This window comes from Streptomyces sp. NBC_00690 (assembly GCF_036226685.1).
Lineage (GTDB): Bacteria > Actinomycetota > Actinomycetes > Streptomycetales > Streptomycetaceae > Streptomyces.
This window is the reverse complement of record NZ_CP109009.1, coordinates 4,658,235-4,715,905: the sequence shown is the minus strand read 5'-3', so window position 1 is coordinate 4,715,905 and position 57,671 is coordinate 4,658,235. Positions and strand designations below refer to the sequence as shown.

The 57,671-nt window shown below is 68.1% G+C and carries 48 protein-coding genes and 4 pseudogenes (2 of these 52 cut by a window edge); 27 read left to right on the top strand and 25 right to left on the bottom strand.

Annotated features, from left to right (window positions below; translation table 11 throughout):
• The 3 genes in view from OID54_RS20605 to OID54_RS20595 are tightly spaced (at most 21 nt apart) and all read left to right on the top strand, a layout consistent with a single transcriptional unit that may run on beyond the window.
• On the top strand, positions 1 to 520 hold the end of the coding sequence (locus OID54_RS20605; protein ID WP_329021545.1) for a lantibiotic dehydratase. The gene continues 2,474 nt to the left of window position 1, outside the view; only the last 520 of its 2,994 coding nucleotides appear in the window; its start codon lies off the left edge, out of view; the stop codon is at positions 518 to 520.
• Positions 517 to 1,677, top strand: a complete 1,161-nt coding sequence (locus OID54_RS20600; protein ID WP_329021543.1) for a lanthionine synthetase C family protein — start codon at positions 517 to 519, stop codon at positions 1,675 to 1,677. The genes OID54_RS20605 and OID54_RS20600 overlap by 4 nt, the downstream gene beginning before the upstream one ends.
• Positions 1,678 to 1,698: 21 nt before the next feature.
• Positions 1,699 to 2,679 carry a thiopeptide-type bacteriocin biosynthesis protein gene (locus OID54_RS20595; protein ID WP_329021542.1) on the top strand — a complete coding sequence of 327 codons (981 nt, stop codon included), beginning with the start codon at positions 1,699 to 1,701 and terminating at the stop codon, positions 2,677 to 2,679.
• On the opposite strand, the pseudogene OID54_RS39235 reads toward OID54_RS20595, so the two are convergent.
• Positions 2,617 to 3,260 (bottom strand): annotated as a pseudogene (locus tag OID54_RS39235) (hypothetical protein); the annotation flags it as partial. The gene OID54_RS20595 and the pseudogene OID54_RS39235 sit on opposite strands and share 63 nt — an antisense overlap.
• Before the next feature lie 285 nt (positions 3,261 to 3,545).
• On the opposite strand from OID54_RS39235, the gene OID54_RS20585 reads away from it, so the two are divergent.
• Both OID54_RS20585 and OID54_RS20580 read left to right on the top strand, forming a co-directional pair.
• Entirely contained in the window at positions 3,546 to 4,091 is a 546-nt protein-coding gene (locus tag OID54_RS20585) for an ATP-binding protein (RefSeq protein WP_329021540.1), read from the top strand.
• Positions 4,092 to 4,124: 33 nt separating this feature from the next.
• Complete coding sequence (locus OID54_RS20580) at positions 4,125 to 5,657, top strand: ISL3 family transposase (RefSeq protein ID WP_329027667.1); 1,533 nt, start codon at positions 4,125 to 4,127, stop codon at positions 5,655 to 5,657.
• A 190-nt stretch (positions 5,658 to 5,847) separates the two neighbouring features.
• Here OID54_RS20580 and OID54_RS20575 read toward each other — a convergent pair whose 3' ends face one another.
• The 6 genes and pseudogenes from OID54_RS20575 to OID54_RS20550 form a co-directional block, all read right to left on the bottom strand.
• Complete coding sequence (locus OID54_RS20575) at positions 5,848 to 8,247, bottom strand: ATP-binding protein (protein WP_329021539.1); 2,400 nt, start codon at positions 8,245 to 8,247, stop codon at positions 5,848 to 5,850.
• Between the two features lie 38 nt (positions 8,248 to 8,285).
• A complete protein-coding gene (locus OID54_RS20570; protein ID WP_329021538.1) occupies positions 8,286 to 11,456 on the bottom strand; it encodes a hypothetical protein in 3,171 nt (1,056 codons plus the stop codon).
• Positions 11,453 to 15,094, bottom strand: coding sequence for an AAA domain-containing protein (locus tag OID54_RS20565; RefSeq protein ID WP_329021536.1), 3,642 nt, complete (start codon positions 15,092 to 15,094; stop codon positions 11,453 to 11,455). The genes OID54_RS20570 and OID54_RS20565 overlap by 4 nt, the downstream gene beginning before the upstream one ends.
• Before the next feature lie 16 nt (positions 15,095 to 15,110).
• The gene (locus OID54_RS20560) at positions 15,111 to 18,962 is read right to left on the bottom strand and encodes a hypothetical protein (RefSeq protein ID WP_329021535.1); all 3,852 of its coding nucleotides are present in this window, start codon (positions 18,960 to 18,962) and stop codon (positions 15,111 to 15,113) included.
• 4 nt (positions 18,963 to 18,966) lie between these two features.
• Positions 18,967 to 20,343, bottom strand: coding sequence for a lipase/acyltransferase domain-containing protein (locus OID54_RS20555; RefSeq protein ID WP_329021534.1), 1,377 nt, complete (start codon positions 20,341 to 20,343; stop codon positions 18,967 to 18,969).
• Between the two features lie 849 nt (positions 20,344 to 21,192).
• A pseudogene (locus OID54_RS20550) lies at positions 21,193 to 21,555 on the bottom strand (tyrosine-type recombinase/integrase); the annotation flags it as partial.
• A 224-nt stretch (positions 21,556 to 21,779) separates the two neighbouring features.
• On the opposite strand from OID54_RS20550, the gene lepB reads away from it, so the two are divergent.
• Together lepB and OID54_RS20540 are read left to right on the top strand one after the other, a co-directional pair.
• Positions 21,780 to 22,436, top strand: coding sequence for a signal peptidase I (gene lepB / locus OID54_RS20545; protein WP_329021533.1), 657 nt, complete (start codon positions 21,780 to 21,782; stop codon positions 22,434 to 22,436).
• Positions 22,437 to 22,734: 298 nt separating this feature from the next.
• Entirely contained in the window at positions 22,735 to 23,046 is a 312-nt protein-coding gene (locus OID54_RS20540) for an NIPSNAP family protein (protein WP_329021532.1), read from the top strand.
• Between the two features lie 84 nt (positions 23,047 to 23,130).
• Here the strand turns inward: OID54_RS20540 and OID54_RS20535 are convergent, their stop codons facing one another.
• A complete protein-coding gene (locus tag OID54_RS20535) occupies positions 23,131 to 23,391 on the bottom strand; it encodes a hypothetical protein (RefSeq protein ID WP_329021531.1) in 261 nt (86 codons plus the stop codon).
• A gap of 420 nt (positions 23,392 to 23,811) precedes the next feature.
• Between OID54_RS20535 and OID54_RS20530 the strand changes: the two genes are divergently transcribed.
• Both OID54_RS20530 and OID54_RS20525 read left to right on the top strand, forming a co-directional pair.
• Positions 23,812 to 24,303: an NUDIX hydrolase gene (locus tag OID54_RS20530; RefSeq protein ID WP_329027664.1), complete on the top strand. Its 492-nt coding sequence runs from the start codon at positions 23,812 to 23,814 to the stop codon at positions 24,301 to 24,303.
• Between the two features lie 274 nt (positions 24,304 to 24,577).
• Positions 24,578 to 24,748 (top strand): annotated as a pseudogene (locus OID54_RS20525) (VapC toxin family PIN domain ribonuclease); the annotation flags it as partial.
• 13 nt (positions 24,749 to 24,761) lie between these two features.
• On the opposite strand, the gene OID54_RS20520 reads toward OID54_RS20525, so the two are convergent.
• The 3 genes from OID54_RS20520 to OID54_RS20510 form a co-directional block, all read right to left on the bottom strand.
• Positions 24,762 to 24,980: a DUF6243 family protein gene (locus tag OID54_RS20520; protein WP_329021530.1), complete on the bottom strand. Its 219-nt coding sequence runs from the start codon at positions 24,978 to 24,980 to the stop codon at positions 24,762 to 24,764.
• A gap of 371 nt (positions 24,981 to 25,351) precedes the next feature.
• Positions 25,352 to 25,801, bottom strand: coding sequence for a hypothetical protein (locus OID54_RS20515; RefSeq protein ID WP_329021529.1), 450 nt, complete (start codon positions 25,799 to 25,801; stop codon positions 25,352 to 25,354).
• A 167-nt stretch (positions 25,802 to 25,968) separates the two neighbouring features.
• A complete protein-coding gene (locus OID54_RS20510; protein ID WP_329021528.1) occupies positions 25,969 to 26,886 on the bottom strand; it encodes a trypsin-like serine peptidase in 918 nt (305 codons plus the stop codon).
• A 222-nt stretch (positions 26,887 to 27,108) separates the two neighbouring features.
• Here OID54_RS20510 and OID54_RS20505 point away from each other — a divergent pair, with 222 nt between their 5' ends.
• The 6 genes and pseudogenes from OID54_RS20505 (at position 27,109) to OID54_RS20480 (ending at position 30,406) form a co-directional block, all read left to right on the top strand.
• Positions 27,109 to 27,285, top strand: coding sequence for a hypothetical protein (locus tag OID54_RS20505; RefSeq protein ID WP_329021527.1), 177 nt, complete (start codon positions 27,109 to 27,111; stop codon positions 27,283 to 27,285).
• Positions 27,286 to 27,356: 71 nt separating this feature from the next.
• Positions 27,357 to 27,671, top strand: a pseudogene (locus OID54_RS20500) (RNase A-like domain-containing protein).
• A gap of 73 nt (positions 27,672 to 27,744) precedes the next feature.
• Positions 27,745 to 28,137, top strand: coding sequence for an SseB family protein (locus OID54_RS20495; RefSeq protein ID WP_329021526.1), 393 nt, complete (start codon positions 27,745 to 27,747; stop codon positions 28,135 to 28,137).
• The gene (locus OID54_RS20490) at positions 28,137 to 28,775 is read left to right on the top strand and encodes a hypothetical protein (protein ID WP_383532380.1); all 639 of its coding nucleotides are present in this window, start codon (positions 28,137 to 28,139) and stop codon (positions 28,773 to 28,775) included. Before OID54_RS20495 ends, OID54_RS20490 begins: the two co-directional genes overlap by 1 nt.
• Before the next feature lie 276 nt (positions 28,776 to 29,051).
• The gene (locus OID54_RS20485) at positions 29,052 to 29,417 is read left to right on the top strand and encodes a DUF6086 family protein (RefSeq protein ID WP_329021525.1); all 366 of its coding nucleotides are present in this window, start codon (positions 29,052 to 29,054) and stop codon (positions 29,415 to 29,417) included.
• A 176-nt stretch (positions 29,418 to 29,593) separates the two neighbouring features.
• On the top strand, positions 29,594 to 30,406 hold the full coding sequence (locus OID54_RS20480) for a colicin immunity domain-containing protein (RefSeq protein WP_329021524.1): 813 nt from the start codon (positions 29,594 to 29,596) through the stop codon (positions 30,404 to 30,406).
• Positions 30,407 to 31,037: 631 nt separating this feature from the next.
• Here the strand turns inward: OID54_RS20480 and OID54_RS20475 are convergent.
• The 4 genes from OID54_RS20475 to OID54_RS20460 are packed head-to-tail and all read right to left on the bottom strand — an operon-like array spanning position 31,038 to position 34,754.
• The gene (locus OID54_RS20475; protein ID WP_329021523.1) at positions 31,038 to 32,231 is read right to left on the bottom strand and encodes an ABC transporter permease; all 1,194 of its coding nucleotides are present in this window, start codon (positions 32,229 to 32,231) and stop codon (positions 31,038 to 31,040) included.
• On the bottom strand, positions 32,228 to 33,031 hold the full coding sequence (locus OID54_RS20470) for an ABC transporter ATP-binding protein (RefSeq protein ID WP_329021522.1): 804 nt from the start codon (positions 33,029 to 33,031) through the stop codon (positions 32,228 to 32,230). The genes OID54_RS20475 and OID54_RS20470 overlap by 4 nt, the downstream gene beginning before the upstream one ends.
• On the bottom strand, positions 33,028 to 34,107 hold the full coding sequence (locus OID54_RS20465; protein ID WP_329021521.1) for a peptidoglycan-binding domain-containing protein: 1,080 nt from the start codon (positions 34,105 to 34,107) through the stop codon (positions 33,028 to 33,030). The genes OID54_RS20470 and OID54_RS20465 overlap by 4 nt, the downstream gene beginning before the upstream one ends.
• Positions 34,104 to 34,754 carry a hypothetical protein gene (locus OID54_RS20460; RefSeq protein ID WP_329021520.1) on the bottom strand — a complete coding sequence of 217 codons (651 nt, stop codon included), beginning with the start codon at positions 34,752 to 34,754 and terminating at the stop codon, positions 34,104 to 34,106. Before OID54_RS20460 ends, OID54_RS20465 begins: the two co-directional genes overlap by 4 nt.
• Before the next feature lie 134 nt (positions 34,755 to 34,888).
• Between OID54_RS20460 and OID54_RS20455 the strand changes: the two genes are divergently transcribed.
• The 10 genes from OID54_RS20455 (at position 34,889) to OID54_RS20410 (ending at position 46,278) form a co-directional block, all read left to right on the top strand.
• Complete coding sequence (locus OID54_RS20455) at positions 34,889 to 35,584, top strand: response regulator transcription factor (RefSeq protein ID WP_329021519.1); 696 nt, start codon at positions 34,889 to 34,891, stop codon at positions 35,582 to 35,584.
• The gene (locus OID54_RS20450) at positions 35,581 to 37,110 is read left to right on the top strand and encodes a HAMP domain-containing sensor histidine kinase (protein WP_329021518.1); all 1,530 of its coding nucleotides are present in this window, start codon (positions 35,581 to 35,583) and stop codon (positions 37,108 to 37,110) included. Before OID54_RS20455 ends, OID54_RS20450 begins: the two co-directional genes overlap by 4 nt.
• Complete coding sequence (locus OID54_RS20445; protein ID WP_329021517.1) at positions 37,107 to 37,601, top strand: hypothetical protein; 495 nt, start codon at positions 37,107 to 37,109, stop codon at positions 37,599 to 37,601. The genes OID54_RS20450 and OID54_RS20445 overlap by 4 nt, the downstream gene beginning before the upstream one ends.
• A 275-nt stretch (positions 37,602 to 37,876) precedes the next feature.
• Positions 37,877 to 39,934, top strand: coding sequence for a UvrD-helicase domain-containing protein (locus OID54_RS20440; RefSeq protein WP_329021516.1), 2,058 nt, complete (start codon positions 37,877 to 37,879; stop codon positions 39,932 to 39,934).
• 329 nt (positions 39,935 to 40,263) lie between these two features.
• Positions 40,264 to 40,524, top strand: a complete 261-nt coding sequence (locus OID54_RS20435; protein ID WP_329021515.1) for a hypothetical protein — start codon at positions 40,264 to 40,266, stop codon at positions 40,522 to 40,524.
• A gap of 255 nt (positions 40,525 to 40,779) precedes the next feature.
• Positions 40,780 to 42,051, top strand: a complete 1,272-nt coding sequence (locus tag OID54_RS20430; protein WP_329021514.1) for a cation:proton antiporter — start codon at positions 40,780 to 40,782, stop codon at positions 42,049 to 42,051.
• Between the two features lie 584 nt (positions 42,052 to 42,635).
• A complete protein-coding gene (locus OID54_RS20425) occupies positions 42,636 to 42,839 on the top strand; it encodes a cold-shock protein (RefSeq protein WP_008743748.1) in 204 nt (67 codons plus the stop codon).
• Between the two features lie 360 nt (positions 42,840 to 43,199).
• Positions 43,200 to 44,693: a DEAD/DEAH box helicase gene (locus OID54_RS20420; RefSeq protein ID WP_329021513.1), complete on the top strand. Its 1,494-nt coding sequence runs from the start codon at positions 43,200 to 43,202 to the stop codon at positions 44,691 to 44,693.
• 180 nt (positions 44,694 to 44,873) lie between these two features.
• The gene (locus OID54_RS20415; RefSeq protein WP_329021512.1) at positions 44,874 to 45,188 is read left to right on the top strand and encodes an SCO5918 family protein; all 315 of its coding nucleotides are present in this window, start codon (positions 44,874 to 44,876) and stop codon (positions 45,186 to 45,188) included.
• A gap of 751 nt (positions 45,189 to 45,939) precedes the next feature.
• Positions 45,940 to 46,278, top strand: coding sequence for a MerR family transcriptional regulator (locus tag OID54_RS20410; protein ID WP_329021511.1), 339 nt, complete (start codon positions 45,940 to 45,942; stop codon positions 46,276 to 46,278).
• A 90-nt stretch (positions 46,279 to 46,368) separates the two neighbouring features.
• Here the strand turns inward: OID54_RS20410 and OID54_RS20405 are convergent, their stop codons facing one another.
• Positions 46,369 to 47,862, bottom strand: a complete 1,494-nt coding sequence (locus tag OID54_RS20405) for a toll/interleukin-1 receptor domain-containing protein (RefSeq protein ID WP_329021510.1) — start codon at positions 47,860 to 47,862, stop codon at positions 46,369 to 46,371.
• 161 nt (positions 47,863 to 48,023) lie between these two features.
• Here OID54_RS20405 and OID54_RS20400 point away from each other — a divergent pair, with 161 nt between their 5' ends.
• Entirely contained in the window at positions 48,024 to 48,470 is a 447-nt protein-coding gene (locus OID54_RS20400) for an HIT family protein (RefSeq protein ID WP_329021509.1), read from the top strand.
• A gap of 15 nt (positions 48,471 to 48,485) precedes the next feature.
• Here OID54_RS20400 and OID54_RS20395 read toward each other — a convergent pair whose 3' ends face one another.
• The 3 genes from OID54_RS20395 to OID54_RS20385 form a co-directional block, all read right to left on the bottom strand.
• Positions 48,486 to 48,941 (bottom strand): hypothetical protein, encoded by a 456-nt coding sequence (locus OID54_RS20395; protein ID WP_329021507.1) that lies wholly within the window; start codon positions 48,939 to 48,941, stop codon positions 48,486 to 48,488.
• A 79-nt stretch (positions 48,942 to 49,020) separates the two neighbouring features.
• Complete coding sequence (locus tag OID54_RS20390) at positions 49,021 to 50,046, bottom strand: GlxA family transcriptional regulator (RefSeq protein WP_329021506.1); 1,026 nt, start codon at positions 50,044 to 50,046, stop codon at positions 49,021 to 49,023.
• Between the two features lie 63 nt (positions 50,047 to 50,109).
• Entirely contained in the window at positions 50,110 to 50,970 is an 861-nt protein-coding gene (locus OID54_RS20385; RefSeq protein ID WP_329021505.1) for a S1 family peptidase, read from the bottom strand.
• A 156-nt stretch (positions 50,971 to 51,126) separates the two neighbouring features.
• On the opposite strand from OID54_RS20385, the gene OID54_RS20380 reads away from it, so the two are divergent.
• Positions 51,127 to 52,164, top strand: coding sequence for a GlxA family transcriptional regulator (locus OID54_RS20380; protein ID WP_329021504.1), 1,038 nt, complete (start codon positions 51,127 to 51,129; stop codon positions 52,162 to 52,164).
• Positions 52,165 to 52,217: 53 nt separating this feature from the next.
• On the opposite strand, the gene OID54_RS20375 is transcribed toward OID54_RS20380, so the two are convergent.
• The 6 genes from OID54_RS20375 to OID54_RS20350 form a co-directional block, all read right to left on the bottom strand.
• A complete protein-coding gene (locus OID54_RS20375; protein ID WP_329021503.1) occupies positions 52,218 to 52,415 on the bottom strand; it encodes a ferredoxin in 198 nt (65 codons plus the stop codon).
• 5 nt (positions 52,416 to 52,420) lie between these two features.
• On the bottom strand, positions 52,421 to 53,629 hold the full coding sequence (locus OID54_RS20370) for a cytochrome P450 (RefSeq protein ID WP_329021502.1): 1,209 nt from the start codon (positions 53,627 to 53,629) through the stop codon (positions 52,421 to 52,423).
• Positions 53,622 to 54,368 carry a class I SAM-dependent DNA methyltransferase gene (locus OID54_RS20365; protein ID WP_329021501.1) on the bottom strand — a complete coding sequence of 249 codons (747 nt, stop codon included), beginning with the start codon at positions 54,366 to 54,368 and terminating at the stop codon, positions 53,622 to 53,624. The genes OID54_RS20370 and OID54_RS20365 overlap by 8 nt, the downstream gene beginning before the upstream one ends.
• Before the next feature lie 6 nt (positions 54,369 to 54,374).
• On the bottom strand, positions 54,375 to 55,613 hold the full coding sequence (locus OID54_RS20360; RefSeq protein ID WP_329021500.1) for a YcaO-like family protein: 1,239 nt from the start codon (positions 55,611 to 55,613) through the stop codon (positions 54,375 to 54,377).
• Complete coding sequence (locus tag OID54_RS20355) at positions 55,583 to 56,521, bottom strand: aKG-HExxH-type peptide beta-hydroxylase (protein ID WP_329021499.1); 939 nt, start codon at positions 56,519 to 56,521, stop codon at positions 55,583 to 55,585. Before OID54_RS20355 ends, OID54_RS20360 begins: the two co-directional genes overlap by 31 nt.
• Positions 56,522 to 57,309: 788 nt before the next feature.
• Positions 57,310 to 57,671: the end of an ABC transporter ATP-binding protein gene (locus tag OID54_RS20350; protein WP_329021498.1), read on the bottom strand. Its footprint extends 415 nt past the window's final position; 362 of the gene's 777 nt are visible here — the last part of the coding sequence; its start codon lies off the right edge, out of view — the gene reads right to left on this strand; it ends in the stop codon at positions 57,310 to 57,312.

The following is a 57,671-nucleotide window of genomic DNA, read 5'->3' as shown; positions in this document are numbered from 1 at the left end:
CACCTACTTCCACGAGACCGGCCGCTACGGTGCTGGCCCGACCATGTCCGCAGCCGAAGCAGTCTTCGCAGCCGACTCCGCCGCCGTGATCGCGCAGCTCACCCCCGAACACGGTCTCCATCCACAGGCGGCAACCGCCGCGAGCCTCGTCGACCTGGCTAGCGCCTTCACCGGCAGCACCGAGGCCGGGATGCGCTGGCTGACCGACCACACCGACCGAGTGCCTGGGCCGGCTCTTCCCCGCGCCGTCCTCGGAGAGGTCCTGCACCTCGCCGCCCCTGGCAATACCCCGGCCGCGGTGACCTCAGCGTGGACCCACCGTGGGGCCGTCCTGATCTCCTACCGATCCCAGCTCGACGCATCCACCGACCACGACCCGGACTCCGTGCTTGCGTCCCTGCTCCACATGCACCACATCCGGGCTATCGGCATTGACGAGGAGTGCGAGAGCGAGTGCCGTCGCCTCGCGCGCGCCGTTGCTCTCTCCTGGCTCGCTCAACGGAAGGGAGGCACGCCGTGAACACCGCCAGGTCGACGGAAGGAGCGGCCCGCTCCCAATCACTGTCCCGAGGCGCGGCCGGAGAAGCTCTGCTCCTCATCGAACGAGCCCACAGCGGCATTGGCACCTGGGACGACGTCCACAGCATTCTCCGTACCGTCACCGCCCACGGTCTCCTCGCTGGGGACGACGCCTCCCTCTTCTTCGGAGCACCCGCCGTCGCCTTCGTCCTCCACACGGCCGCCGCCGGCACCGACCGGTACGCGGGCGCTCTCCACACCCTGGACGCCAGCGTCGCCGCAGTCACGGACCGCCGCTTGACCATGGCGAACGCTCGGATCGATCGGGGTGAGCGACCCCAAGCCACCGAGTTCGACGTGCTGTACGGGCTGACCGGCCTGGGCGCCTACTGGCTCCGCCGCGACCCCCTCGGCCCGCAGCTTCAAGGCGTGCTCTCCTACCTCGTCCGACTGGTCCAGCCCCTCGCCGGCGACCCAGCCCAGCTCCCCGGCTGGTGGGTGAACCACGGCCCCACCACAACCCCCTCGGACCTGTTCTGCGACGGCCACGCGAACGTCGGCATGGCCCACGGCATCGCCGGCCCCTTGGCGCTCCTCGCCCTTTCCAAACGCCATGGCATCACCGTCGAAGGCCACGTCGAGGCCATGACCAGAATCTGCGCCTGGCTGGACGGCCTCCGTCGAGAAGACACCACGGGTCTGTGGTGGCCACGCTGGATCACACTCCCCGAGCAGCACACCGGCACCCTCCTCCAGCCCGAGCCGGCCCCACCGTCCTGGTGCTACGCCACTCCCGGCCTCGCCCGTGCCCAACAACTCGCCGCTCTCGCCCTCCAGGAAACCGAACGCCAGCGCATGGCCGAGGACGCCCTCCTCCGCTGCCTGACCGACCCCGTCCAGATGGCCCGGGTCCAGGAGTCCGGCCTCTGCCACGGGACAGCCGGCCTCCTCCAAATCACCCACCGCGCCGCCCAGGACGCCCCATCCGGCATCTTCACTACGGCCCTCGCCCAGCTCCGAAATCAGCTACTCGCCCAAGACCCGACCCGCGAAAACGGCTTCCTGGGCGGCCCAACCGGAGCGGCACTCGCCCTCGAAGCGTCCGCAAACGGCGGCATCCCGGCCTCCGTGTGGGACGCCAGCCTCCTGATCACCTGACGCTCCCACGAGGAGGCCCACATGCACAGTTCAGCCGGGAAGATCGAACGAGCCATACACGCCGTTCTCGGTGGAACCCCTGTCTCCAAGGCCGCAGCCGACGCCTCCCTGGATGTGCGTCGCCTCGAAGAGGCGATCGACGTCTACCAATCCGCCGGCCGGGCCGCCCTCGACGCCAGCACCCAGCCCGACTGGCTCCAGGTGTACGTCCAGTTCCGGGATTGGCACACAGCGGAGCAGTCCGTCATCACCCATCTCTGGCCGGTGTTCCAGCAGGCAGAGGCCGAAGGCACCATCGCTGCGTGGTGGTTCGTGCGCAAGTTTCCCTGCTGGCGTTTTCGCATCCGGCCCGGCCCCTCGGCCTCTGTCAGCGCAGTACAGAACCTCATGACGGAGGAGTTCGACGCCATGGCCGCCCAAGGCGCCGCCGACCGCTGGCAGGAGTCGATCTACGAACCCGAAACCTACGTGCTCGGCGGACCTGCAGGTATCGACATCGCCCACCACCTCTTCCACGCAGACAGCCGCGAGATACTGACATACATCAGTCGCCATTCCGGCCAAGCGACGCTTCCCCTTGGCCGGAAAGAACTCTCCCTTTTACTCCTCAGCACCCTCATGCGCGGGGCGGGCCAGGAGTGGTCCGAGCAAGGCGACATCTGGCACAACGTGGAGCGCCGCCGACCGCTCGCACCCAACACACCGCTGAATCGGCTCCGCGCGATGAAGCCCGATCTGCTGAAGCTGTTGGCCCTCGACGTAGGGCGCGACAGCAGTCTCCTCAAAGCCGGTGGGCCGCTCGCAGACCTGTCGTCATGGTTCGAAGCCTTCCACAGCGCTGGGAAGCAGCTAGGCGAGGCCGCCCGCACCAACTACCTCGAACGAGGCATACGAGACATCACAGAACGGCATGTCCTGTTCCACTGGAACCGAACGGGGCTACCTGGGCCTCAACAGAGCGCCATGGCACGAGCAGCAAGGACCACAATCCTTGGCGAGTAGTTCGGCCGTCGGTGTCCCGGCGTTGCCGAGATCTGGTGGGGCTCGCGCTGGACTGCAAGGGTGCCGCCGCTCCAATCGCGCGAGGAGCGTGCCCGCCAGGAAATCGCCGAGTGGGGCGGTCTGCTCACCAGGGCCCAGCAAGATCAGAACGCCGCGATCCAGATTGCCCTCGGCCCGAACCATCGTGTCCTTGAGCGTCGCGCCCGACCGCGTCGACAGGGTGTGCCCCGTGTGCCGAAGATCGTAGAAGCGGAAGCCATCCGGCAGCCCGCTCCGGTCCCAGGTCATTCGCGCAGGGAGCCGGGCAGGACCACCACACGCGTACCGGCTTCGGACTTCGTCGGCCCCTCCGCCTGCTTCCCGCTCATCAGCTCCGGAGCCGCCATCCGTAGCCGGATCGTCAGCTCGTCCAGGTCGACGCCCCGGCGCCGGAGCTCCGACAGTTCCTCCGGGCGCATCGGCCCGTACGCGCCGGGAAGAACCATCAGCCGCCATCGCGGTACGAGTAGATCGGTCCTTGCGTCCACCTGTTCCACCGTGGCGATTCTCGTACACGCGACGACGTGCTCTCGTCCAGATCCAGCCCACCAAGGCCAAGTAAGGCATCAATACGCAACAGCCGTTGGCACAACTCCTCAGTGAGCGCGCGGTGCAAGGCGCATCAAAACGGGCAACCTCCGACGGCACCACGGCCAGGCAGATACATGGCCAACCACGAAATCTCACTGCCGCATCACGATTGATCTTGCAGGTCCGGCAAGGGATGCAGAGCTGGAGTCAGCGATGGTGCGCGCACCCCAACTCGACACACTTGGACCGGAGTACAGGCAGTACGCTGCTCGCTCCGAGCGGGAAGGAGCGGCAGCGTGAACCTGTCCAAGATCGAGAGAATGGTGCGCGAGGGCGACCTCAGCCTTGACGCGCTGAAGTACCTCATCGACTGTCGCGGCGAGTGCGAGTGGCTGGACTTCAAGCAGGCACTGCACCTAGACAACGACTACGGGATCGCAACCTTCACCAGGGACGCGCTGGCCATGAAAAACACAAGCGGCGGCTACCTGGTGATCGGGGTACAGGACAAAACCTGGGTACCAGTCGGCCTCACTGAGGAACTCTCCTACGACGCGAAGCTTCTCCGTGACAAGATCCGCCGCGGCAGCGGCCTGGACCTCCAAGTAGACATCGTGCAACACCAGCTCCGGTACACCGGCGAGCCCCGCTGGTTCGCGCTGGTGCTGGTCCGAGCAGCCCTGAAACGGCGCAAGCGCCGCACACCATCCCTCGTCCGGCAAGACTTCCACCCTAAGGAGTCATACGGGCTGAGTCGTGGAGAGATCTACTTCCGCAAGGGCGACTCCACTGTCAAGATCGGGTCTGTCAATCGAACGGCTCTGTCTCACATTCGGTGGTGACGGAGGGTGGCTAAGGTCGTTGATGTCGGTGTGATGAACGTCAACGAGCTTGTGCAGATGGTGTTTTCGGGCATATCTCCGCTGGTCATTGAGGATGTGGTCGATGAGGGCGGGCGGGTCGTAGTGAGGGCGCGGACCCCGAAAGAGCCCGCGCCCTGCCCGGCGTGCGGGGTGCCGTCAGGGCAGGTGCACGGCTATCACTGGCGGAAGGTGGCCGATGTGCCAGTCGACGGCCGGCAGATCGTGCTCCGCGTGCGGGTGCGACGTCTGGTGTGTCCCACGCGCGGGTGCTGTCAGACCTTCCGCGAGCAAGTGCCCGGGGTGCTGCAGCGCTATCAGCGGCGTACTACCCGTCTGACCAGGCAGGTCAAGGCGGTGGTGAAGGAGTTAGCGGGCCGGGCTGGAGCGCGTTTACTGGCGGCAATGGCCATGGGTCTGTCCCGACACACAGCCCTCCGTGCCCTGCTGAGCATCCCTCTGCCGGCCAGCCGGATTCCTCGAGTGATCGGCGTCGACGATTTCGCTCTGCGCCGACGGCACCACTATGCCACCGTGGTGATCGACGCGGAGACCCATGAACGGATCGATGTCCTGCCCGACCGCACCGCCGGCACTCTGGAAACGTGGCTGCGTGCCCACCCAGGCGTCGAGGTCGTGTGTCGTGACGGATCGACCACCTACGCGGAAGCCATCCGCCGGGCCCTGCCCGACGCCGTGCAGGTCGGTGACCGCTGGCATGTGTGGCACAACTTGTGCGAAGTCGCCCTGAGCGAGGTGAAGGCACACAGCAACTGCTGGGCCACCGTACTCGACGCACCTTTGTATGACGGACCGCGCGCACAGACCACACTGGAACGCTGGCATCAGGTCCACGACCTGCTCAACCAGGGCGTGGGCCTCCTCGAATGCGGCCGCCGCCTGCAACTGGCCCTGAACACCGTCAAACGCTATGCCCGAGCCGACCGGCCCGAGCGGATGCTCCGCGTCCCAAAATACCGGTCCAGCCTCGTCGATCCCCACCGCGAGCACCTGCGCAAACGCCGGGCTGAAGACCCCGCCGTCCCCGTCCAGAACCTCTTCGAAGAGATCAAGGCCCTCGGCTTCACAGGCTGCCTCAACCTCCTGCACAAGTACATCAACCAAGGCCGCGCGGACGCCGACCGCAGTCACATCTCCCCACGCAGGCTGGCCCGGATGCTGCTGACCAGGCCCGAGAACCTCAAGGCCGGACATCGCGATCTCCTGGCCCGCCTCACCGCTGCCTGCCCCGAGATGACCCACCTGGCCACCGCCGTCCGGACCTTCGCCCCGCTCCTGAAACCTCAGCCAGAGAACGCCGACGCGCTCGATCGCTGGATCACCCAGGTCCTTACTGCCGACCTGCCGTACCTGCACGCTTTCACCCGCGGCCTCGAGCGAGACCGCAACGCTGTGATCGCCGCGGTCACACTCACCTACAGCAACGGCCCCACCGAGGGCATCAACACCAAGACCAAACGGATCGCCCGCCAGATGCACGGACGAGCAGGCTTCAACCTCCTCCGCCACCGCATCCTCCTCGGATAACGCCACCCTCCGTCACCACCGAATGTGAGACAGAGCCACGTTTTACAGTCCCGTCCAAGTGTGCACGCACCGTGATCGATGGGGCCGGCACCAGCAACGGACAAGGAGATCGGACGCGCGTGCCACATCCTTGCCAGAACGCGCGATGTTCGGTCCAAGGGGCCGCTTCTCGCCATAACAACAACCGCGATCATCCATAGTCGGCAGCCGGGAGCACAAGGCGGAAGTGAGCCCCCCTCAGGGTAGGGTGCGTCGGTTCTCCCGGCACAGCGGTGATGTCGGCCTCCCCACCGGGCAGCTGACGCAGGATGTGCCTGACTCGGAACAGGCCCGCACCACGCCCGGGGCCCCGCGTTGACCAGTCACGGCGGAATACCTGGTGTTCACGGCCATGGACCTCCGGCGGCAGCCCCGGGCCACTGTCCCGGATGTCGACGATGACATCCGGGTATTCCTGAGTTACGAACGCCTGCACCGTGCCACCGCCCTGCGGCCCCACTGCCTCGGCTGCGTTCTCGAGGAGCTCGTACAGGATGACCCGGAGGCTGTCATCCCCGAGATCAATACGGGTACGGTCGGGGGCACGCGCCTCAACGCGTACCTCGGGGCGGTGGCCGCGCAACTCAGCCGCCATGGAGGCCAGCAGGATGTCGAGAACGGCCGTGCCGGCGGAACCGACGGGGGCCGCTGCCTGCGTGTCGGCGCGTACGGCGCGCGTGCTCTCCAGCAGTTCGGCCTGAGTCGCGTTGCCCGACCGGACCAGGAGCTGGTGATCCCGGAAGGACGGAGTGAGCAAGTAGCGGTTCGAATGCCAGCCCTCCAACATGTCGAGTTCCGCACGGGCGGACTGCCCGGAAGCACCAGTGGGAAGCCGTTGCGCCGCCCGGGTCAGCCGCTCCTCTGCGATGGACGCCAGCGCCCGGGTCACCCCGCACGGCCTCAGCAACAGATCACCGCTCGCGTCCCTGACGAAGGTCCCGTTCCCTTCCAGGGCGGCCGCCCCGTTCACCACGGCGGCCCCCGCGTCACGCCCTTCCACCGAGCTCTCCGCCATGGCCACCATGTCGTCGAGGTCAGCGCGGCCGTCCGCCGTTCCCACTGTCAGCGCGGCCCAGAAGGCGACCTGGGCGGCGATGTCCGGACATCGTGAGAGGAGTTCGTCCTCAAGTGACCGCATCAGAGCGATGTCCTCCTGCCAGGACACATGCAGGTCCGGATTCGGCGTACCCCACCATCCCCGGCCCTCCGAGCGACCAGCCCGATCGAGCATGACGAGCAACAGCCCGGCGTCCATCTCCGTGCAGGACGACATGACGTCCGCGGTGACAGCGTCCCCCGTCGCCGTCAGGTCGAGGATCCAGCGAAGAGTCTGCCAGCGGGTACCACTGTCGCCGCCGAGGACCCGGTGGAACTCCTTGGCCGTTTCGCCGGTAAGCGCAGTCACCGGCCACTGCTGGGCCGCGACCCTGACAAGGGAGGCGGCCCTGTGCTCGGAGACGACGACCAGCCGCAGCATGTCGCGCAGCGTCACCACGGCGCTCCTCTGGCGATCCAGGTAGCCGGAGCGCTCCAAGGCGGGGCCGACTGCCAGGTGTGGCGGCAAGGTGACCAGGCCGGCGGGAGGAGTGTCCGTGTCCGGGCTTGCCACGAAAAGGTCGATGCGCCCGGTGGGGTGGAGCCGGGACAGCGGCGCGCCCGTGAACAGACCACCCACGGATGTCAGGTACCCGCCTTCGAACCGATCGACTGCGGGCTCCGGTCCGTCGTCACCGAGGAAACGCCCCAGCGCGGCCGCGAAGCGGGCGACGGAGGCCACGCTGTCCTGGTGGAGCTCACCGTAGGCCTCCAGGAGCGGCCCGGCGCCATCAGCCGCCTCCCAGCGCGAGAACCCCGCGGGGCGGTGTCTGGAGGGGTCCAGGTGACAGCGAAGCAGGTCCTCCGGGCTGTCCTCGCGCCAGGTCCAGGCGCGCAGCGGGGGCACCGACTCGGGAAGCGGGACGCCCGTCGGCTCAAGGTCCAGCAGCGACCGGACGGTGCTGAGGTGACCGGCCTTGATGAGCGTCTCCAGGGCCGGTCCGGGGGTCGGCGTGGTCCCCTCGTGACCGGCGATCCGCTTCCGGAGTTCACGTTCGCGCTCCTCGATCAGTCCGGCGAGTTCGGCGGCACGCCGGCCCAGCAGCGCCAGGGCCCGCGGCCAGCTGCTCGTCGCCGTCCGGCCAATGTCCTCGATGTCGTCCAGTGCGAAGTCCACTCCGGCGGCCGCCGCCCGGCGAGAGTGCGTCCGGCCTTCCAGACGCGTGACCTCCAGGCTCCGGGTTCGCGCCGTCACGAGCAGCTGGCGGAGGTCACGTGTGCGCGGACCCAGATCGGGGCAGTCCTTGAGCATCACCTCCGCGACTGTGAACTCACCCTCCAGGATGAGCTGTTCACATGTCCCAGCGGGATCCCGCCGACCGAATCCGTCGAGGACGGCCAGCCCCAGTTCACTGGGGACGGGTTCCTCCGCTCCGCCGTGCAGAGCCAGCAGGACACCCCGGTGCCGGAACCGTCCGGGCCAGGACGCCAGCAGATCACGCAGGGGTGTGTTCACGGTCTGCTCCTTCTGAGCTGTGAGCCATGCGCTGTGCGCTATGAGCGGTCCAACGGCCTGAGTTGCTTGAGAAGCGCCATCCCCGGCAGTTGGAGCAGCGGCCCGAGCGCCTCCGTCTCACGGAAGAGCTCGTCCCAACTGCTCGCGACCGTGCGCGCGAGTTCCGCGTGGACGAAACCGACCGGGTTCCCCGCCATCCCGGCCTCGACAGCGGCCGAGAGCCGCGCCAGTTCACGGGCGTCCCTGAGGCAGTGCTTGATCTTCTCCGCGAACGCAAGGTGGTTGCTCCAGTTGATGGCGTCATAGCCTCCGTCCGCCACGATGCGGTTCAGTTCCTTGCGGACGTCCTTCGGGAGTGACTCGGCCAGCGCCTGTCGGGCCCCGGCCGTGGTGCCCGGGCTGGCGGCGGCAAGAATCCGGGACAGCAAACCGTCGGCAGCGACAAGGCTGTCATGCAGGTACCGGCCTGAGGTGAAGGCGAATGCCTGCCGGGCCTCTTTGAGGTCGCCGATACGACGTGCGAGATCACTCCAGCCCGCGGCGGCGCGGTTCGCCTTGAGATCAAGGTCGGCTCGCCGGGCCAGCTCCTCGAGCGGCAAAGGCTTTACGCCGTCCACGTGACACTCCCTCGCCCGCTCCCCGAGAGCCAGCCAGGCCGACGGCAGCCGATCCGTGCCCGCGCCGCCCTGAATGAGCATGTCGTACGTCTCAGCGCCCCCCGGTCCGCCCCACAGCAGCAACTCAGCGATCGCTCCGATGAGTGCGACCGTACGATGCGCATTCCTGTCCTGCAGTTCCATCGCCGCGAAGAAGAGCAGCTCACCGACGGGCCCGTGCTCCACAGGGACCGCCACCACGCCAAGGGCGGGCGGTACAACGGTGTCCTCGCCGAGATACTGGGAGAGCAGACATGCCTCCACGAACGCGTGCCTGCGCCAGGCGTCCTCCAGCAGCCAGTTCGCCCAGCTGTCGCGGTCGGGACCAGGCGAGGTGTGGTCGCGCAGCGTCGTCGCGGCCTCTGCCCGCAGCACGTGATCGGGCACTCCCGCGGCGCGGCGGTCCTCCAGGATCATCCAGGGAACCTCGCGGTCGGGGGGTCCGGCGAGCACGGAAAGCGGGTCCGCGGCGGCCTGGCCGCTCCCGGCCCCCGCCGGCGGGGGCTCCTGGGCGCTGCCGTACCAGTCGGCGATACCGAGTTCGCGTGTGAAGGCCTCGGTGAAGGCCGACCCGGTGATGTGCAGACCGACGTGCCCGCTGCGCGCTCCCATGGAGGAGCGGGCCGTACGGTCCCCGAGCGGGGAGTAACTACCGGTCAGGACCTCATGGTCGTGGACCACGGCGCGGGCCCGTGCCTTGCTCTGGCGCAGTGTGTGCAGGTGGCCAAGGTCCCTGGTCACATCCGCGTACGCCTGGGAAAGCCCGGCCGCCCGGCTCAGCACCGGGTGGTGGAGGTGCACCACGACCCCGGCGTCCATTCTGGCCCGCAGCACACGCGCCAGGCTGTCGCCGCAGATCTCGTTCTCGGCATGGTCATCGGTGACTGCCAGCCGATCCGCCGCACTGTGCAGTGCGTACTGGACGAGATCGCGGTAGGCCGCGTCGCTGGTCATCCGGACAATGGGGTGCCCGCGGTGCACTTCTGCGACGGCGGCGGCGAACCGGCGGCCTTCCCGTCTCCAGGCATCCGCCCACACCGCGCGCGCGGCGACTTCGTCCGCCTCCCAGCCGTCCGGGAGACCCGGCAGCCTCTCGGTCGCGAACCAGCCTGCGTCACCGGCCGCCGGCTGCCCGGTGCGGCGGAACTCCTCGGCGCGAAAAGCAATGCGCTGGCCAATCCGCCAGTACGGATAGCTGCGCCGGGCCCAGATGAGCAGGTCGACCACGCAAAGCGGCGGCTCGGACCCGTCGGTGGCCGACCTAACCAGGACCCCGGTGCCCGCTCCCAAGGTCAATACACCCTGCGAGCCGACGTAGGCGCGCTGATCGTCCTGGATCACCACCGATGCCGTGGTGCGGGCACTGCGGTCCGCGATGAGCACCTGCTCCGGATACCGTGCCCGGAGGTCGAACAGAGCCGTCTTGACCTTGTCCGCCAAGTCCGCGGCCATGCTGGGCCCCCAGAGGAACACCAGAGTGACACCCCGTCCGGCCGCGTCCTCCAGGTCCGGCAGGATGTCGTTCAGACATCCGTATTCGATCGTGGGCACGGACATCACCAGCTGGTGCTCGGCGGAACGAATGAGATCATCCAGCACCCAGCGGACCCCCGCACCGGCCGCGACGACCTCCGCCACGGCCCGGAAGCGCTCGGCGTCGTCCACCCGCTCACCGATCTTCTGTGCGACCGTGACGAGTTCCTGCTGCTTCAGCCCCATCTGCGGGAACTCGGTCCCCGCCAGCTGTTCGACCAGCTCAGTCATTCGGGTCACCAGCCGACTGAGGTTCTCCGGTGGGGGAGGCCGCAAGGCGGCCCGGCCGTCCAGCTCCGTGATGAACGAACTGTCTGGGCGCCGCTCGGCCAGTTCGGCGATCTGGGCCTGGAACCGTGCCCGGGCCTGCTGGTTCCATCCGGGCGTGTCCGCCAGTTGTACCGACAGCCGCCTGGTGTCCGGATCCCTGAACACGGTGGCCTGTACCGAGAGCCAGCGGGTGCTGCCGTCATCGCTCAGCATCGGGTTGCCGAAGGACACATCCAGCACGTTCTGCCGGAAACCCTTCGTACGCTGGTCGTGCCGGACCGCAGTCCGCACCACGCGGAGCAGTTCTGCAGAGGGCAGGTCGCTCGCACTGATGCCCTGGCTGACCGGCATCTGCAGACTGCCGCGCGGGGCCCAGGGCAGTCCCAGGTCATGGGGAAACATGATGCCGGTGACCGGCTCGAACAGGAATTTGCGGTCCTCCAGCCGCGACGAGGCGTCCTGGAGAGAGGCTCCGCTTGCGATCAGTTCCTTGGCCATATCGGTGACCTCGAGCGTCCCCTCGGAGAAGTCAACGGACACGTAGCCCTTGCTCCAGAGCCCGTGGACGACGTCCAGCATCACCCGGTGAGGCAGCGAGAAGAGACCGGCCTGTTCCTCGACGCTCCGGCGACCGGCAACGACGGCTCTCGCCACGAGGTCCTCCAAGGTGGTGGCACCGGATTCCGCCCCGAGCATCACCTTTAGCGTGACCACCCGGCAGGGCACGGCGATCTCGGCGATCTGGCTCACCGCACCTCCCCGGTCGCCGCATCGACGATCTTCCCGAAGTAGGTGAAAGCAGCCGTGACGGTTTCCCAGCTCTTGCCGCCGTACCGCTCGAAGTGCGGCAGATTACCCACCACCACCAGCAGATCCATGGAGCGGGACAGCAGCACATTGACGAGTTCGGGCTGAGCGACGTGCCCGACGTTGTTCCGCGGGCTGGTCCCATGCACCGTAGAACGCACCAGGGACACCACGACGCGCTCCGCCTCGTTGCCCTGGAAGGAGTGGACGGTATGCACCAGTCCGCTCAGTGATCCTCGCTTATTCATCTCCCGCAATTGCCCGGCGTAGGGGGTCAGCACGGCGAGCGGCGTGTCGTCCGGATTGCGCGCGGACCCAACCAACTTCTCGACCAGCTCTTCCACCAGCTTGATCTCCCCCTGGTTGGTCCAGTACGGAGTGTCATCGCAGTCAGTGCGGGTGGAGGTGTCCAGCCATACCAGCGGGGCACCGCGCAAATACTTCGGCTCCCTGAACCGGTGGGCCCGGCGGGTGCCTTCGGCCGACTGCAGGAAGCTGACAGGCAGACCTGTGTGGTCGGTCCCGGATGTGTCCCCGCTAGGGGGCCGCGGGTAGAAGGTGCGGGCCACAGGCTCGGCGATGTCCCCATGCATACGAAACTGCATGTCCAGCCTGTCCAGAGGCGGCTTTGCCTTCGCGGCGGAGGGCTCGGGCCGGTCCTGGAAGAAGGACCCGAAGAGTTCCAGATGCTCCAGATAGCGGTCCTTCGCCTCGAAGTGGCGTTTGATGTGCTCGCTCTCATTGCCCTCGAGCGTGTCCAGAAAGTTCTGGACATCGCTAAGCCGGTGCGGGCCAAGCTGCCGGTGATCGCCGATGAGCGTCCAGCGCACGCCGAGAACGAGCGGCATGATGATCTCGGTAGGCCAGGCCTTGGCCGCTTCCTCGATGATGACCCAGTCGAAAACATCGGAGGGGTCGCGGACATTGTCAGTGATGGTGCCGGCGATGGAACAGGTGGCGAGCACGATGCTGGCGCCGGCCTTGATCCGCTCGGAGAGTTCGAGCTGGTTGGATTCCGCCTTACGCACCCATTCGTCGACCAATGCCTCCTCGGCGGACGTGAACACTTCTCCGGCCTCCCGCGAGTCGCGCTTCAGCCGCTCGGCCGTCTGACGGATATTCTTCACCAGCCTCGCCGTCAGGGCTTCGAGGGTGTGCGGGCGCAGCGACTTCGGCAGATCCTCGGGACCCTTACTGTCCGGGAGTTCACGGAGAATCAAGATACGGTCGTCCGCGATCTCCTTCCTCAGCTGCTTGGTCAGCCGCATCCCGAGGTGGTCCAGAGCGAAGTTCGACTGGGCACTGACCAGGACTCGCGCTCCCCGCTCGTTGCGCAGATATCGCTGGAGGGCGCGCGCCGCGACCGTGGTCTTGCCACTGCCCGGCGGCCCCTGGAGCGCGTAAAAGGGGTGCAGCGCCAGCATGTCCTGGATGATCCTTGGTGCCTGACCCAGAAGTTGTTCGTCCTCTTCGTCCTCCTCGCTCCACCGCCCCCGGCCCAGATCGATCGAGGCGGGGCGGTGCAGCGCTCGCATCAGCCCCGGTTTCTGCCGCAGCGACTCCAGGCCGCGTGCCTGGCGGCCCAGTTGGACGGCTGTGCCGCTGTCACCGGCCGGGCGCAGCCAGCCACTTCTCGGTATCGACCCGCCCCCAGGCCGGGTCACCCGCACGGAATCGTCGTCGAGTCTGGCCTCCAACCTGACGGTGATCTTGTCCCGTCCGAAGTACGGGGTGCCCTCGCCGGACACCACGGACAGGTCGACCGTGCCGTTCTCGTTCTCCTCCAGGAGCGCTTTGGCGAAGTCGCCCAGGAGCGGCCTGCGTCCCCTGTCGGCCGCATAGGCGGTGAGCAGGGGGGACCCGTGCAGAAAGGAACGGTCCCGGGGCGCGTCGTACTGGAGCACCTGGGTGCCGCCAGTGCCGTCATCCGTCCGCAGGAAGGGGTACTGCCGGGCACGCTGGGCGATGCGCTGATATTCGAGCATGAAGGTCAGGGACCGCAACAGTTCCCTGTCCCCAGGGTTCTGCAGGACGCGACCGGACCGCACCGAGTCTGTCAGCGTCTCCCATGACGGCCGTCCGGCCCGCTTGCGGCTCAGGTCCTGCCCCACCCTGAACGACACCAGATCGAGACGGCCGACACGGCGCCTGGGACGCGCTGCGAGGATTTCCTGGGCGAACCGCCGGTCCAGCAGGTACTTGATGACGAGGGTTTCCCTGTGCTCGGTACGGCGGCGGCCGGTGAGCGTCTCGTCGTAGAGAAAGGCGCAGAACCAGACCGCCTGTTCGCCGATGAGGACCCATTCGGCCTCCTTGAGACCGATCTCCTTGCCCGGGACGAATCCTTCGGCCCCGCCCTGGCTCCACACCAGTTCGGCCTGACGCAGCTCGTTCTCTAGAAAGGCCTGGAGTTCGTCGCGGCCCGCAGGCTCCTCGGGACTGTGCGAGATCCACTGGCGGTTGCGGTAGAGGGTGTCCACGGACTGCTCGGGCATGAACGCCACCAGGTAAGCGCGCTCCTCTTCCTTCCGCTCCTCCCACACGCCGCAGATGTTGTCCCAGTTCTGTTCCAGGGCGCGGGCGGCCGCGAACGAAGAGGTCCGGCCGACCGGCTGGGGATCGAGCATGTCGAGCAGAACCATGCGCAGTGCGCGCGGCACCGAATTCGAGACATTCAGATGGGAGCGCATCGCCGAGTGCAGCACCCCGAGGGCTTCCGGGAGGGCACTGTCCTCGGCGTTGGCGACCGCCGAGTAGGGGCCGGGAAGCACGATCGAGAGCGGGCCGCAGAAGAGCTCCCAGCCGAAGACCCCCAAACCGAAGACGTCGGTGCTGTGCCAGTCCCGCCGTGGTGCCAGGTCGTCGTCGAACAGCGACGGATAGGTCTCCGGAGCGAGATAGGCCAGGTGCTGGGCGCGCTCGGTACCGGCAGGCGGGGTGAGATACAGGGTGGTCACCAGTTCGCGATACTTCGCGGCCTGGTCCGGGCCATTCATGGAGCGCAACAGATTGCCGAGCAGAGCGCTCATCTCGAAGCGAGCCAGGGCGAGGGTGGTCCGGGCCGGATCGCTCGCGTCCCGCCGTACCCTGATCGCCCCGAGGGTCAGATTGCGGTGCATGATGCGGGAACCGTGCAGCTGACTGAGCGCGTCGACGAGCAGGCTGTACTGCTCGAAGGCGGGGATCCGGTACTCGGCCGCCCATTGGGGGAAGTCGTCCTCCCAGGCCATGTTCAGCGGGGTCCCCTCCTCCCGCGTCATGGTGAAGGCGACGTGTTTTGCGACGTCGAAGCTGCCGTCGACGATTTCCGGTAGCGCCGGGTGTCCCAACGCCTGTAGCCGCAGTAGGCTTCGGACCTCGTGTTCCCACAACTCACCGGCGATGGAGTGGACATCGAGGAACAGCGACACCTCACGGGTGTCGGAATCGTCTCCGGGCCGCTGAACCGTCACTCGCAACAGCCGTTTGTCCAACACCGTCTCCGGTCCCGCAACGACCTCGTACGGGCCGTAAAGAGCCTTGGGCCCAACAAAGAGCGAGTCCACCACCTCCGCGGGCGTGTCGTCCAGAGGTACGTCCACCGGTTCCCCATCCCTGTTACTTACGCCGAGTGTCAGGCGTGATCTCCACAACCAGCAGTCCGTCGTCCAGCGCCACCGCGAGTCGGCCGCCGTCGAGCGCGGCCAGCGCCCGGCAGGCCGACCCCAGGCGCAGCACCCGGAGCTCGTGCCCACTTTCCATGTCCCACAGCCGAACAGTGCCGTCCGCACTCCCCGAGGCCTCCGCCGGCCGGCCGAGGACGTCTCGGGAAAGCCGTGTGAACGCTGTGACGGTGTCCTCGTGGCTGGTGTGCACGCGTACCGGGGTCGCGGTCCGGGGTGCCGGTACGACGGGCCGGGGGACGGAGTGATCGCTCCCGTCGGCGGCGGAACAGGCCCGGACGGTGCCGTCCGTCTCCGTAATCAGAACCAGTTCGACACCGTCGGGAGAGACGCCGCGGGCCAGCGCGGCGACCCGGCGGTTGTAGGTCTCGCCGGCTGGCGTGGTGGAGGAGTCGGGAATGCTGGGATCCCAGATCCGAAGCGTGCGATCACCGGGTCCCGAGGTGGCCAGCAATGACTGGCCGGAGGGCCCCGCAATGGGCGTGATCCGTGTGATCCCCTTCGACGCTCCTTTGCGCAGCAATGCCATCGAGCTTCGCCTACCAGGATCCCAAAGGCGCATTGAGCCTTCCCTGCCTGCCGTGACCAGTCGGGGCGTGCCATCAGCGTTCGCGAGGACAGTCAGGGCCGTCAAGGCGTCGTGGCAGGTATGCAGCGGGGCATCGGCCGGCACCAGGTCGTTCCCGGACAGCGTCCAGAAGTGCAACGAGGCGTCGGCCCGTCCCGGCTGCTCGGCGGCCTCGATATTCGCGACGGCCACGAGGCTGTGCCCCGGGGCGTCGGACAGCACGGCCAACGAGGTGGGCTCGGTGCCGGTCCTGACGGATCGCAGGCGCCGGGGCCCGTCACCGGAGGCATCCCACAGCGCGAGAGAACCTCCCTCGATGCCGGTCACGAGGCGCGGTTCCCCATCAGGGCCGGTGACGGCGGCCAGGCTGTGCACCCTTCCGCCGAAGGGGTCGTCGGCCGTACGCGGCCTGATACCGGGCCTGTGGGGGTCGAGCAGCGCCAGGTAACCGTTCCAGCCGGCCATCGCCAGCCGTCGACGGTCGCCGTTGAGCACCGTCATACCGGTGAGGAAGGTTGGGGTGTCGATCTCGAATTCGTCAGCGAACGGCCTGCCCCGGCTGTCCCACATCCGTAAGCGGCGGTCTTGGTGGGCCACGGCCAGCAGGCCTTCGTCACCGTCCGGGTACACCGTGGCGAGGGCCAGGACACTGTGGCCAGGGGTGCCCGCAATGTCCGCCGGGCCAGGCAGCACGGTGACCGGGGTGTGATCGGTCCACGGATTCCAGAGCAGGGTGGTGCCGTCCTCCGAGCCGCTGGCGATCAGCGGCGATCCCGGCCCCCAGGGTCGCAGCGCACTCACCGGGTAGCTGTGGCCATTCAGTTTCAGGTGCGGGGGATGCCGTCGCACCCGGCTCCAGCACACCTTCCAGGCCGCTTCCGGGCCGGCCTCCGGCAGCCCGCCCGTGGCCCGCGCGGTTCCCAGTTGCCGCAGACCGGGCCGGTCGGCCAGGCTGCTCGCCCGGATCAGATCCGCCGAGTCGAAGGTGCCAGCCACCTCCCCGGGCAGTCCCCCAGGGGCCGATCCGAACAGCCGGGCACCCAGCACATCCACCGCCAGCGCCGGGATGTCGATCCGGTCCAGCACCTGGCGGTACCGGGCCAGTTCCCGCCAGCCCGCCGGACCGGCATCAGCGGCGTGCCCGGACAGGTGACGGCAGAGATAACCGTTCAGCGGAGCACGGGGGGCGGCATCCGAACGGTCCGCCGCCAGCGAGGCCAGCGCCGTGACAATCGACAGGCGGCGCTCCATGCTGTCGTCCGCCAGGAAAGGCTGGGAGAAGGTCCGGTGTGCGAGCCGGTAGACGCTGCGCCGGTCATCGCCGTCGAGCAGGACGTAGGCGGCGGCATGGTGCAGCAGCGTCGAGATGTCCGCGTCGGCCGGAACGGTGCCGTCCTCAGCGAGCGCACCGGCCACGGTGGCCCACACCTGGTCGGCCCGCGGCAGACCGCGGCCCCTGGCATGGGCGAGTGCGGCCAGCAGCGGCCCGGCCGGCGGGAAGTCCCTGGTGATACGTGCCACGGCGGCGTTGAACAGGCCGTGTTGATCGTGGGCCAGCAGGGCTTCGAGATCCGCCGTCCGGCCCGGCTCGAGGAGATCGGGTGCCCGCAGGATCTCCTGCACGACCAGCGACGCCTGCAAGAACTCCCAGGACCCGTCGGCGATCCGGTCCCGAACCAGGTCGGCGATCCTGCCGACGAGGTCGGCAGGGTCCGGCCCGGTCGCGTACCGATCACCGAGACCCTGACCCAGGCTCAGTTCCACAAAGGTGCGCACTGCCTGCGGCTCGCGCCGCAGCCGGTGTATCTGAGCGCGCCCGGTGTAGCAGCCGAGCGCGTCGAGGAGCTCTTCGCCACCGGCCTGCCCGCGGCTCGGCTGCTCCTGCGCAGACGAGCGGGTGCCCAGCAGGAGCCGCACTCCAGGCACCGAGGCGATCTCACGCAGCAGTCCGGCCACGAGCATCGGTTCACGTGATTCGTCCAGGGCGTCAGCGAGCAAGAACACCGGAGCCGTCGCCGCACGGGCCTGCGCCGCGACGATGAGGGCGGCGATCCGTTCTTGGGTGTCGTGCGCCTGGTCAGGCAGCCCGGCACCGAACGCCGAGGCGACCTGTCCGGTGATGTCGTGCAGGGTGCTCCCGGTCAGATGCAGGACCGCGTCGAAGTCCGGCAGCCGCAGATCCGGCCGCAACCGCTCGGCGAAGACCGCTGCGGCGAGTGCCTGGCCGATGTCGCGATGCGCGTGCAACAGGACATTGCCGAGCAGCGCCGACTTCCCCGCACCCGGCGAACCGGTGACGATCAGTACACCAGAACCGCTTGGGTTGTGGGCCCAGTCGGCGATCACCTCAAGGTCGGGCCCACGGCCGGTGAAGCCCCAGGACATCTCGGCGAATCCGCTGCCCATGCCGTTACGCAGGAAGTGCGCGAGGGTGCTGTCCATGGTTCCTGCCAGGAGGCGCTTGAGTCTGCCGTAGTCCTGGACTGTGGCGCTCACCAGGCAGGGCACCGCAACTCGGCGACGCAGCGGCAGTGCTCCGTAGAGGCCGTACGTGTAGACGACGAAGTCAGCGGACTTTCCCAGCCGGCCGGCCAGGTCGAGGGGGTCGATGTCCAGGTCCTGGTCGGTGAATCCGTCGAGGACCTCGGTAATCTTCCTGCGGAAGGCGCCCCGGTAGCCGGTGCCCATGTCCGCTCCCGAGGCGATCAGCAGCAGGGCCGTGTCCTGGGTGGCCTTCAGATGCCCCAGTTCGGTGGCGACCTGCTCCACAAACCCGGCCGCCCCACAGGCCTCGACGACAACGAGAACCCAGTGACCGCCCTCGACGTGTCGGCGTCGGCTCTCGTCGTGGAGGTGTCGCGCGAGGCTCTGCGGCACGAAGCACGCGTCCGTGGCACTGCCCGGCACCCCGGGGACCAGCAACGAGGTCCCGGAGGCCTTGGACTGTCCGTGCCCGATCCATAACACCGCGGAGGTACGGGCCCCGCCGCCCGCCGCCCAGTCCGCCAGCCGCGCGTCGACCATCGCCAGATCCGGTTCCCGTAAGCCGAGTTCCCAGTCGACGGGTTGCCCGCCGAGCTGGGCCAGGACAGCGGAGATCTCCTCCACCTCCTTCTCGGCTGCCAGCGGTTCCATCGTCCGCAGCGTACTGATAGGCAGGGCGTGGATCGGGAAGACCCGCATGTCCTCGTCGGCGCCCGCACCGTGCTCCGTGTCCATGTGCTCAGTCGCCGTCCGCGGCGGAACCTGCGAGGACCAGCTGGGAGACGGGTTCGCTGCCGCCCGAGATCTCGACCCGGTACAGGCCCGGCCCCGGCACCGTGCAGTGGGCCGACAGCGAGCCCGGTACGTCCCGGTCCCGGCGCAGCACCGGGCGGAGCGTCAATCCGGAACCTGTGGTTTCCTCTACCAGGCAGTCAACCGCGGCCGGGTCGTCGGTCCCGGTGAGTCGGATCGTGAAGGGCTCCCCCACGAGTGCCCAGTGCGGTGCGTCGAGCCCATAACGCCCGTCGCCCAGCACATCGCCCAGCTCTTCAGGGTGACGCAGCCCGCTCAGCGCGCCTACGGCCACGTCGAGGACGCCGCTGCTGCGCGGAAGGGATCCGTGCTGCTGGGCGACCGGGATCTCCCGGACGCCCAGCAGGTGGGCAGCGAATCGGTAGACGGTGCCATCCCCACGCCGGTCCTCCGTGACCGGCTTGCCGCCTTCGTCACGGCGCAGCTCGCCGTGACGGCGGATCACCATGTGGTGTTGGGCGACCGCTCGACCGGCGTCCATCCGGAAGCTCTGTGCGGTCGGCTGCTCCGTACCCACGATCATGCTGTGCTTGGACAGAGCGGTGCCCGCCCGGTCGCGCTGCCATCCCAGCGAATCCTCCGTGAGGCCGCGGTCGCCGCCGAGCGCGGTGATGTCGGAAACAGTCAGGGCCCGCATGTCGTCGCCATCCTGGAGACAACGGTAGGAGGGCAGAAGGTCGTACAGACCGGGCATCGTGTGGGTGATCTCGCGCAGCACATCGGCTGGCAGCGGCAGCGGCGCACCACGGCCGGAGTTCATCATGAGGACGGCCTTGACCGAGCCCTGGAAGGGCGTGCCCGCAGTGATCACCCCTCGGATCTCATCGGCGGCGCCGGGGATGTGGAACAGCTCGCGGATGAGCAGCCCTCCCATCGAATGGGCCACGAACAGGATTCCCGCAGGTCGGTCCTCCCCCGTACGGATCATGTGGTCAGTGTGGGCGGGATGCGCGCGCCACGCCTCCAGATGACGATGGGCGGCCTCGGCCAGCAGAGCTCCGTTGTGGCGTACGGAGAGCCGCCAGTCATAGGGGAACGGCAAAACGGCCGCCGGGTGTACCGCCCCGCGCCGGAGCCGGCCGACCAATCTGCTGTAGGGCTCGATCCCGCCCAGGCCCGGAAGCCATTCACACACCGACAGCAGAGCTCTCGGCGTCACCCGTCCGATGCGACCGGCGCGCTCCTCGTCGGTCAGAGCGAGGGAACGCAGTCTTCGGCGGTGCCGCCTAATGGTGTAACGAAACAGTTCGGGCACACCCCAGAGAACATCTCCCGTGGACGTGTCGACGAGTTCGCTTCCCATGATCCCCGGGACGATCACAACCGCGTGGTGCAGAAGACGCCGTTGCTCAGCATGCCGCATCTGTTCCCCCGATGACGCACGAGACTGGGGATGACCCCTTTCAACCATTATGCTGAAGTGCTGCGGGTTTCACAGAGGTTTGGGTCATTCCCCAAGTACAGCAAGGCGCCCAGAGCGCCACATGAACCTGCGGTTGGGTGACGGGGGTTGCGGGATGGCGGCAGACCTCCGCGTGCCGAGTGGTTGCATCCTGGGAAGTGGTGTACGGGTTCTACCCGAGACTCGCGAGCCGCCAAGGACGACCCACGCGGGGCAACTGAACTTCACCTCGATCAGGCCCGTGCCGCCGTCGTCTTCACCACGGCTGGCATCGACGCCTGCCTGCGCACCCTGCTGCGTGACGCATTGGCATCTTGCGCAGCGAAGATGGATCTGCCCACGGCGCCTTCACCAAGCGCTTCTTCACCAATCAGCTCAAGGGCGACCTCTCGCAGGCGACGAAGAAGGCCGTTGTGGACACTGAACCTGCGAACTGTGCCGGGTGGGCACTCTCGCTGCTCGACGACATCACCGGCTCTACGAGTCGGAAGTACTCGACGAAGACTGAGGAGCTCAGCTACGTCATCGCGTGGCGCCGTGCCAGATCCGTGCCAGATAGGGCGGGGCGCCACGGTCAACAGCGGTCAGCCCGAGAGACTACGCAGACATGCGCATGTAGCCGTTTCTGCAGGTCAGGGTCACATCCAGGCCCGAAAGACCTGTGATTCCCAAGCTCAGAGCGCGAGTTCGATTCTCGTCACCCGCTCCAAAGAAGACCCCCAGGTCGGAGACCCGGGGGTTTCGTGTTGTCTAGACCTCTCTAGGGCTCGCGCACCACCTGCGCACCACCTGAACCCTTTTCGCGCTCCTCGCGAGCCTCTCACGGGTCAGCCGCACCATCCGGTCCAGTCCGCCCGCTACCTCTTTCTGCCGCTCAAGATCCGAGTGCTGATAGATGAGCGCGGCCCTCTCCGACGACTGCCCGGCCCGCACCATCGTGTCCTTGAGGGTCGCACCGGAGCGTGTCGCGAGAGTGTGGCCGGTGTGACGAAGATCGTAGAAACGGAAGTCGCCCGGCAGACCGACCGTCGTACGAGCCCTGCGCCACCTCCGCCCGAAGGCGGACCGCCGGAACGGTTTGCCCCGCTCACCCACCAAGCATCCGCCGGGGCCCGATCGATCAGTATCGCGATCAACTGCTCGTCCGACGTGGCCACACCGACCGGCTCAGCCACGCACTCCTGCTCGATCGTCATCTCACTCACTTGGCCGTCTCCGTGATCAACAGATCCGCGTTTACTAGACACTCTCCCTTCGGGCGAGGTGCGTTCCCGCCTCGAGGCCGCTTAGCCTCTACCGGTCCGCCTGGCCTCGGGACTTTCAAAGGAGGGGTGTTCATGCAGCAGCGGGGAGTGGGCAGCGGGCTAAGAGTTGCGGCCTGGTTACTTGTGCCCCTCGGGCTGGTCCTGGCGCTGGGGGGCATCGGGTACTTCTTCACGAATTACCAGGGGGCCACCGTCATGAGCGAGGCGATGAAGCCCACGTACCGCCCAGGCGAGCGGCTGGTCATCGAGCGCATTGGCGCGGGCGAGATACGTAGGGGTGATGTCCTACTCGTCCATGTGCCCGATCGCTATCAGGGGAGACCGGCCCTGCAGCGGGTCATTGGGATGAGCGGCGATCATGTGGTGAGCGACGGAAGTCGGATCACGGTGAACGGGAAGCCGATCGACGAACCGTATGTGATGCGCGGCGAAGTGAACCCGACAACCGGACCATACGACGTGAAGGTGCCGGACGGGCGGCTGTTCCTGCTGGGCGATCACCGGGGGAATTCGAACGACTCGCGATACTTCCTCGACAAGCAGTCGGGCAGCGTCGCGGCCTCCGGGGTGCTCGGGCGAGTGCACAAGGGTTTCACCGTGCCAGCGGTGTTGGTGCCGCTCGGGATCGTGCTGACCCTGGTCGGGATCGGCCTGGGGATCCGAGGGCACGCGGCCGGGCGGCATGCCCGGCGATCGCTCGCGGCTGTGCCACCGTGGCCCGTGACCTAATCGATCTTGAGTATTTGTGCTTGAGTATTTGTGTTGTGGCTGGCGTGAGCGGCGGCTCGGTGGGCGAGGGCGCGATCGCCGGCAGCGTCCGCAATCGCGACCATCGGGCCGACCCACACTCGCTGACTCTTGGACGGCCAAGGTGGAGAATCGGTCCACCAGCGCAATCGCCGGACTGTCACGCAGGGTGCGCCCCTGCGCCGACACCCACCGCAGACATCAACGGGCATGGACAGCCACAGTGTCCAGTGGCCGCCGGACGATGTAGTGCCCGTCCGTGACACGGCATCATGCAGGCATGATCACCATTCACCTGAAGTACGAGATTGACGCTGACAAGCTGGAGGATTTCGAGGAGTACGGTCGCCGCTGGGTCCGGCTCGTCAACCGGTTCGGCGGGACGCACCACGGCTACTTCCTGCCGAGTGAGGGCGACAGCGACATTGCCTTCGCCTTGTTCTCCTTCCCCAGTCTGGCCACATACGAGCAGTACCGCTCGGACAGCATGTCCGACCCCGAGTGCCTGCAAGCCTTCAAACTGGCCCGCGACACCCGCTGCATCAAGCGCTACGAGCGCCGTTTCCTCAGGCCGCTCGACGGCCTGTCCTAGCCGACGGGAGGTACGCGGCGCGATCCCTCCGCAGGGCTGAGCCCACTGCGGTGTCCTTGAAGAGAGGTGCCACCAGGTCCCCGGTCACTGGCTGCTTCCTGGTGGGAGCTGAGCGGGCATGCGTTCCTGATGAGCAATGATCACCTCACGAAGGCCGATCGTGACAGGTGATCCGGCCCCGGGGTGCAGCGCGAGCCGACGGCTGAAACGGCCGAGCCGGTGGTCGACGCTCTCGGTGCGGCGCCGGGCGCGCACCTCCAAGACGGTGTGGATCTGGGTTCCGGCTCCGTCGATGTCGCCTCGGCCCAACCGCGCCATGGCAAGGTCCATGCGAGCGAAGGACATCTCGCCGAGTCTCTGCCGAGTCCGGGCGCGACCTGTATCTCATATCCGTTCTCGCCAACCGCCACGGTGCCGATCTGACGGCGACGGGCAAGCGCTGCTGGGCGGAGTTCGATCTGCCCCGGAGCGCAGATGGCCGAAGGGCGGATCAAGGCAGCGATCGGGTTCGACGCCTGCCCTCCGATCGTGTGGACGAAGTAGCCGATCGGGCGGCGGTGAGGGCGCGTACACCAACAGCGGGGTCGGTATCGCATGCCCGAACGAGGGCCAGGCGTCGGACCGTGACTCCAACAAGCGGGGGGCTCTTTGCAGAGCGTCCCATCGACTGAATGACGCTGATTAGACGGGCAAGTTGGGGCCCTAGACTCGTGGGCTTGCCCGCAGCACTTGACCGGTCATGGTCGGCACGGGGATAAGCAGTCCCTGGTCCTTTCTGGGCCGGGCCAGGAATCAGCTCCTGTACCAAGTGGAGGTTTCGCTATCCCCGAGAAAGTCACGAAGGAAAAGGTTCTCGTCTACGCCGTGCGGGACGGGCGCCTGCTGGTCTTCCGCCACACCGACTACTCCTATGAGGAGGTCGGCATCCAGGTCCCCGCAGGCAGCATCCGTCCCGGTGAGACTCCGGAGGCCGCCGCTCTGCGCGAGGCCAGCGAGGAGACCGGCCGGTCGGACTTCAAGATCGTTCGCAAGCTCGGCGAGACCGAGTACGACATCAGCCCGTACCGGTTCGAGATCCAGCACCGGCACGTCTTCCACTTGGAGCTCACCGAGCCGACCCCGGAGCGGTGGAGGAGTCAGGAGGACCACGACGGCGAGCAGAAGCCCACTCACTTCGAGTGCTTCTGGCTCCCGCTGGAGGCCGCGCACATTCTCCAGTCCGGCCAGGGCGCCCTGCTGGGGCGTTTGTCCGACTAGCCAGCCAGCCGGGCTCACAGCAGCGCATCCAGCCACGGCAGCATAGGAGGGGGAGTCGATGAACCTCAGCACAGAGCAGCGCCACATGATCGGCGGGCTCTACCGGAGCCTGGACGCCGATGACACCGGCACCGCGGTGTCAGTCATCGTCAAGACGCGCGGCGAGACGGGCGACATCGACTGCCTGTACTGCTGCGAGAAGCGCAAGGAGGCCCCTGGCGGTGCGAGGGTCAGCGCCGACCAGTTCGGGCGCCTGGCCGCCATCTTCGAGGGCCGCAGGCTCGCCATGGACGTCCTTCAACGTGCCGAGAACGAATTCGACCCCGTTCCGTTCGACGTCGAAGCCGCCCGTGTCTACGGCAGAGTGTGCGCGGCCGTGATCGGAGCTGGCCGCAAGCCGCGGCGTCGATTCGCTGACATTCTGGGCAGCCTGGTGTCCCGCGCTGTGCCGCCCTGCGTCAGCTCTGAGTCGTGTCGTCGTCGCCCGTCTGCGCGGTGTCCTCAGCTGCGCCTGCCTTCTCGCGCATCTTGCGCACCAGCTCCGCCTTCTGGTCGGCGGCACCCTGGCGGTCGAGGTTGCGGTGGGGACCGTTGTTCTGCCGTTCGGCGCGGGACAGCTTCTTGCGCTGCCCGCCGCCCATGCCCACGGGATTGTTGATGTTCTTGCTCACGGTCACGGGGTTCCTCCCGGTAGTGGTGTGAAGTGATCTACGGATTCATCGGTGGGGGACGGGCGCGACGCATCGAAGGGCGTCAGCAGGGGCCCGTCACACGCTCACTCGTAAATCGGCGTCTGGAAGAACATGACAAAGACGTTACCCGGTTCCGTCGGCCCCGCACACCAGTGCATTTTCGTCGCCCGGGCATCGGCCGGGCCTGCCACCCGGCGCGCTGAGCGTCGCGACGCTCCCCTTGAGTCGGCAGGACGTGCAGCGACAGCAGCCGTCGGTGTGGCTCATCCGTTGTCGCCGCGAGCCACCGCTCGTCGAGCCATTGCACGGGTACTTCTCCCCACCGCGGAAGCGTAGAAAGGGGAGCGGGATATCCCCTACGTAGTTCGAGCCGATTCGGTTCCGGAGATCGGCGTTCGCGGATCGTCGATGTCGACCACGACCTTGTGTCCCGAGGTGGAGCTGAAGGCAGCGATGTTGCCGGACAGCCGAACCCGATCAAATGGATTGGACTCCAGGAAGAACATCGCCCACATGAGCGCACGGTCGGCGGTCAAGCGGGCAATGAAGCCCTCCGACCCGTACGAACCCTCCCCGCCCCACAGCAGCCCTTTCTTTCCCAGGTCCACAGCTGTGAGCCCATCCACCGAGGACACCCCCGACGGATCACCTTCCATCATCTTCGTGAGGTCGAAGAGGGAGAGCACCGTGAAGCCCCTCGGTGCGGCGGAGTCGAGGGCAACACCGTAGGAGTGCCCGTCGGCATAGTGAAGGGCGTCCTTGAGGGGCAGCTCGAAGTCTCCCCATAGGCGTTCGATGTAGGTCATTTCCTCTTGCACCTCCCCTTGCGCAAGTGCTCCTGGAGTCCGGTCGGGGGACCGGCTCCCCTGGTTCGTCCCTGTTCCGGGGCACCGGAGGCGGATACCACTTGCCCTATCCCGCCGCAGGATGTCAATGGCTGGTGCAACGCGGGCCCCGCCCAGCCGGCCGCGACTCAGGCGCGCTGGGCCCGGTCGTACACCTTCTTGGCGGTGGCGCCCAGGATCTCTCCGTACATCTTGGTCGGTGTGAAGGAGTCCATCGTGCTGTTGACCGAGACCAGGGTGCCCTTGCCCGTGGTGGTGTTGAAGTTGGCGAACCACGGGCCGCCGCTGGCTCCCCCGGTCATGTCACAGGGGATGAACTGCGCGCCGTGTTCCTTCTTGGCGGTGCCGACGCAGCGCAGGAGTTCCTCGCCCAGTTGCGGGCGGGTGGCGGGGTAGCCGAGGGCCGAGATGGTGCCGCCGACGGTGCGGTTGAAGGCGATGGCCTGGCTGCCCACGACGTCGGTGAGCTTGCGACCCTTCTTGTCGGCGTCGACGACCAGCGCCGACATGTCGTTCACCGAGTCGTTCTCCCAGGTGCGCGGTGTGACGGCGCTGCGGACCGCGAAGGCGCCGTACGGCATCTTGCCTTTGTGGTAGCCGGGGACGAACACCATGTCCATGTTGGTGTTGTAGGGGGAGGAGCCCCGGCGTACGCAGTGGGCCGCGGTCATCACGGCGGACTTGTTGGTGCTCTTCACTGCGGTGGCCGTGCACCAGGTGTCGTCACCGTTGGCGTTGACGAAGAAGAGCCGCCCCACGGTCTTCAGGGTGGCGCCCCGGTAGGGCTTCGTCTTCGGGCCGGTGGGGCCGAGGTCCACGGACTTCCCGACCGCCTTGATACGGGCCGGGGTCCAGTAGGCGAGAGCCGCCTTGCGCTCCTTGGCGGTGTACGACAGGACGGAGACCGGGTCGGCCGCGGCAGGAGCCTTGGGAGCCATGGCCGTGGCCGGGAGGGGGGCGGCGAGGGCGAGGATGGTACCGGCCACGGCGAGTCCCATGGCCCGACCACGAAGGCGACGGATCAGGGAAGTTGAGGTCTCGGGCATGGTGGGTGTCCCCTCGGCTGGTGCAGTTGGCGGACGGGCTGTCCGTTCGCACTACAGGAGCGAGGAAGCCGCCGAGCCGGTTGTCCCTGTCGACGTCCTGTGACACGCGTGTGCGGATACGCGAACAGATGCCCGGCGACCCGCCCCAGAAGCGGTCGACTCCGGGGGCGATCCCGACCCGGACGGATCGGGCAACACCATCCCGGGGACCGGAACGAGGTCTTGGCCGACGCCGTCTTCCGTACCTCCTCCGATCTGGCCAGGGTCTCCACCTCACCGGACTTCCTCGCCGATGAACTCGCCGGTGGCCGGGCCTTCACCGACCACATGATGGATCTCGGACTGATCGCCGTGAGCGCGGACGAGGTCGGGGTCTTCTGGTCGTTCAACGCAAACTGAGCATTTGACGCGAATGACTACACGCCCGGGGCGGGGACGAACCGTTCCGGGTGTCTTGGAAGAAGGTGACCATGCTGACCCGTTCCGCGACCTACTCCGATCGCGAGACCGCCCGCTGGGCCACCCAGCAGGTCGTGACCGCCAATGAGCAGGTCATTCACCGCTGGCTCGCCCAGAACACCCGGGCGCGCCTCCCCGTCGAGGCCGCTTGGTCGAGTCGCGATGAGCCCGTGGATCTGGGTCAGCTGTGAGCCGAGTGGCTGGCTGACCGCAGGACCGGCGACGTCCGTGCGGTGCGGATGGTGCTGGGGTGCGAGCAATCGAGCCTTCACGGCTTCGTCGTCCACACGAACGTTCCGTTCAAGTTCCATCTGACCCAGCTGTGAGTCCCCACGTTCTCTGGACGTTCGACCGAGCCCTGGGGCAGGCTCGTCGGAGGCGACGTTACGGGGGTTCGAAGTGAGTACCGAGCTGACCGATCGGATTGAGGAGCGACGAGCCGGGGTCGGCGATCCCCGCGCTCTGGTCGGGGAGTTCCGCAGGGCCTTGCTGCTGGTGCCGTTCGAAGGCGGGGGTCTGTGGACGGCCTCACTGAGTGGGGTGAGGTGGGTGTGCGCCTTCACCGACGAAGAGGCGTTCGCGCGGTTTGCCGCGGCTCGGAGTGAGTCGGGGCGGGAGTGGGAGTTCGCCGAGTTGCGTGGGGCGCGGTTGCTGGACGAGATCGTGCCGGCGATGGGAGAGCCGGCGGGGGTGGCGGTCAACATCGCGGATCCGGAAGGGGCGATGTTGTTCCCGCCGGTGGTGGGGATCGTCCCGGACGCGGCCGCCGTCGACGAGGGTGGGCAGGGCTGATGGGCGGCGCGGAGGATCTGAAATTCGACGCGGAGTCGATCCGCAAGGTCACCGAGGGTCTGCGGGCGGCGGTGTCCGAGTTGCGCGAGGTGGGCACCGGTACGGGCTCGGTGCTGGGCAAGGGGTTCTCGGAGCTGGCCATGACCGGGATGGAGGCTGGGCATCACGGACTGTCGACCGACTTCGAGGACTTCTGCGAGCGCTGGGAGTGGGGAGTACGCGCGCTGATCCAGGACGCCAACACGCTGGCTGCCGCCCTGGGGCTGGCTGCGGGACTGGTGTGGGAAGAGGACCAATACCGCAAGGGCACCTTGAAGATCGTGGTGAATGCCGGTGTCGGCAATCCGCACGCTTCCGAGGACGAGATCGTCAAACAGAACTGGGGCGATCTGATGACCCCCGACTACCTCAGTCCTGACTACAGCAAGGAGTCCTTCGACCGCGCGCAGGAGGAAGGCGCCCAGGTGTGGAAGGACACGGGCCGGGCCTTGTTGACGGAGGGAAGTGGCGGGCGGCAATCACGGATCTTGAACGACATGCTGGGTGTGGACCAGCAGGAGTTCGACCGGGCAGTGGATGACCAGTTCGGGCCTTCGCCCGAGGAACGCGCGCAGCAGCAACAAGGCGGGGGAAGCTGACGGTGGGTATTGGTGACTTTGTCAGTGACATCACGCCGGATGTGGTGGAGGACGCGGTTGAGGATGCTGCGGAGTGGGCTGGGAAAAGCACGTCTTCAAGAAGCTCGACTCATATGTGCGTGCGCGATCCCACCTCGACGGATGGGAAGAAGCCCCGATTGGGATCGACTTCGTCGCCCCCGGCGCCACTCCTGAGTTCAGAGGAGCGGTGGAAAGCGCTGTCCAGACTTGGCAGCAGAACAATCCTGGAGTTGATGTGAGAACAAGGTGGGCCGGATGAGTTGCTATCTAGCGATCTCGGGGCAGGATGTATGGAACCCCTCCAACCGAGTAGCTGAAATCTTCGTCGGTCATGCACGTGTTGTCGCTCGCGCCTATTCGATGGAGTCCGGAATCGGAGAAATCATCGATGACGAGTGCGAGATCGATCACCGACTCTTCCTGGAATTCATCAGCTCGCTTGCCACCAGCCATGAAAGATCGAACAATCAGCCCCTGAGGGAACTCCTCGAAGGCGTGATCACCGTAGGTCTGGTCCTTTTGGCGCGCGCCGGGGATTCACTGGACGGTGTGGGCATCAAGGAACAGGCGTACTGGCAAGAGCGCTCTGCGCGGGTCGCAGCGGGTATGCCTCCGGGGTGAGCCGGCGGCTCGGGGCGAGGTCGGGACGGTTCGGTAGTCGGTACTGCGGGGCACGGAAGACCGCCTGGCCTCGGCGGTCACTCCCGACGGTACGCACTGGCACTCTTCCCACGCCCCACTGGGACGGCGCGCGGCGAAGCACCGAACATCGCCGTAGGAATCGACAAGGGGTTCTTGTGGTAACAGGAGAAAGCTTTCTGAACGGCGACGAAGGGAGCTTCTCTGAAGTACTTTCCAGCCGTGGCGAGTTTCCTGAGGATTGGTTGTCCCGTGGCAGCAAGAGCATCGTTCCCGTAGCCGCCGGAAAACAGATGGATCAGGCTCTTCTTCAGCGTATCGTCAAAGGGTGCCAATCGCAGAGGGTAGATGACATCCTGATCGCCGCCGTAGAAGAAGGGCTCATTAAGCGGCCTCGCCGCCTTTCCGGCCTGGGTTCAGCAGCAGTCAGTTTGGAGGGGGGCAGCCCACCCATCTTGCTGGCACCATCTGATCTATCTGGAGCAATTCTCTTCCCTCAGCCCGGATACGCGCTCGTGGCAGGCACCTCACAATTTCTCCTTGGGGCTGCCCCGGAAGGAATAGACGCAGGCCGCGCCCGCTTCGCCCGCTATGCCCGTGCGGCAGGCCGCAAGTATCCTGCATTGCAAGGCGTGGCAAAGTCGCTGCCTGTTCGACATTTCGCCTGGTCGCGAGTAAAGGATCTGCCCGCAGGGACAAGCGCCTATCGGCAGGTGGAGTTGATGCGTGCATTCGTTGCAGGCAACTCTACGGCGTCGGACTTCGCCCGTGCCTGGCTAGACGCTCGGCGTCTCTCACAAAACAGCGGCGAAAGGCTTCGCGCGCCCATCGTGACAGCTCTCGACCATGTCTTCTCACTGCTGGAAGACTTCGCCATCGATCCGACTCTCCAGGAGCCGGGAGACTTGACGGACAGCGAGTTGAGGCAAGGAGTGCACGATCTCATGGAGCAGTCCAAGGCATTTGAGTGATACTTCACTAGATATGCCGCGCCTATGGGGTTCGCTCCAGAAATCGCACCCTCCTTCTGAACGCCTAGTTCTACGGACCAACTCACTTCCATCACCCAATACCAGACCCTATTAGCCCGACGGAGTAGCTATTCCTCTGACCTCGACCCAACTAGTGGAACTGATCCGCCAATTGACAGATCCGGATTCCCAACAGCGGGAGGTGGGTGCCGATCGCGTTCCCGACTGGTTGGGGAGCTACTCGGAGAGTGATGTCCGGATGCTCGCGGAAGTCATCTCAACAACCGCGACCTGCGAGCGCGATCTCAACGTCATGGAAGCTCAGCTCAATGCCCTCGTAGAGTTGGGGTCGAGTGGGTTCGCAAGCCCGGAATACATGCCTCGGCTTCGGGACATGGATCTCACTCGACTCCCTCGAAATCTCGTCGAGTATGTGGAAGACTTTCTGGAGACCCAGTGACCCGGATGCCCCAGAGAAGGCCATCGGGGGTCCAAGGACCATTTATCTCCTCTCCCTAGGTCGAGAAGAGGATCCCTAGGTCGAGAAGAGGACTAGAAGCATCCGTCTGGTGCGCGAGGGGGTCGAAACTGCACGTTGATTCCGACGCCCCCTCGAAGGCTCCCGCCCCCCTCACGTCCCGTTCAGTGCCACCGTCGGGTGGAGGCGGGAGGCGCGGATTGCTGGGTAGAGGCCCGCGATCACGCCGATCAGGAGGGTGGCCGCGAGGCCGCCCGCCAGGGACCAGGGTGGGACCACCGTCGTCCAGCCCTGGGCTTGGGCGAAGCCGTATGTCGCCGTCGCGCCCAGGAGTGCGCCCGTGATGCCGCCCAGGCCCGACAGCAGCAGCGACTCGGTCAGGAACTGGAGTCGGATCGCATTGCGGGTCGCGCCCAGCGCGCGGCGCAGGCCGATCTCCTGCCGGCGTTCCAGGACGGAGATGACCATGGTGTTGGCGACCCCCACCCCGCCGACCAGGAGGGCGACCGCGCCGAGGCCGAGCATCAGGGTCGTCAGGCCCTCGTTGGTTGCGGCCTTGGCGGCGAGGGCGTCCGAGGGGCGGGAGACCTTGACGCCCGCCGCGTTGCCGGGGCTGATGGTGCGGGGCAGGATCGCCCACACGTCTTCGACCGAGGCGTCCGTGGAGCGCTCGAAGATGGTCGTGGGATGGCCGTCGAAGGCGAAGTGACGTTCGGCGGCGGGGAATCCGACCATGGCGACGCGGTCCAGATTGGGGACCAGTTCAAGGGGTCTCAGGATGCCGACGACGACCACCCGCGTGCTGTTCATCATGATCGTCTCACCGGTGCGGGTGACGCCGAGGCGTTCCGCGGCCACCGCGCCCAGGACCGTCGTCGGGAGGCGTTCGCTGGCCGCATCCAGCCATGTGCCGCGGTCGACCTCGCCGCCGAGGGTGGACAGCAGGTCGACGCCGACCGCCTGGGCGATGACTCCTGCGCTGCGCTCCTCGGGCACCACATCGCTGCGGCGGATCCGGGCGTCGATGTCGGCGGTGCCCGTGGCGTGTTGCACGGGACCGACGCGCTCGACCATCGCGACCGCGCTCTTGGGGAGTTTGATCGGCTTCCCGTTCTCGTCCTCGCCCGCCTCGGCGGTGAGGAGATTGGTGCCGAGGCGGTCGAGTTGGGCCATCAGATCGGCGCGGCTGGACTCCGACAGACCGACGACCGCGACCATGGTCGCGATCCCGATGGCGATGCCGAGTGCCGACAGCACCACGCGTGCCCGCCGTGCGCGCAGACCGACCGCGCCGAGCCCGAGGATGTCGCGGAGGGAGAGGCGGGAGGGCTTGAGGTCGTTCCTCATGAACCGGCCCCTTCCCGAGCGGAGGCGGAGTCCCGGACGGGGGCCGATTCCCGAACAGAGGTGGATTCCGGGGCGGAGGCTGAGTCCCGGGCAGAGGCTGAGTCCCGAACAGGGACGGAACGCGAGTCCGAGACGATCTCGCCGTCCTTGAAGCGCACCCTCCGCGGCAGTGAGTCCGCGATGTCGTGGTCATGGGTGATCACACAGATGGTGGTGCCGGCCCCGTTGAGTTCATGCAGCAGTTCCATGACGATCTCCCCGGACGCGGTGTCCAACGCTCCGGTCGGTTCGTCCGCCAGCAGCAGCCTGGGGTTTCCCACCAGGGCGCGGGCGATGGCGACGCGCTGTTTCTCGCCCCCGGAGAGTTCGTTGGGCGTGTGGGAGTAGCGGTGGTCCAGTCGCACCTTGGCGAGCGCTTCGCGTGCGCGCAGTCGCCGTTCCTTCAGCGGTACGCCCGCGTACAGCAGTCCGTCGGCGACGTTGTCCACCGCGTCGCGTCCCGTCGCCAGGTGGAAGTGTTGGAACACAAAGCCGATGTGGCGGGCGCGCAGGGTGGAGAGTCGGGCGTCGGAGAGTTCGGAGACGTCGTACCCGGCGACACGGACGGTGCCCGTGGTGGGCCTGTCCAGGGTGCCCATGACATGGAGCATCGTGGACTTCCCGGAGCCTGACGGGCCGACGACGGCGACCAGTTCGCCCGCTTCGACGGTGAGGTTCACCCTGCGCAGGGCGTGGACGCCTCCCGGGTACGACTTGCTGGCGTCCCTCAGTTCGATCACCGTGTCCGCTGAGGTCGTCATGGCTTCGCCGCTCCGACCTTCATGCCTTCGCGCACGTCCGGCCCCGACACCTCGATCTGTCCGTCGGCGGTCATGCCCGCTTCCACCCGCACCATCCGTGAGGTGGTGCCCTCGATGATCTGGAGCCCGTAGCCGCCGTTCTCACCGCGGAGGGCGACGACCGCTTCGACGGGGACCGCGAGCACTCCCTTGCGGGCCTCGCTGACGAACTTCACGCTCGCCGGCGCCTTGGTGTCCTCGCCGGATGCGGCACCCGCACCGCCGTCGAGGACGACTTCCACGGTGATCCCCTCGGGGGCTGGTGCCTGGCCCTCGGCAGCGGCCTCTTCGGGGCGTACGGTCCCGGTGACCTTGCCGGTCACGGTCTTCCCGCTCGGCAGGGTGACCTCGACCTTGGTGCCGCTTCGGGTGAGCGCGCCGTCCTTCTGGTCCAGTTGAGCCCGTACGACGGGTTTGGTGGAGGCGATCGTCAAGGCCGGTTCGCCCGGGGCGATCTGGTCAGCCAGCGCCGCATCGGCGGACGCCACCTTGACCTGCCCGGGTTGGAAGACGACATCGCCCTTGCCGACCCTGCCGGTGGTGTCGCGGTTGAGGGACTTCTGCCACTGCTTGACCGCGGCCTCGGTGTCCTTGTCGTACCGGACGTCGACGTACAGCTTCGATCCGTATCCCAGGTCGCGCAGATTGCGCTCCAACTGGAGCACATCGCTGCCCCGATCGCCCGCCTTCATCTCGCGGAACATCGGGACGGGCCCGTACAGGAGGGTGACGGGCTTGTCGTTCAGCTCGTACAGCGCCTGCCCCATGGTCAGGGTCTTCCCTTCGGATGCGGCCACGGTGACGGTGCCCTCGACGGCGGACTTGACGACGCGGCGCTGTGCGAAGTCGAGCTTGCCGTCGACGGTCTTGGACTGCACGAGATCGGTGCGGACGACGGTCGTGGTGCCGGGCGGCAGGTCGCCGCCCCTGCCGGAGGCGCCCGCGTCACCGCCCTCGCCAAGGAACAGGACGCCTGTGACGACCGCGCCGACGACGGTCGCCGCGCCGAGGGTGAGAAGGGCGGTGCGACGCTTCACTGCATGCCGTCCAGACCTTCGAGCAGCTTCGACTCACACGCCTTGCGGGCCTGCTTGTACTGCGGCGACTCCTCGTCGAAGGCCCGGGACATCGGGTTCGGCTGGCCACCGGGTTGGGCATTACCGGCGCTCATGGTCGGGTTGGCGAACTGGGAGATACCGTTGTCGCGCATGCACTGGGCGTGCGCGAGCATCGACTCGTACGCCTTCTGCTGGTCGATCTTGGGGGTGGCGTCCATCGCCGCCATGAGTTCATCGACGCAGGCACGGTTCTTGCCGCCCCTGATGCCCTCGTTGCGGCCGGGTTGGGAGCCGATCTCGTTGATCTTCGCCCAGTCGAAGTGGCCGCTGAGCTTGGGGTCCGGGAAGTCCGGGTAGCCGCCCTTGGCGCGCATGCACTGCACGTACGTCATCTGGGCTTCGTAGAAGGCGCTCTTGCCCTTGGCGCGGGTGTCCGGCTTCGTCTCGGTCTTGGCAGATGGCACGGGGGCCGAGGTGTCCGGCACATCGGCGATGCCGTGGCTCTTGGCGCCGTTGGAGCTGTCGTCACCGCCGGAGCAGGCCACCGAGAAGGCGAGTACGGGAACGGCGATGAGGGCGGTCAGGCGCAGCCCGGCAGTGGCACGGGGAGTCGTCTTCTGGATCATGTCCACAACCCTCGCCACCTCACATGATGGTGGATCCATCGCCACATGATGGGAACGTAACAATGCCTCCGACCTGCACATCGATCCTTTGCCGGGGCAGCGGACGGGCAGTCTCGGTGCCCATAATCGACGGCATGCCGCATGTGTTGCTCATCGAGGACGACGCGTCCGTACGGGACGGAATGGAGCTCGTGCTGCGCCGGCACGGGTACGACATCGACACCGCGGCCACCGGCGAGGACGCCCTGGCGCTGCTGGACCGCCCGGGCGGCGGGAAGGTCGAGTTGGTCGTGCTGGACCTGATGCTGCCGGGCCTGGACGGCTTCGAGGTGTGCCGTCGCATCCGGGCCAGGACCACAACGCTGCCGATCATCATGCTGACCGCTCGCGGTGACGATCACGACATCGTGACGGGCTTGGAGGTGGGCGCCGACGACTATGTGGTCAAGCCGGTCACCGCGACCGTCCTGGAGGCCCGCATCCGGGCCGCGCTGCGGCGGGCGGAACCGTCCGGGCAGGCCCAGCGCACGGACGTCGACTGCGCGGGGCTGGTGATCGACCGCGCCGGGCTGACCGTCACCAAGAACGGCACACCGATTCCGCTGCCGCCCACCGAGTTGCGGCTGTTGTTGGAATTGTCGGCCTCCTCCGGCCGGGTCTTCAGTCGCGAGCAGCTGCTCGAATCCGTCTGGGACCACACGTTCCTGGGTGACTCCCGGTTGGTGGACGCGGCCGTGGGACGGTTGCGGGCCAAGATTGAGGACATACCGGCGAAGCCGCGGTTCATCCAGACGGTGCGGGGCTTCGGCTACCGCTTCGGGCCGTTGTGAAACGCACCGGCCGGGCCGGGCGCGGTGGCGCCCCGAAGAGGTGGCGGCCTCGGCGGCTCGTCGGCGGGCTGCGGGTTCGGCTCGTCGTCACCTTCGTCCTCGTCGCCCTTATCAGCGCGGTGACCTCGACCGCCCTGGCGTACCGGGAGGCCCGTACCGCCGTTTTGCAGCGCACGCAGAACACCGCGGTGGACGACCTGCGCAAGCAGATCACCACGGTCGCCGCCGACTTCGACATTCCGCCCGACAAGGCGTCGCTGACCCGGTTCGCGACGAAGGTGTCGAACGGCATCGGGGCCCCTCTCGTGGTCGCCCGCTTCCAGGGCCTCTCCGCGGTCTCCGACTCGTTGGCCGATACCGAGGGGCGGATCACCGCCGAGTTGCGCGCCGCCGTACGGTCCGGAAAGGGCGCCCGGTTCCAGCGGGTGATGTGGCGGGAGGAGCCCTATCTGGTCGTCGGCGTGCCCGTGCTGATCCACGACAGCGAGGGGCAGGAGCGCGTCTCCGGTCTGGAGGTGTTCGCGATCACCGATCTGCGGGCCGAACACGAGGACACCGCCGCCCTGTTGGATTCGGTGCGCGCGGGCATCGTGCCGGTGGTGGGGTTGGCCGCCGTTCTGGCGCTGCTGGCCGCGGGGACGGTATTGCGTCCGGTACGGAAGCTGGGCCGGGCCACCCGTGAACTGGCGGCCGGGGACCTCGGCAGCCGGGTCTCCGTCCGCGGACACGACGAACTCGCGGAGCTGGCGCGGACGTTCAACGAGACCGCCGATGCGCTCCAGACCTCCGATGCGGAACTGCGCGAACAGGAGGCGAAGGCACGTCGCTTCGTGGCGGACGTCTCCCATGAGCTGCGCACTCCGTTGGCCGCGATGACGATGGTCGCAACCGTCCTGGAGGAGGACGCCGACCAACTCCCGCCCGACGCGGCGCGTGCGGCGCGTACCGTCGGCGCGGAGACGGCACGACTGGCACGGCTGGTCGAGGACCTGATGGAGATCTCCCGCTTCGACGCGAAGGTGGTACGGCTGAACGCGGCAGAAACGGATCTCGCGGACACCGTACGGGCGTCACTGGCGCTGCGTGGCTGGACGGACCGGGTGCGGACACACCTCGATGAGGGCGTCCGGGCGGTGGTCGACCGCCGCCGCATCGATGTGATCGTCGCGAACCTGGTGGGCAACGCGCTACGGCATGGCGCGCCACCGGTCACGGTGACGCTCAGGACCGTGCCGACCCGCGCCGCAACCAATACGGAAACGGTGGTGCTGGAGGTCGCCGATCACGGTCCCGGGCTGCCGCCTGAGGCCCGGGAGCGGGTCTTCGAACGGTTCTACAAGGCGGATGCGGCCCGTACGCGCAGTGCGGCCGACGCCAGTGGACAGGGCAGCGGCCTCGGTACGGCGATCGCGCTGGAGAACGCACGACTGCACGGCGGCACGATCGATGTGGCCGATGGTCCTGGGGGCGGCGCGGTGTTCGTCCTACGGCTGCCCCTGCGACGTACGGGGGAGGAATTGGAGTGAAGGTCCGGCAGGGGTTGGTGGTCGCCGCGTTGGGGATCGGGCTCATGGGGTGCGGTGTCCAGCCGACCGGGGTGGTGGACGCGGGCGAGCCCGCGTCGGGGCTGACGAGCGGGATACGGCTGTACTTCGCCTCCACCAACGGGCTGCGCGGGGTGTCCCTGATCGACACAGAGATCAAGAACCTCAACTCGGTGATGAAACTGCTCGCGCAGGGGCCGTCGCCCACGGAGCAGCGCGACGGTCTCGCCTCCGTCTATGAGATCGAGGGCTACACGGCGACCGGAAAGGGCACCCGCGTCACACTGGACCTCTCCGGTCAGTACACGGGGTCGGGGCAGGACCAGGGCACCGGGCAGTTGGTGTGCACCCTGGCGCGCGCCCAGTCCGTACTCGATCCGAAGGTCATGTTCGACGATGTCGAGGTCACCTTGGACCCCGAGGAAGGCATCGAGATGGGGCCCTATCGATGTGCGGACTTCCTCAACGAGTGAGAGGGGTCGATGAGTTCACATCGCCGTCCGTCGGGTGCCGTCGATCAGTGGACTGCGAAGGGTCGACGGCATCGACCGGTGCCGGACGGCGTGCCCCGGCAGCAGTTGGACGGCAGTCGACGGTGTGTTGTGGGCGCCGGGTGAGCTCCTGAGCTCCCCGTCTGGGGCGAGGCCGACGACCGCAACGGCTGAACAACTCTCCGGTGCAATGCAGCAACTCTGCGTACCCGGGCCCGCTACCCTGCTCGGCGAAGCCCGCAGGGAGGCGGATCACCGTGAGCACAGGGCCGCAGCATGAAACCGACCCGACGGCCGCCGATCCCAGGGCGTCCCTCACCCCCGGTGCCGATCGACCCACCGTGCCGGGCCGGGCCGGAAAGGCGCAGACGCCCGGTCAGACCCTGAACCGGCTGATCGCCACCATCGTCCGCGGGACCGGCCTCAGCCATGCCGAGATCAACCGGCGGCTGAACCGCAAGCTGGGCGTCACCACCCGGGTCGGGGCTTCGCAGGAGTTACTCGACCGGGGCATCGCCCTCGCCGAGCAGTACGTCGAGATGTTGGCCCGCTCCCCCGGTCAGAAGCACGGACCTGGTTCCGCTCAGGAGCACGGACCGGAACCCGCTCAGAAGCATGGACCTGGTTCCGCTCGGGCCGCCGCCGCCGCGGACGGCAGTGTGTCGGTGCGGCGCCCCCGTACGGCGGGCAGGTCCCTCGGCCCGCCGCCCACGAACGAGCAGCAGCGCGCGATCGACGCCATGCGGGACGACGAGCACTTCGTGCTCCAGGCCGGCGCCGGTACCGGCAAGACCACCACGCTCGCGATGCTCGCCCGCAGCGACAGCCGCCGCGGCATGTTCCTGGCGTTCAACAGGTCCGTCGTCACCGACGCGGAGCGCAAGTTCCCCGCGCACGTGCAGTGCCGCACCGGCCACTCGCTGGCCATGCGGGCGATCGGCTCCCACTACGGCGAACGCCTGGGCCAACCGCGCGAACCGAGTTGGAAGGCCGGACAGCGCCTGGGCATCGCACGCAATATGTCGCTGCGGCTCGGGACCCGGCAGATCACCCACAAGACCCTCTCGTACGTGACGCTGGAGACGCTCAACCGCTTCTGCTATTCGGCGGACACCGAGATCCGTGCACGGCACGTACCCCGGCTGCGGGGGCTGGCGGAGGAGTACCGCGAGGACTTGGCGCGCCTGGTGCTGCCGTACGCGCGCCGGGCCTGGGCCGATGTACAGGATTCCGCCGGGCGGCTCGTGCGGTTCAACCCGAACCACGCACTGAAGATCTGGGCCCTGAAGGAACCCGTCATCCGGGCCGATTTCCTCCTCCTCGACGAGGCACAGGACACCAACCCGGTGATGGAGGAGGTCTTCAACGCCCAGCGCTCCCACGCCCAGCTGATCATGGTGGGGGACTCGGCGCAGGCGATCTACGGCTGGCGCGGCGCCCGTGATGTCATGACCGATTTCGAGGGTCGGCAACTCACGCTCTCGCAGTCGTTCCGATTCGGCCCCGTGCTCGCCGAGGAGGCGAATCGGTGGCTCACGATCGTGGAGTCCCCGCTCCGCCTGCGCGGCACCCCGACGATCGAGACCCGCATCGGTCCCCTGGAGCGGGCGGACGCCATCTTGTGCCGCACCAACAGCGGTGCGATCTCGGAGGTGTTCCAACTACTGGAGGAGCGCAGACGGGTCGCCCTGGTCGGGGGAGCCGCCCCACTGCGCGAGCTCGCCCGCGCGGCCGGCGACCTCAAGGCCGGACGCCGTACCAGCCACCCCGAGCTCGTGCTGTTCCAGAGCTGGCTGGAGCTCCAGGAGTACGCCCTGGACGACCCGGCCGGACAGGATCTGCTCCCGCTCGTCGACATCATCGACGAGCACGGGGTCGACAAGGTCCTGGACGCGGTGGGCAAGCTGCACGCGGAGGGCGACGCCGAAGTCACCCTGTCCACCGCCCACAAGGCCAAGGGCCGCGAGTGGGCCACGGTCCGCATCTCGACCGACTTCGATCCCCCGCTGTCCAAAGAACGCGATCTGGAGGGCAACCCCCTGCCGGGCGAGCTCAGCCTGGACGACGCCCGCCTCGCGTACGTCGCCGTCACCCGGGCCCGGCAGCAACTGGACCTCGGCGGGTTGGCCTGGATCAACGACCATCCCGACGGCCGTCCTGACCACACCCTGCCAACCCACACCCGGCCCCAGACCTATACCCACACCCCGACCCCGACCACTGCCGCGGACACCCCTTCGCGAGGCCATCTCGGCGCACCACCCCGGCTGCCCGCACCCTCCGCATGGGACCGGCTCGGCCCTGCCCCGAGTTGACCGCGGGGGCGGGCGGCCGAAGGTCGGGGGACGGGTTCCGAACCGTGCGGACGTACGGGAGAGCACATGGGACCCGTGTGCATCGGCCGGTGGGGCTTCAGTGCGGCGGCGGGGCGGCTCTTGTACTCGACGGCGGCTGGAGCACAATGCCCTGTCGGGCATTTCCGACAAAACACATGCAACCGTCGCGCGTCAAAGATCCCGGCCCATGACGTCGGCCTCCCCCGGACCGGGCAGCGGACACCACGCCGCAGGCGTCGCCGTGTCGATGTGCCGCAGTCCATGAGCCGCGGTCGATGGGGCACGCGACCTGAGGAAAGGACCCCGCCTTGGAACCCGACGACTCCGCGGCACTGCCGAAGGCCGGACACGCCGAGGTCCGCATCGTCGCCGCCGCGCCCGAAACCGCCCGTGCGGTCGCCGAAGTCCTACGGCGCTGCTTCGCAGGAACCGAGCAGCGCAGCTATCCGGCTCCCGGCGGCGGCACCCGACTGCACCTCACCGTGGACACGGAGGCGGCGGCCGGGCCGGCCCGCACCTGGCTGGCCACCAGCAGACCGCCCTCGGGGACTCACGGCGAGGACGATTGACGGGCGGCCGTCGCACCGGGCGTTCCGCCATCGGGCCTTTGCCTCGCCTGGACGATCCACTGCCTGGTCCCTCCTGCACCGGGGGCGATCCACCACCGCGGGGTACAGCAGTCCGTGCGTGGCAACCAGGGGAACGAGGAGAACCACCGGAGCGCCACCGCGCCCGGGACCGCCTGCCTGGCCCAAGCTGACGAGACAGTGCGCGGCGGTGGGTTTCCAGGGATGGCGGACACGTCGGTCCGCGGAGGAGGACCGGTGAATCCATGGGCCGTCATCGCCACGGGCGCAGTGATCGCCGGCTACGCGGCCGTGTCGCGGCGGCTGGCCACCACACCGGTCTCCGGTCCGATGGTGCTCGTCACCTGTGGTCTGGCCATCGGACCCCTCGGCCTCGATCTCATCGATCGCGCCCAGGACGGGGAGATCACCCGTGCACTGCTGGAAAGCGCCCTCGCGCTGCTGCTGTTCACCTCGGCCGCCGCGATCCGACGGCAGGAACTGCGCAGGGAACGCTCGCTGCCCGAGCGTCTGCTCATGGTCGGGTTGCCGCTGACCATGGCCCTGGGGTGGCTCGGAGCCTGGGCGGTGCTGCCCGGTCCGAGCATGTGGGAGCTCGCGGTGATCGGTATCGTCCTCGCCCCCACCGATGCGGCACTGGGACAACAGGCCGTGTCGGACGAGCGCGTCCCCGCGCCGGTACGCCACGGGCTCAGCGTGGAGTCCGGTCTCAACGACGGCATCGTGCTGCCGTTCTTCGTACTGGCCCTGGCCGCTGCCGGTGACGGACACCATGGGCAGGACGGGCCGCTGAAGGCGTTCCTCCTCGCGCTGGTGGCCAGCAGTGTCATCGGCCTTGCGGCCGGCTGGCTGGGCGCGGTCGTGCTGCGCGAATCAGCCGCCCGGCGCTGGAGCACCACGGGCTGGCGACAGATCCTGGTGCTGGCCGTGCCCGCCACGGCGTACGCGCTGTGCGTCGTGATCGACGGAAGCGGATTCATCGGAGCCTGGGTCGCGGGCCTCGCCTTCGGCTCCGTACTGCGCGGCGGAACATCGGCCGATCGCGCCTCGGCCAAGGATGCCGACGTCAGCCGCACGATCGAGTTCGGCGACCGACTCGGCGAACTGTTGGCCGCACTGAGTTTCCTGCTCTTCGGTGCCGTGATCCTGGGGCCGGTACTGGAGCACGCCGACTGGCGGATGGCGCTCTACGCGGTGCTCAGCCTCACCGTCATCCGCATGGTCCCGGTCGCCGTTTCCCTCATCGGTGCCGGGCTCCGCCCGCCCACGGTGGCCTACATCGGCTGGTTCGGCCCGCGTGGGCTCGCGTCCGTCGTCTTCGGGTTGATCGCCTTCGAAGCGGAGCTCCCCCACACGGACGTGGTCAGTGGTGTCATCGCCGTGACCGTCGGGCTCAGCGTCTACCTCCACGGCGCGTCGGCCGCGCAGCTGGGGGCGCGCTACGGAGCCTGGTACGCAAAGGCCCTGCGCCGCGATCCGGAGCTCCGGGAGAAGGGCCCGGTGTCGTAGTCCACGGTCGACGTGCCGTTGGGAAGCCTGCGACACGAATCACCCGTCCGGCCCCGGCCCGTTCGCCACCACCAGGCCGGATGCACTCCCTCAGTGGCGTCGTACGGAGCGGCCCGCGTACCCGGACCAAGGCTGCTGCCCGCCGTGTCCCGTCCTCCGTGAAGAGTGCTCCGCTCGGCGTTGTCGCTGCTCAGGGCCGGTGCGGCGACATTTTGCGGAAAATTCGAGCGCAGGGCCGGCACCTGATTTTCGTACTGGACCGGCCGGGCCCTTCACCGAAACACTTCGCCCCGGGCGAGCCAATATCTATGACCGCGAGATGAGAAATTAACGCGAGGCGCGGTGAGAGTACCTCACACAAAAAGCAGCGCGAAATCATCAGCAGTGCGTTGCTGATGCCGTCATGCTACTGTCGATCTCAGTTGCAGTTGTGGTTCCCAAAATCTCAAGCACCCTCACCCGACTACTGCGACGGTGAGAGTGCTTTTTTATCTCCGGTCATTTCCGGATGGGGCAATCATCGCGGCGACGCGGAGTCCGCACAGTGCTGGCTTCGGCGAACTGCCCCAGAAGGAGAACAAATAATGGCTGCTGGCACCGTGAAGTGGTTCAATGCGGAAAAGGGCTTCGGCTTCATCGAGCAGGAAGGTGGCGGCCCCGATGTGTTCGCCCACTACTCGAACATCGCCGCCCAGGGCTTCCGTGAGCTGCTCGAAGGCCAGAAGGTGACTTTCGACATCGCGCAGGGCCAGAAGGGCCCGACGGCTGAGAACATCGTTCCCGCCTGACGCTGACGCGTACTTCGTAGCTGGGGCCCGCATCCTTGGGGTGCGGGCCCCAGCTACGCGCATTTCAGGGCGTAGCCGCTCCCCAGGTGCCGTGAACGTCTTCCCGGCCGGGATTGAGATGGCTCCCCAAATTCTGGGCGGACACTTCGCCCACGCCCCGGACCCAAGTCCGGCAGGACCACCACGGTCAACACACCGCCGCTTCTGTACGCGGCTCCCAAAGGCTTTTATGCAACACGCGAGCACCCATTTTCCGACCGGGTCCGCTTTCGCATTTCATTCGGCTCATTCTTGCGATTCTCCGCGCCGCTCATTGCTGCGGGAATTCCTTGATACGTGCCGCATCGAGGAAGGTTCCGCATGAACCGCACACGCACCAATGACCGCTCCGCCCGTACTCGCACCAACAGTTCCGGCTCGGGACGCGGTGGAAGCCGCTCGGGCGCCCCGAGTCGCTCCGGCGGCCCCGGCCGTTCGAATGGTTCCGGCCGTCGGCCGGCCGCGGTGAAGCAGGAGTTCGCGCTCCCGGTCACCGTCACCCCCGCGCTGCCTCCCGTCGAGGCGTTCGCCGAGCTCGACATGCCCGTACAGCTATTGGCCGCACTGACCGCCGAGGGCGTGACCGTACCGTTCCCGATCCAGGGTGCGACGCTGCCGAACACCCTCGCGGGTCGGGACGTCCTCGGGCGTGGTCGGACCGGCTCCGGCAAGACGCTCGCCTTCGGCCTCGCGCTCCTGGCCCGTACGGCCGGCAAGCGGGCCGAGCCGCGTCAGCCGCTGGCCCTGGTGCTGGTCCCGACGCGCGAACTGGCGCAGCAGGTCACCGACGCCCTCACCCCCTACGCCCGGTCGATGCGGCTGCGGATGGCCACGGTGGTGGGCGGAATGCCGATCGGCAGGCAGGCCAGTGCGCTGCGCGGCGGGTCCGAGGTCGTCGTAGCGACGCCGGGCCGGCTCAAGGACCTGATCGACCGCGGCGAGTGCCGTCTGGACCAGGTCGCCATCACGGTTCTCGACGAGGCCGACCAGATGGCCGACATGGGATTCATGCCCCAGGTCACCGCACTGCTCGACCAGGTGCGGCCCGGTGGGCAGCGGATGCTGTTCTCCGCCACGTTGGACCGCAATGTCGATCTGCTGGTGCACCGCTACCTGACCGACCCGGTCGTCCACTCCGTCGACCCGTCCGCGGGTGCGGTCACCACGATGGAACACCACGTACTGCACGTCCACGGCGCGGACAAGCAGCGGGCGGCTACCGAGATCGCCGCTCGCGAGGGCCGGGTGATCATGTTCTTGGACACCAAGCACGCCGTCAACCGGCTGACCGAGCACCTGCTGAACAGCGGTGTACGGGCTGCCGCCCTGCACGGCGGCAAGTCCCAGCCGCAGCGCACCCGCACCCTGACGCAGTTCAAGACGGGGCACGTCACCGTGCTGGTGGCCACCAATGTGGCGGCGCGCGGCATCCACGTGGACAACCTGGGTCTCGTCGTCAACGTGGACCCGCCCACCGACCACAAGGACTACCTCCACCGCGGCGGTCGCACCGCCCGGGCGGGCGAGTCGGGCAGTGTCGTCACCCTGGTCAGCCCGAACCAGCGCCGCGCCATGGTCCGTCTGCTGGCCGATGCCGGAATCCGTCCGCAGACCACTCAGGTACGCCCCGGCGACGAGGCCCTGAACCGCATCACCGGCGCCCGGACCCCGTCGGGGGTCCCGGTCGTCATCACCGCCCCCGTGGTCGAACGACCCCAGCGTGATGGTGCCACCCCCCGGGGTCGGCGCCGCCGCGGCGGTTCGGCTCGTGGTCGCACCACCGCACGGCAGTCCACCTTCCGCGCGGCGGCCTAGCATTGCTCTCAGCTCCGGCGGGAGGGCCTTGTGGTTCTTCTGCCGGATCAGGGACACGGCCCCGCACCTGCGCGGCGACCGTGGGACGCTTACCCGGCCCCACGCTCGCAACCGACGTCCCTTCCTGCCGATCCGCCGCAACCGTGGTGGACATCCCCCTCTTCTGACTTGCGAGGCATCATGCGCTGCGTCATCGCCCGATTCCCGTTCGATTTGACCAAGAGTGGTGTGCTGGCGTCGATGAAGGCCGTCAAGCCCGAGCCCGTCGTCGGCGAGTACGTGATCATCGGCCGCCGCCAGTTCCCCATCAAGCAGGTGGGCCAGGTCATCACCCGCCAGGACCGCCGCGACTTCAGCTCCGCCGAGGTGGTCCGGGCGATGATGCTGCTCGGCTTCACCTGCCGCGGCCTGCCCGAGGTCACCACCAAGCCGCCGCGCGGACTCACCTCGCTCCAGCGGGCATCCGCGATGCTCGGCACGCCCGTGTCCGTCTGACCTGCGGGGACTGAGGACAACAGAACACCAGCACAGCAAAGAGGGCCCGACCGGTGCGCACCGGTCGGGCCTTCTTTGTGCGCCCGCACGATCACTGCATCCCGGTCCCGCCCCGGTCCCGCCCCGGTCCTGCCTGGTCACGCCCTGGTGCCGGCCTCAGCCCCGATCCGCGGCCCCGCCACCTACACCCTTCGAGTCGGATTCCTTCACCGTCGAGAGCAAGAAAATCTATCCCGGCCACAGTAGACATTGGGTGATCGCATAGCTATGGTTTCTCTTGTAGCCAAGGACGAACAGCCCGGCAGAGATGAACTGGCGGGCAGCGGTACGAGCAGTTCGCAGAGCGGTGCGGCAGTGGAGTTCCGAAGCCAAGCTCGGTGTTGACCGGCGACGGAACTGACGGCCGTACCAGGTGGCCCGCAGGATTCAGGGGCGCCGCAGCAGGAGCGCCAGTGCGCAGAGCACCGGTGAGACACAGCGTTGAACCAGAGGAAGAACGGAGGAAGAAGACGCCATCAGGATCGCCCGGGCGAGGAACACATACGGCCCGGGTCAGCACGGCCCAGGAATGGATGGTGGTCCCCGGTCAGGCAGTCACGATCCCCGCACTCCTCTCCTCCTTCGAGGCGAGAGGGCGGAAACAGAAGGTCGGCGCAACACTAGAGCCGGCTGATGGTGTTCAATTTCCTTCGGGGCCCTTGGTGCCACACGGCACCAGGGCCCCTCGACGCGTTCCCAAGAAGAGGTGCAGATGACAGCGGATGATTCGCTCGGCGGACGGCTGGACGACGATGACTACCCCGCCTACACGATGGGCCGGGCGGCCGAATTGCTCGGCACCACCCCGGGATTCCTCCGTGCCATCGGAGAAGCCCGTCTGATCACCCCGCTCCGCTCCGAAGGCGGGCACCGCCGCTACTCCCGCTACCAGCTGCGCATCGCGGCCCGAGCCCGGGAACTCGTCGATCAAGGCACCCCGGTCGAGGCGGCTTGTCGCATCGTCATCCTTGAGGACCAGCTCGAAGAAGCCCAGCGCATCAACGCGGAGTTCCGCCGGGCCTCAACCACACCGCACGACGGGGTTCGCTGAGCGCATCCGCCCGGCTGGGCAGGCGCCCAAAGAGTGACGCGGTTCCGGGGGGGCACGGCGTCCCAAGAGGACTCGGTTCCTTGAAAGGGCCTAGCCGGGCTCTTCCTGGTCCTCCGGGCGGGGGGCGGGCCGTGTGGGGCGCGTGCGCGCCAGGGAGCTCAGTTCCGTCACGCGTACGGCGAGCTCCGCCACCCGGATTTCGGCCTCTCGGACCACCGTGGAGCGCAGCCACCGCTGTTGGCGGTAGGCGATCTCCATCGTGGCCAGCCCGAGTGCGCCGCTGAGCAGCGCCGCCATGATCGGGAGTGCGTACAGGCGCCGCGATCCGTCGCCGGCCGCCAGGACCGGAAGGACCGCGGCCGTGGTCAGTCCGGTGTTAAGCGTCACCCACAGTGCGTACAGGCTGAACAGCCATGGCTGCTCCCGGCGCAACCACGCCAGTCGGGAGCGACTGCCTTCGGCGCGGATGGCAGCTAGGGCCTGGTCGAAGTCCTGGAGTACCCATTCCGCCTTCTCCCGTTGCTGCCGGCTCAGCGGATGCGACCAACTGCGGGCCCGTGTCTCCAGGCGCGCGACCGCCCTGCGCAACTGTTGACGGGTGACGGGGGACGGGAGGGCGTGCGGCCAGTTGCGCCACTGGTCCGCCTCCATCCGCTGGGTGCGGAGGGAACCGGCGGCCGTGTGGGCGACCGAGACGATCACCACCAGCAACACCCCCAGGGCGGGCAGGATGCCCTGTTCCCTCAGGGTGAAGGCGCCCAACAGCGCCAGGAGGACGAGTGCGACAGCGGCCAGATAGGTCCGTCGTACGTAGACGGTGTGGGGAACGGCCTGCAACTCGCGCTCCCAGTCGTTCACCGACCAGCGTGACACTCCCCGTACGGCGAGGACGGCGAGCACCGGCGCGCACATCAGCAGCACCGACCACCCCGCTGCCATGAATGCGAGGGGCACATCGGTCGCGCCGTCCGGCCGGTCGGACCCCGGATTCTCCGGCAGGTCGGCCAGTGGGCCCAGGACGAGGGCCATCAGGAGTGCGGCAGCCAGCGCAGCCGTGCCGATCCCCAGCCAGGGCCCCGGTGGGGGCTTGGGCGGCGACGGGCAGGGAAGCACCGTCCACGGCGACTTCACCGAGACCTCCAGGACTGCGCAGAGCTGCGCCAGGTCGGCGTGCCACCGGCTCACCGAGAGGCTCTGGGCCTGCCGCAGCGCCAGATCGGCCATGAGCTTGGGGAGTTGGCTCGACAGCGGTACGACCGCGCCGTCCAGCAACAGAGGGATGACGACCTTGCCGGCTGCCAGCGCCCCTTCGATCTCCCGCCGCACCCAGTCGTCGGCGCGGTCCAGCCGACGTCCGCCGGATTCATCGCGGGCGTCCAGCCAGCCTTCGTGGATGACCACGAGGAGGACTTCGCAGTCCGCGAGTCGCTCGCGTAACTCGTCCGAGTACCGTCGTCCCGGGATGATCGACGAAGTGTCGAAGAAGACGTGGTCTGCGCCGAAATGTTGGACGAGTCGCTCGCGGAGCTCCTGTACTACGGGAAGGTGTGGTCCCCTTCGGTAGTTGACAAAGATGCCGCCCATGTCGGTCTTCCCCGTTCCTCGTGCCTCGCGTCGCTCCTCTCCTGCTTGGTACCAGAGATGGGTGCACGGATGGTGCCGAACGGGGAGCATCCGATGAGGGGTTGCACCGAACCGGTGTGGGCGGGGTGTCCGCTTGACGCCGGCCGATGGGGGGAGGGCGAATGACCGAGTGTGCGTTCTGCGCCATCGTCGCCGATCCGAGCAGAGCGCGCGTGGTTCATCAGGATGCCCATACGCTGGCGTTCTTCCCGCTGGCACCCGCGGTCCGCGGGCACACCCTGGTCATCCCCCGCTCGCATGCGCCTGATCTCTGGGCCCTGGACGACGCCACGGCCGCACGGCTCACGCAGTCCGTGTTGCGGGTCGGCAGGGCACTGTACGAGGTACTGGCGCCCGACGGAATGAACGTGATCAACTCCGCGGGCGCGGCGGCTTCCCAGACCGTCTTCCACGTCCATGTGCATCTGGTGCCGCGCTGGCCCGGTGATGCCATGGGCAGCATCTGGCCGCCCAAGGCGAACCGGACGCCCGAAGAACACGGTGTGGACGGGGGGCTGGACGGGCTGGCTACGCGGATCGCCGAGGTGACCGGCTCCGGCCAGCCGTGAGGGCCGGAGCGCCGTTCACCGTGCGAGGGCGACGATCGCGAGGTCGGCCACGACCAGGGCGCCGTAGAACAGGGTCAGCGTCTTCGACATCGTCACCGGCAGCCAGGGAGTGCGCAGGAGGTAGGGCCCCACGTTCATGGAGAGCATCTCGACCGTGCTGTCGGGACGCCGTGCATCGTCGTACAGATGGCGGTACAGCCGCTCTTGACGCAGGAAGTATCCGTCGAGGAACCAGAAACACAACACGGGTACCAGACCCACCACGGCGATCTGCCAACTCGGCCGACTGGCGGACACGGCCAGGAACGCCGCCGCGAGGGTCAGCGCCCAGCCTTTGACCAGGAACGAGTTGGTGCCGAGGCGGGTGATGACCGCCTGGATGAACTCCAGATGCTTGATCCGGTCCGCTTCGAGAGGCACCCGCACCGGTCTGGTGATGCTCGCCTCCGGCTCTCCACTCAGTGCAGTCATAGGAAACGGCCCCCTCCGCCACGATCCGCTCATCGGATCGTAACCAGACCGAGGATTCATGCGCCATGCGGCAAATGCCTCAACCAGGCTTTTCCACAGTCGAGTTACGGATTTCAAGGTGCGGCGAGACCGTGCCTGCGACGGTTCTTGAGGCGCCTCTGGCCGGCCGCCGGACCGTGCGGTAGGTCCTGGGGGTGGCGCCCGTTGCGTGTTTGAAGTGGCGGCGGAAGCTGCTCGACGAGCCGAAACCCACCCGGGCTGCGATCTCCTCGATCGTGATGTCGTCGCACTCCAGCAACTGGCGGGCCCGGTCCAACCGGGCACGCAGCAGATATTGCAGGGGGCTCTGCCCCGTGTGGGCTGCGAAGCGGCGGTTGAGGCTGCGAACGCTGAGGCGGGCGTGTTCGGCGATGTCGGCGAGGGTGAGCGGGCGGTGCAGCGAAGCCTCCAGCCACCGTACGGTCGGCTCCAGTCCGGCGGTCGCGGCGATCGCCTGGTCGAGTTCGTCCTGCGCGGCCCCTGCCTCGGCGGCGATGGGCAGCACGAGTTGACGTGCCGTCTCGGCGGCGGCGAGCGGGCCGTGGTCCTGCTCGACGAGGCGGATGAACAGGTCGATTCCGCCGAATAGTCCGGCCGAGGTGAGGAAGGGGCCGTCGACCACGACGGTCCCGCACGGGTCGACGGCCACCCGGGGGTGGCGTAGGGCCAGCTCCGAAGTGTGACGCCACACCGTGGTGGCGCTGCGGCCGTCCAGGACGCCGGCCCTGGCGAGCGTGAACACCCCGGTACCGACGCCGACGATCCGAACGCCCCGCCCGGCCGCGTCCCGCAGGGCCGCCAGCACTCCCGTCGGTGGCTCGTCGAGGAATGCGTCGTGGCCGGGCAGGATCACCGTGTCGGCCCTCGCGATGCCTTCCAGGCCCCAGGGGGCGGTGACCTTCAAGGGGGCGGGTTCCGCGGTCGTCACGGTGTGCGGAACGGCGCAGATCCTGAGGTCGTAGGCGACCTCGGCGCTACTGCGGGCGGCGGCGCCGAGTACCAGGGCGGGAGTGCTGAGCTGGTGTGCTGGTATCCCGTCGAGGGCGAGCAGGGCGACCGTTGACATGGTTGGACGGTATCCGGCGAGGTCGGGGCGTCGAGCGGGCGGCGTACGGCGAGCGGGACGGGGTCAGCGGTGGGTCGCGACCGTCTTGGCGATCCAGTGCTTGTAGGCCGGGAGGGAAGTCCAGATACCAGGGCCGCCCGCACACCGCGGATTGGCCGCGCGATCGCCGTCGCCTGAGGTGGCACCGACGAGTTGCCAGCGTCCACCGATGCGCTGGATCTGCGGTCCACCGGAGTCACCCGCGCATCCCATGGCCTTGGGGATAAGGCTCACGGTGCACAGTTCGCGACCCTCGTTGATGTCGAGGCACTGCGCCGCGGGTGCCCTTCGGGTGTCCAGTTGTTGGAGTCGCTCGGGAAACTTCCAGCCCTCCGGCTCGGGCGCGTCCACCGTGGTGCCGAATCCGAGGATGCGCGTGACCGCACCGACCTGGGGAGCGCGGTCGGCGATGCGGATCGGCTGCTGGCGCACGACGGGGCGGTCCAGTCGCAGCAGGGCGATGTCGTCGAACCCGCGCTTGTCGCCGGTGTTGTCGTAGTGCGGGTGGACCACCTTGGCGACGATGGTGCGCACCGTTCCACCGGAGTGGCGTCGATCGCTCCCGATGCGGACCGTGCCGGTCGGATACGAGAGCTTCTCCTGTGCGCAGTGGGCGGCGGTCACCACCCACTGTGGTGCGATCAGGGCACCGCCGCAGACCCCCTTCAGCTCCGATCCGACAACGGCCATGGGGATCGACACCATGAACGGATACTTCCCGGTGGAGTCCTGGCCTCCCACGATGGCCGCCGCGCTGCCGCTGAGGCCGGTGGTGCACAACACCGTGGCCGCACCGAGGGTGATCGCGCCGGCCAGCAGTTTGCGCACGGGGCGGTGGCTGAGGTTGTCGGGCGCCGTGGAGTTGTGCTGGGCGGATGGGGGCATGACGGTGTCCTTCGTTCGATGCACGGGTGGTCGTATCGCGCTTCCGGGGCCGACGGACCGGGACGGTCCCGGTCTTCGCTGCGCGTTCCCCCATCCTCGGTGCGCCGATCAGGTCGAAAACAGCGGTGCGATGCCACCCTGGGTTAAATTCTGGCCATGTCAGTGGTCGCACTGCTCGCCCTCGACGGCGTACCCGCACATCAACTGAGCACTCCGGGGTTGATCTTCGGTGCCGCGTCGCGCAGCTTCCATCGCGGACCGCCCTACGAACTGCGCGTCTGCTCCGCGACGGACGTCATCACTGCCCCGCCCGGCGCGTTCCGCATCACACCCGATCGAGGTCTGGACGGGCTCGAAGACGCCGACACGGTGATCCTCACCGGGTACCGGGAGTGCCCCGCCGCCCCTTCGTCCGCTGTGCTCGATGCTGTTCGTGCCGCTGCCGCCCGAGGCGCCCGTATCGGTGCGATCGGAGCCGGTGCCTTCGTGTTAGCCGCCACCGGGCTCCTCGATGGACGCCGAGCCACCACCGACTGGGCCCGTGTCCCCGAACTGGCCCGGCGCCATCCCCGGATCCGACTCGACACCGTGGACTTCGTCGTGGCGGACGGGCCGTTCCTCACCTCGGCCGGGGTGCTCGGGGGCAAGGACCTCTGTTTGCGGATCGTCGAGGAGGAGCACGGCGTGCCGGTCGCAGTGGAGGCCGACCGCCAGCTCTTCCTGATGCTCCCCGATCCGTCCGAGACGCTCAGGGCGAGCGATCCGGACGAGGGTTCAGCTCGGCGACCCTTCGCCGACAGCGGTGCCGAGTGCCACTTCGCGTCGACCACCGCATGGATGGAGGCCAATCTCCGGCATCCGCTGACCCTTGCGGAGATAGCCGAGCACGCCGGGACCAGTGTCCGCAGCCTCAGCCGGGGCTTTCGCGCCCGTACCGGGCTCACGCCACTCCAGTACCTGCTGCGGGCGCGCGTACGGCGGGCGCAGTGGCTGTTGGAGCACTCCGACGCTCCCGTGGCGCAGATCGCGACGCGTACCGGGCTGGGTACGCCCGCCAATCTGCGCCACCACTTCCAACGCCTCAACGGCACCACGCCCAGCGCCTACCGGGCCGCCTTCCGCGAACTGGTCGGCATCTTCGCCCCGGTGGAGCGAGGTCAAGTGGCCACGGAGGACGGGATGTGGAGGGGGTAGGGGAGCAACTCGGCCACTCGCAGCTGCGCCCCTCACCATGAGCACGACAGCCATCATGGTTCGGACAGCAGGGAGATGGCCTCCACCGGACAGAAGTCCACAGCGTCCGCCACCTCTTCGTCCGGCTCGCCCGCGTCGGGCAGGATGCGTGAGCGCCGGTCCTCCCCCAGGGCGAAGTGTCGCGGAGCGGTCGCCGCGCACAGCCCGGACCCGATGCAGATATCCCGGTCGATCTCGATCCGTCGTGACATCGGCCTCACCACCCCACCGGCAGCGTTCGGGGCGCACGGGTGGTCAGACCGTGTGTCCAGTCGGGTCGGCCTGCTCCGTACAGGCTGGGAAAGTGTCGGGTCAGACCGGCGATCGCCTCTTGGAGTTGGACGCGGGCGAGTTGGGCGCCAACACAGAAGTGGGCGCCGTGTCCGAAGGCGAGGTGCGCGGGTGCCGCCCGGGTGAGGTCCAGCAGTTCGGGGTCCGGGTAGACCTGTTCGTCGTGGTTGGCCGATGAGGTGGGTGCGATGACCGCCTCGCCCTCCTTGACCCTCACCCCGCCGAGCACGGTGTCCTCGGTGGCCACCCGCAGATTGGCGCCGAGGGTGGCCTGCGCGTACCGCAGGAGTTCCTCGACCGCATCCGGGATGAGTGCTGGTTCGCGGCACAGGAGCGCATAGCGTTCCGGCTGGTCCAGCAGCAGATGGACGAGTCCGGCGAGCCGGTTCGACGTGGTGCCGTAGCCACCGGCCAACAGCACGATGCAGAACGAGACGAGTTCCGCTTCGCTCAGCCGGTCGTCCTCGTCCCGGGCGGCGATCAGCGCGCTCAGCACATCGTCGGCGGGGTGGCCGCGTTTGTGTGTGATCAACGCCGTGAGGTAGTCGGTGATCTCGTCGACCGCCGCGGTGACCTCGGCGTCGCTCAGCGCGGTGACACTGCGCAGCGCCTCGTTCCAGTGGTCGAGCTGCGCGCCGTCCACCCGCGGTGTGCCCAGCAGATCGCAGATGACGGCGAGCGGCAGCGGACGGGTGAAGTGGGTGACGAGGTCGGCGGGGCACGGCTGCCGTGCGAGGTCGTTCAGCAACCGGTCGCTCAGGGCGGCGATGTCCTGGCGCATCGCCTCGGCGCGCCGGCCGGTGAACGCGGGTGCGATGAGTCTGCGCAGCCGGGAGTGGTCGGGGGGATCGGCGGCGAGGATGGAATCGGGCAGTGTGGGCGTGCGGTTGATCCGGGGGCCCGTGCCGCGGGTGGCGCGGGAGCGGCTGAATCGGGGGTCGGTCAGGACGCGTCGTACATCGGTGTGCCGGGTCACCAGCCAGGCCGTGTCCCCACTGGGGAGGCGCACCCTCACGACCGGGTCCTTGCGGCGCAGCTCCGCGAACTCGGGCAGTGGTGCGAGTCCTTCTCCGGTGGGGAAGGGAAAGGCCGGCAGGTGGTCGGTACGACGCAGCTCCATCGGCCGGTCAGTCACGGTCGCCGCGTTCGTAGACGGAGACGTGGTACGAGCTGCCCTGGCCAAAGGGCGCGCCTTCCCAGTCGCCCCAACGCTCTTTGAGCCTGAGGCCGGCCCGGCCCGCCATCAGATCGAGTTCGCCGCAGCCCGCGTAGCGGAACTCGACGTGCATGTGTCGGGTCACACCGTCCGCGTGGATGACGTAGTGCGAGCGGTACCGCTGCGCCGATGGGTCGAGCTTGCGGTAGCACAACACCATGTGGTCCTCGCCCTCCATCACCACCTCGGGACCGGTGGCCACCGCGAGGGCTTCGGGTACATGGGCGTCGAATACGAACACCCCTTCGGGGGCGAGGTGTTGGGCGACTCGTTCGAAGCAGCGTGCTTGGCTCGCCTGGTCGGGCAGTTCGGCGAAGGTGCCCCCGGCGAGGAAGACCAGCGAGAATTCACCGGTGACGGGGACCTCCGCGAAGTCGCCCATGGTCACCGGTATCTTCGTGCCGCCCGGTTTGGCCCGTAGCCGTCGGACCATGGCCTCGGAGCCGTCGACGCCGTGCACGTCGAGTCCGCGTTCCCGCAGGGGCAGGGCGATCCGTCCGGTGCCGATGCCGAGTTCGAGCACGGGGCCGGGCCCGGCGAGCCCGGCGAGTGCGGCCACGGTTGCGCCGCTGGTGCGGCGTTTGCCGAACCAGCGGTCGTAGTCGTCGGCGAACTCGATGGCGTACCAGGTCCGTGAGGTGGGGTGGTCGGGGTTCATGGGCTCCTAGCCGAAGGGGTGTGGTGGGCCGGAATCGGTACGGGAGGGCAGGGGGCCGGCTCCGGGGGCGAGCACGCGCACCACGCGTACGCCCGCGTCCCGGGCGGGCTTGGCGGTGGTCTCGACGGTGATCACCTCGCGGCCGGTGTGCCGGGCGAGGAGGGCCAGCGGATCGGGCCCGGTACCGGCCGGGTCGGTGAACGCGTCTGTTTCCCCTGGGGCTGCTGCCCTTCGGTCGGTGGGTCCGTCGGGCAGTGCGCTCGTGAACCGGCGCGGTCGGTAGGGGGTGTCACGGTCCCGCGGTCGCTCGTGGGTCCGCACTCCCCACAGTCGTAGGCTGTCCTGCCGGTGGTAGGCCCACAGGGCGTGCTGGACGGCGGTGGTGGGCGGGCTGCTGCCGTGCCATTGGTCCCAGGTGCGTCGGGCGACGGGGGTGTCCATGCTCCACCGCACCATCAGTGCCTCGTAGGCCGCCGTCTCCACCAACGCGGGAACGGCGGTCGCCGGTCCGCATCGGGCACCGAATGTCTGACCCGAGCCGTCGGGCCGGTGCAGACACACCACGGCGCAGACGGCACCGGTCGGCGCGGGGACGCGGAACGCGGTCGCGACCAGCTGCTGGGCCAGGATCAGTTCGGCCAGTGGTGATGGCACCCGGGTGGTGAGTCGAACCGGGGGCTGCGGGTCGAGCCCGTACCAACTGCGGCGGACCAGATCACGTTCGAGCACCTCCCAGGCGGCGTGACGGATTGCCGCGGTGGGATCGGGGTGGGCGGCGACACCGGTGGAGCCCACCGCGGGGACGCCTTCGCACCGCGGTGGTGGGCGGTGTTGGAGGAACACCGAACTGGCGGCGACCAGAACATCGGCGCCCCGGACGGTACGCCCCCGGACCCAGAGCCTTCGGGCGTCGGGCCGCACTTTCGGCTCCAGCACCGGGTGCCCTGCCTCCCGCAGCTCTGCGAGGGTGCCCACCGTCTCGGCGGCGGCTTCGGCTTCCCGTCCGGCCATCACATTGCCGAGGCGCTCCAGCAGTTCACCGCGGGCGCCAGCGGCCACCCGCTCGCGGCGGTGCCCGGTGGCGCTGCCCACGAGTACGGGCGCGCCCCCGGCCGCGCTGGTGGCGCCGAACGCGGCGGATCGGGCGGCGATCCGGGCCATCACGACATCGGGGTGGTCCGGGTAGGGCGTGAACAGCTGCGGAGTCCAGTCGGTCACCGCTGGCTTCCCAGTACGGCGGCGCATTCGGCGAGCACCTTCCGGCCCCGTGGGGTCAGCGCTCCGGTGTGGGCGGTCAGGGTGGTGACGGCCTGGTCGGCGGAGTCGAGGAGTCGGGTCCTTCGGGTGTCGATCGCGGGGTGATGGTCGTCGAGCCGTCGGTACAACTGCACGCTCCGGGCGAGGACGACGGTCTGTTGGAAGAGGCCGCTCAGCGGTCGGAAGTCGGCTCGGAGCGGTGTCGCGACCAGGACGTGTCCGCTCGAAGGGCCGGAGTCCGCGGCCGGTTCGGGCTGGAGGAAGGGGTCGGCCACGGCGGCGGCGTTGCACCGGGTGTGGGCGCCCTCATGCACGAGGGCTTCGGCGAAGCGCACCGGCCCGGGCAGCCCGTCGGCGGCGTCGGTCAGCCGCGTACGGTTGATCAATACGGTGCCGTGGACGGTGAAGTCGGTGTACCCGTTGATCGCATTGCCGGTGAGCAGGGCGATCTCCATGACCGTGGCCCGCAGTTCGGCGAGGGACTCGGGCCAGATCCGGTCGAGCAGGGTGACCGTCCGGTTCAACACCTCGTGTTCCGCGGGTCGCCAGGGCGCGATGTCGATGGTGACCGGTGCTCCGTCGGCGTCCTGGCGAGGCGGGATCGAGCGCAGGGCGCGCATCACACTGCGGTGGAGGTGGCTCTGTGGTGCGGCCGGTCCGAAGGCGGGCGGCGGAAGTCGATCGAGGACGTCCTGCACGCTCTGCCGTCGGTCGTCGTCGAGCCGCCCTGACCGCAGGGCGCGTTGTGCGGTGTGTACGGCGTCCACGGCGGCCGGGTGGTGCAGTCGATCGTCCGATGGTGGCACCAGCCCCGCCCGTTCGAGCACATCACGCAGGAGCTTCAGCAGTCCGATGCGTTCGTCGACGGCGTCCACCGCATCCGGCTCTACGTGCATACCGCCCCCTCCTCGGCCTTCGAACGGTGCTGTGGGTGGTGCGGGCGGCCCGGGTCGCACCCTGAAGCACATGAGCTCCGACGAGTGCCGGCCACCGGGTCCGCGGCGGTACGGCAACGGGCGGGCACAGGGTGTCGTACGGGGGGACTGCCCCGGTTTGATCGGGGACGGCAGGGGTGTCCGGCTGCGGGGCGGCCCGACGTGCGACGGACCGAAGAGGTCCGCCGCACTGTGGACGTTGCGCCAGCTCTCTAGTCAGGGAGGTCGACCATCAGCGCGAACTCGGGCAGTTCGGCTTCCTCTACCTGCTCGATCTCTTCGTTCATCGAGACTCCCTTCGCCTACCCCGGCCCACCGCCGTCGGTGGGAGTCCACCGGCGGCCCCATCGTCGGCCAAGCCGCACCCGGCCGCCAGGGTGCCCATGTGCGCACAACGACTAATGGACTGTGTGGAGGCGTCCTGAATACGCCTTGCCACCCACGCCGGAGGGAGTGATTCCGCTTTGCTGATGCCGCCCGGTCCTGCGGATACCGCGCACCCGCCACGGTCCTCAGGAGGGCACGCACAGCCGTAGGTGCGCTGACAACACGGCCGGATGCGCCTGCGCCGCGGGTGGGTGTCCGCCCAGAGGGGCCGGATCTCGCACCACCCGCAGCCGGCTTCGTACCGACGGCTCCACGGCTGCGTCCACCGGCGCGGGTCGGGGTCGGGGGATCGGCGCGGGCGGGGTCGGGAGGCGGCTGTCAGATGGCGGGGGATCGGGGCAGGCCCTGCCGGGAGGCGGCTGTCAGGTGACGGGGACCACCATCGGGGTACCGGTCACCGGGTCCGGCACGACGACGTTGGGCAGCCCGAGGACCTCTTCGATCAAGGGCGCGTCAACGATCTCGGACGGTGGCCCCTCGGCAAAGACACGGCCCTCCTTCATCGCCACCAGATGATCGGCGAACCGGCACGCCTGGTTGATGTCGTGGAGCACCGCTATCACCGTCCTCCCCTTGTCCCGGAGCTCAGCCAGCAGGGCCAGCAACTGGTACTGATGGGCCAGGTCGAGGAAGGTCGTCGGCTCGTCGAGAAGCAGATACGGGGTCTCCTGCGCCAGCACCATCGCCACCCAGACACGTTGGCGCTGCCCCCCGGAGAGCTCGG

Coding starts and splice junctions, on each gene's coding strand:
- OID54_RS20460 (WP_329021520.1), bottom strand. CDS start 34,754: ATGATCCAGAAGACGACTCCCCGTGCCACTGCCGGGCTGCGCCTGACC.
- OID54_RS20375 (WP_329021503.1), bottom strand. CDS start 52,415: ATGTCACGACGGATCGAGATCGACCGGGATATCTGCATCGGGTCCGGG.
- OID54_RS20390 (WP_329021506.1), bottom strand. CDS start 50,046: ATGTCAACGGTCGCCCTGCTCGCCCTCGACGGGATACCAGCACACCAG.
- OID54_RS20555 (WP_329021534.1), bottom strand. CDS start 20,343: ATGGGAAGCGAACTCGTCGACACGTCCACGGGAGATGTTCTCTGGGGT.
- OID54_RS20415 (WP_329021512.1), top strand. CDS start 44,874: ATGCGCTGCGTCATCGCCCGATTCCCGTTCGATTTGACCAAGAGTGGT.
- OID54_RS20360 (WP_329021500.1), bottom strand. CDS start 55,613: ATGCGCCGCCGTACTGGGAAGCCAGCGGTGACCGACTGGACTCCGCAG.
- OID54_RS20535 (WP_329021531.1), bottom strand. CDS start 23,391: ATGTCCTTCGCTCGCATGGACCTTGCCATGGCGCGGTTGGGCCGAGGC.
- OID54_RS20425 (WP_008743748.1), top strand. CDS start 42,636: ATGGCTGCTGGCACCGTGAAGTGGTTCAATGCGGAAAAGGGCTTCGGC.
- OID54_RS20405 (WP_329021510.1), bottom strand. CDS start 47,862: ATGGGCGGCATCTTTGTCAACTACCGAAGGGGACCACACCTTCCCGTA.
- OID54_RS20490 (WP_383532380.1), top strand. CDS start 28,137: ATGGGCGGCGCGGAGGATCTGAAATTCGACGCGGAGTCGATCCGCAAG.
- OID54_RS20560 (WP_329021535.1), bottom strand. CDS start 18,962: ATGGACACGGAGCACGGTGCGGGCGCCGACGAGGACATGCGGGTCTTC.
- OID54_RS20410 (WP_329021511.1), top strand. CDS start 45,940: ATGACAGCGGATGATTCGCTCGGCGGACGGCTGGACGACGATGACTAC.
- OID54_RS20400 (WP_329021509.1), top strand. CDS start 48,024: ATGACCGAGTGTGCGTTCTGCGCCATCGTCGCCGATCCGAGCAGAGCG.
- OID54_RS20365 (WP_329021501.1), bottom strand. CDS start 54,368: ATGAACCCCGACCACCCCACCTCACGGACCTGGTACGCCATCGAGTTC.
- OID54_RS20470 (WP_329021522.1), bottom strand. CDS start 33,031: ATGACGACCTCAGCGGACACGGTGATCGAACTGAGGGACGCCAGCAAG.
- OID54_RS20380 (WP_329021504.1), top strand. CDS start 51,127: ATGTCAGTGGTCGCACTGCTCGCCCTCGACGGCGTACCCGCACATCAA.
- OID54_RS20515 (WP_329021529.1), bottom strand. CDS start 25,801: ATGACCTACATCGAACGCCTATGGGGAGACTTCGAGCTGCCCCTCAAG.
- OID54_RS20385 (WP_329021505.1), bottom strand. CDS start 50,970: ATGCCCCCATCCGCCCAGCACAACTCCACGGCGCCCGACAACCTCAGC.
- OID54_RS20510 (WP_329021528.1), bottom strand. CDS start 26,886: ATGCCCGAGACCTCAACTTCCCTGATCCGTCGCCTTCGTGGTCGGGCC.
- lepB (WP_329021533.1), top strand. CDS start 21,780: ATGCAGCAGCGGGGAGTGGGCAGCGGGCTAAGAGTTGCGGCCTGGTTA.
- OID54_RS20395 (WP_329021507.1), bottom strand. CDS start 48,941: ATGACTGCACTGAGTGGAGAGCCGGAGGCGAGCATCACCAGACCGGTG.
- OID54_RS20355 (WP_329021499.1), bottom strand. CDS start 56,521: ATGCACGTAGAGCCGGATGCGGTGGACGCCGTCGACGAACGCATCGGA.
- OID54_RS20485 (WP_329021525.1), top strand. CDS start 29,052: ATGAGTTGCTATCTAGCGATCTCGGGGCAGGATGTATGGAACCCCTCC.
- OID54_RS20420 (WP_329021513.1), top strand. CDS start 43,200: ATGAACCGCACACGCACCAATGACCGCTCCGCCCGTACTCGCACCAAC.
- OID54_RS20475 (WP_329021523.1), bottom strand. CDS start 32,231: ATGAGGAACGACCTCAAGCCCTCCCGCCTCTCCCTCCGCGACATCCTC.
- OID54_RS20455 (WP_329021519.1), top strand. CDS start 34,889: ATGCCGCATGTGTTGCTCATCGAGGACGACGCGTCCGTACGGGACGGA.
- OID54_RS20595 (WP_329021542.1), top strand. CDS start 1,699: ATGCACAGTTCAGCCGGGAAGATCGAACGAGCCATACACGCCGTTCTC.
- OID54_RS20540 (WP_329021532.1), top strand. CDS start 22,735: ATGATCACCATTCACCTGAAGTACGAGATTGACGCTGACAAGCTGGAG.
- OID54_RS20580 (WP_329027667.1), top strand. CDS start 4,125: ATGAACGTCAACGAGCTTGTGCAGATGGTGTTTTCGGGCATATCTCCG.